This window comes from Leifsonia sp. Soil_N53, from assembly GCF_057655165.1.
Window position 1 is genome coordinate 1 of the sequence record NZ_JBDGMM010000061.1, and the last position, 45,477, is coordinate 45,477.

General features: G+C 71.4%; 44 protein-coding genes, 1 tRNA gene, 1 pseudogene and 1 riboswitch. Of the genes and pseudogenes, 26 read left to right on the forward strand and 20 right to left on the reverse strand.

Annotated elements, in window-relative coordinates:
• The 3 genes from AC3A3H_RS11060 to AC3A3H_RS11070 all read right to left on the reverse strand — a co-directional run.
• Positions 1-618: 1-phosphofructokinase family hexose kinase (locus tag AC3A3H_RS11060; RefSeq protein ID WP_487614615.1), on the reverse strand; the 618-nt coding region annotated here is incomplete at its 3' end.
• Positions 615-1,547 carry an ROK family protein gene (locus AC3A3H_RS11065; RefSeq protein WP_487614658.1) on the reverse strand — a complete coding sequence of 311 codons (933 nt, stop codon included), beginning with the start codon at positions 1,545-1,547 and terminating at the stop codon, positions 615-617. The genes AC3A3H_RS11065 and AC3A3H_RS11060, both read right to left, overlap by 4 nt.
• A 71-nt stretch (positions 1,548-1,618) precedes the next feature.
• Positions 1,619-2,524: an SIS domain-containing protein gene (locus tag AC3A3H_RS11070; protein ID WP_487614616.1), complete on the reverse strand. Its 906-nt coding sequence runs from the start codon at positions 2,522-2,524 to the stop codon at positions 1,619-1,621.
• Positions 2,525-2,853: 329 nt separating this feature from the next.
• Between AC3A3H_RS11070 and AC3A3H_RS11075 the strand changes: the two genes are divergently transcribed.
• The 4 genes from AC3A3H_RS11075 to AC3A3H_RS11090 all read left to right on the forward strand — a co-directional run bounded on the left by AC3A3H_RS11075 (position 2,854) and on the right by AC3A3H_RS11090 (position 7,347).
• Positions 2,854-4,095: an extracellular solute-binding protein gene (locus tag AC3A3H_RS11075; protein WP_487614617.1), complete on the forward strand. Its 1,242-nt coding sequence runs from the start codon at positions 2,854-2,856 to the stop codon at positions 4,093-4,095.
• Positions 4,096-4,102: 7 nt separating this feature from the next.
• Positions 4,103-5,059, forward strand: coding sequence for a carbohydrate ABC transporter permease (locus tag AC3A3H_RS11080; protein ID WP_487614618.1), 957 nt, complete (start codon positions 4,103-4,105; stop codon positions 5,057-5,059).
• On the forward strand, positions 5,056-5,958 hold the full coding sequence (locus AC3A3H_RS11085) for a carbohydrate ABC transporter permease (RefSeq protein ID WP_487614619.1): 903 nt from the start codon (positions 5,056-5,058) through the stop codon (positions 5,956-5,958). The genes AC3A3H_RS11080 and AC3A3H_RS11085 overlap by 4 nt, the downstream gene beginning before the upstream one ends.
• 144 nt (positions 5,959-6,102) lie before the next feature.
• Positions 6,103-7,347: a hypothetical protein gene (locus AC3A3H_RS11090; RefSeq protein WP_487614620.1), complete on the forward strand. Its 1,245-nt coding sequence runs from the start codon at positions 6,103-6,105 to the stop codon at positions 7,345-7,347.
• 12 nt (positions 7,348-7,359) lie between these two features.
• On the opposite strand, the gene AC3A3H_RS11095 is transcribed toward AC3A3H_RS11090, so the two are convergent.
• A complete protein-coding gene (locus AC3A3H_RS11095; protein ID WP_487614621.1) occupies positions 7,360-9,864 on the reverse strand; it encodes a LuxR C-terminal-related transcriptional regulator in 2,505 nt (834 codons plus the stop codon).
• A gap of 150 nt (positions 9,865-10,014) precedes the next feature.
• On the opposite strand from AC3A3H_RS11095, the gene AC3A3H_RS11100 reads away from it, so the two are divergent.
• Positions 10,015-11,832 carry a DUF4012 domain-containing protein gene (locus AC3A3H_RS11100; RefSeq protein ID WP_487614622.1) on the forward strand — a complete coding sequence of 606 codons (1,818 nt, stop codon included), beginning with the start codon at positions 10,015-10,017 and terminating at the stop codon, positions 11,830-11,832.
• 52 nt (positions 11,833-11,884) lie between these two features.
• Positions 11,885-12,535 carry a hypothetical protein gene (locus AC3A3H_RS11105; RefSeq protein WP_487614623.1) on the forward strand — a complete coding sequence of 217 codons (651 nt, stop codon included), beginning with the start codon at positions 11,885-11,887 and terminating at the stop codon, positions 12,533-12,535.
• 97 nt (positions 12,536-12,632) lie between these two features.
• Here the strand turns inward: AC3A3H_RS11105 and AC3A3H_RS11110 are convergent, their stop codons facing one another.
• Positions 12,633-14,144 carry a beta-N-acetylhexosaminidase gene (locus tag AC3A3H_RS11110; RefSeq protein ID WP_487614624.1) on the reverse strand — a complete coding sequence of 504 codons (1,512 nt, stop codon included), beginning with the start codon at positions 14,142-14,144 and terminating at the stop codon, positions 12,633-12,635.
• A 151-nt stretch (positions 14,145-14,295) separates the two neighbouring features.
• A riboswitch (ZMP/ZTP riboswitch) is annotated at positions 14,296-14,395 on the forward strand.
• Positions 14,396-14,431: 36 nt separating this feature from the next.
• Here AC3A3H_RS11110 and glyA point away from each other — a divergent pair.
• The 3 genes from glyA to AC3A3H_RS11125 all read left to right on the forward strand — a co-directional run bounded on the left by glyA (position 14,432) and on the right by AC3A3H_RS11125 (position 17,221).
• On the forward strand, positions 14,432-15,757 hold the full coding sequence (glyA, locus tag AC3A3H_RS11115) for a serine hydroxymethyltransferase (protein WP_487614625.1): 1,326 nt from the start codon (positions 14,432-14,434) through the stop codon (positions 15,755-15,757).
• 88 nt (positions 15,758-15,845) lie between these two features.
• Entirely contained in the window at positions 15,846-16,727 is an 882-nt protein-coding gene (locus AC3A3H_RS11120) for a bifunctional methylenetetrahydrofolate dehydrogenase/methenyltetrahydrofolate cyclohydrolase (RefSeq protein WP_487614626.1), read from the forward strand.
• Positions 16,724-17,221, forward strand: a complete 498-nt coding sequence (locus tag AC3A3H_RS11125; RefSeq protein ID WP_487614627.1) for a YbaK/EbsC family protein — start codon at positions 16,724-16,726, stop codon at positions 17,219-17,221. The genes AC3A3H_RS11120 and AC3A3H_RS11125 overlap by 4 nt, the downstream gene beginning before the upstream one ends.
• 17 nt (positions 17,222-17,238) lie before the next feature.
• Here AC3A3H_RS11125 and AC3A3H_RS11130 read toward each other — a convergent pair whose 3' ends face one another.
• From AC3A3H_RS11130 to galT, 4 genes are read right to left on the reverse strand one after another with little or no spacing between them, the layout of a single operon-like run.
• Entirely contained in the window at positions 17,239-17,751 is a 513-nt protein-coding gene (locus tag AC3A3H_RS11130) for a gamma carbonic anhydrase family protein (RefSeq protein ID WP_487614628.1), read from the reverse strand.
• A gap of 45 nt (positions 17,752-17,796) precedes the next feature.
• Positions 17,797-18,585, reverse strand: a complete 789-nt coding sequence (locus AC3A3H_RS11135) for an MBL fold metallo-hydrolase (protein WP_487614629.1) — start codon at positions 18,583-18,585, stop codon at positions 17,797-17,799.
• Positions 18,586-18,631: 46 nt separating this feature from the next.
• On the reverse strand, positions 18,632-19,792 hold the full coding sequence (galK, locus tag AC3A3H_RS11140) for a galactokinase (RefSeq protein ID WP_487614630.1): 1,161 nt from the start codon (positions 19,790-19,792) through the stop codon (positions 18,632-18,634).
• A complete protein-coding gene (gene galT, locus AC3A3H_RS11145) occupies positions 19,789-21,000 on the reverse strand; it encodes a galactose-1-phosphate uridylyltransferase (protein WP_487614631.1) in 1,212 nt (403 codons plus the stop codon). Before galT ends, galK begins: the two co-directional genes overlap by 4 nt.
• An 82-nt stretch (positions 21,001-21,082) precedes the next feature.
• Here galT and AC3A3H_RS11150 point away from each other — a divergent pair, with 82 nt between their 5' ends.
• Entirely contained in the window at positions 21,083-21,868 is a 786-nt protein-coding gene (locus AC3A3H_RS11150; RefSeq protein WP_487614632.1) for a DeoR/GlpR family DNA-binding transcription regulator, read from the forward strand.
• A 16-nt stretch (positions 21,869-21,884) separates the two neighbouring features.
• Positions 21,885-22,820, forward strand: a complete 936-nt coding sequence (locus AC3A3H_RS11155) for an aldose 1-epimerase family protein (protein WP_487614633.1) — start codon at positions 21,885-21,887, stop codon at positions 22,818-22,820.
• On the opposite strand, the gene AC3A3H_RS11160 is transcribed toward AC3A3H_RS11155, so the two are convergent.
• The gene (locus tag AC3A3H_RS11160; RefSeq protein WP_487614634.1) at positions 22,799-23,503 is read right to left on the reverse strand and encodes an SDR family oxidoreductase; all 705 of its coding nucleotides are present in this window, start codon (positions 23,501-23,503) and stop codon (positions 22,799-22,801) included. The genes AC3A3H_RS11155 and AC3A3H_RS11160 overlap by 22 nt on opposite strands.
• A gap of 87 nt (positions 23,504-23,590) precedes the next feature.
• On the opposite strand from AC3A3H_RS11160, the gene AC3A3H_RS11165 reads away from it, so the two are divergent.
• The gene (locus tag AC3A3H_RS11165; RefSeq protein WP_487614635.1) at positions 23,591-24,172 is read left to right on the forward strand and encodes a TetR/AcrR family transcriptional regulator; all 582 of its coding nucleotides are present in this window, start codon (positions 23,591-23,593) and stop codon (positions 24,170-24,172) included.
• A gap of 63 nt (positions 24,173-24,235) precedes the next feature.
• Here the strand turns inward: AC3A3H_RS11165 and AC3A3H_RS11170 are convergent, their stop codons facing one another.
• Positions 24,236-25,333 (reverse strand): calcium:cation antiporter, encoded by a 1,098-nt coding sequence (locus AC3A3H_RS11170; protein ID WP_487614636.1) that lies wholly within the window; start codon positions 25,331-25,333, stop codon positions 24,236-24,238.
• An 82-nt stretch (positions 25,334-25,415) separates the two neighbouring features.
• Here AC3A3H_RS11170 and AC3A3H_RS11175 point away from each other — a divergent pair, with 82 nt between their 5' ends.
• The 6 genes from AC3A3H_RS11175 (at position 25,416) to AC3A3H_RS11200 (ending at position 30,560) form a co-directional block, all read left to right on the forward strand.
• Entirely contained in the window at positions 25,416-26,039 is a 624-nt protein-coding gene (locus tag AC3A3H_RS11175; RefSeq protein ID WP_487614637.1) for a DUF4232 domain-containing protein, read from the forward strand.
• Between the two features lie 63 nt (positions 26,040-26,102).
• The gene (locus tag AC3A3H_RS11180) at positions 26,103-27,380 is read left to right on the forward strand and encodes a chloride channel protein (RefSeq protein WP_487614638.1); all 1,278 of its coding nucleotides are present in this window, start codon (positions 26,103-26,105) and stop codon (positions 27,378-27,380) included.
• Positions 27,381-27,586: 206 nt separating this feature from the next.
• Complete coding sequence (locus AC3A3H_RS11185) at positions 27,587-28,807, forward strand: S1C family serine protease (protein ID WP_487614639.1); 1,221 nt, start codon at positions 27,587-27,589, stop codon at positions 28,805-28,807.
• Positions 28,808-28,899: 92 nt separating this feature from the next.
• Positions 28,900-29,469 carry a GNAT family N-acetyltransferase gene (locus tag AC3A3H_RS11190; protein ID WP_487614640.1) on the forward strand — a complete coding sequence of 190 codons (570 nt, stop codon included), beginning with the start codon at positions 28,900-28,902 and terminating at the stop codon, positions 29,467-29,469.
• A complete protein-coding gene (locus AC3A3H_RS11195) occupies positions 29,466-29,927 on the forward strand; it encodes a GNAT family N-acetyltransferase (RefSeq protein ID WP_487614641.1) in 462 nt (153 codons plus the stop codon). Before AC3A3H_RS11190 ends, AC3A3H_RS11195 begins: the two co-directional genes overlap by 4 nt.
• Positions 29,928-30,038: 111 nt before the next feature.
• Positions 30,039-30,560, forward strand: a complete 522-nt coding sequence (locus tag AC3A3H_RS11200; protein WP_487614642.1) for a VanZ family protein — start codon at positions 30,039-30,041, stop codon at positions 30,558-30,560.
• 112 nt (positions 30,561-30,672) lie between these two features.
• Here AC3A3H_RS11200 and AC3A3H_RS11205 read toward each other — a convergent pair.
• A tRNA-Lys gene (locus tag AC3A3H_RS11205) sits at positions 30,673-30,745 on the reverse strand.
• 58 nt (positions 30,746-30,803) lie between these two features.
• On the opposite strand from AC3A3H_RS11205, the gene AC3A3H_RS11210 reads away from it, so the two are divergent.
• The 3 genes from AC3A3H_RS11210 (at position 30,804) to AC3A3H_RS11220 (ending at position 33,018) form a co-directional block, all read left to right on the forward strand.
• Entirely contained in the window at positions 30,804-31,433 is a 630-nt protein-coding gene (locus tag AC3A3H_RS11210; protein WP_487614643.1) for a DNA-directed RNA polymerase subunit beta, read from the forward strand.
• A gap of 248 nt (positions 31,434-31,681) precedes the next feature.
• Entirely contained in the window at positions 31,682-32,242 is a 561-nt protein-coding gene (sigK, locus tag AC3A3H_RS11215) for an ECF RNA polymerase sigma factor SigK (protein ID WP_487614644.1), read from the forward strand.
• Entirely contained in the window at positions 32,239-33,018 is a 780-nt protein-coding gene (locus AC3A3H_RS11220) for an anti-sigma factor (protein ID WP_487614645.1), read from the forward strand. The genes sigK and AC3A3H_RS11220 overlap by 4 nt, the downstream gene beginning before the upstream one ends.
• A 76-nt stretch (positions 33,019-33,094) precedes the next feature.
• Here AC3A3H_RS11220 and pstB read toward each other — a convergent pair whose 3' ends face one another.
• From pstB to AC3A3H_RS11255, 7 genes are all read right to left on the reverse strand, one after another.
• Positions 33,095-33,874, reverse strand: a complete 780-nt coding sequence (pstB, locus tag AC3A3H_RS11225; protein WP_487614646.1) for a phosphate ABC transporter ATP-binding protein PstB — start codon at positions 33,872-33,874, stop codon at positions 33,095-33,097.
• 46 nt (positions 33,875-33,920) lie between these two features.
• Complete coding sequence (gene pstA, locus AC3A3H_RS11230; RefSeq protein ID WP_487614647.1) at positions 33,921-35,018, reverse strand: phosphate ABC transporter permease PstA; 1,098 nt, start codon at positions 35,016-35,018, stop codon at positions 33,921-33,923.
• Entirely contained in the window at positions 35,018-35,965 is a 948-nt protein-coding gene (gene pstC, locus AC3A3H_RS11235) for a phosphate ABC transporter permease subunit PstC (protein ID WP_487614648.1), read from the reverse strand. Before pstC ends, pstA begins: the two co-directional genes overlap by 1 nt.
• A 92-nt stretch (positions 35,966-36,057) precedes the next feature.
• Positions 36,058-37,152, reverse strand: coding sequence for a phosphate ABC transporter substrate-binding protein PstS (pstS, locus tag AC3A3H_RS11240; RefSeq protein WP_487614649.1), 1,095 nt, complete (start codon positions 37,150-37,152; stop codon positions 36,058-36,060).
• A 153-nt stretch (positions 37,153-37,305) separates the two neighbouring features.
• On the reverse strand, positions 37,306-38,244 hold the full coding sequence (locus AC3A3H_RS11245) for an NUDIX hydrolase (protein ID WP_487614650.1): 939 nt from the start codon (positions 38,242-38,244) through the stop codon (positions 37,306-37,308).
• Complete coding sequence (locus tag AC3A3H_RS11250; protein WP_487614651.1) at positions 38,241-40,454, reverse strand: RNA degradosome polyphosphate kinase; 2,214 nt, start codon at positions 40,452-40,454, stop codon at positions 38,241-38,243. The genes AC3A3H_RS11245 and AC3A3H_RS11250 overlap by 4 nt, the downstream gene beginning before the upstream one ends.
• 107 nt (positions 40,455-40,561) lie before the next feature.
• A complete protein-coding gene (locus AC3A3H_RS11255; RefSeq protein WP_487614652.1) occupies positions 40,562-41,254 on the reverse strand; it encodes a response regulator transcription factor in 693 nt (230 codons plus the stop codon).
• 115 nt (positions 41,255-41,369) lie between these two features.
• Between AC3A3H_RS11255 and AC3A3H_RS11260 the strand changes: the two genes are divergently transcribed.
• The 3 genes from AC3A3H_RS11260 to ygfZ all read left to right on the forward strand — a co-directional run bounded on the left by AC3A3H_RS11260 (position 41,370) and on the right by ygfZ (position 43,548).
• On the forward strand, positions 41,370-41,711 hold the full coding sequence (locus AC3A3H_RS11260; protein WP_487614653.1) for a hypothetical protein: 342 nt from the start codon (positions 41,370-41,372) through the stop codon (positions 41,709-41,711).
• 126 nt (positions 41,712-41,837) lie between these two features.
• Positions 41,838-42,434: a nitrobindin family protein gene (locus AC3A3H_RS11265; protein WP_487614654.1), complete on the forward strand. Its 597-nt coding sequence runs from the start codon at positions 41,838-41,840 to the stop codon at positions 42,432-42,434.
• Position 42,435: 1 nt separating this feature from the next.
• Entirely contained in the window at positions 42,436-43,548 is a 1,113-nt protein-coding gene (gene ygfZ / locus AC3A3H_RS11270) for a CAF17-like 4Fe-4S cluster assembly/insertion protein YgfZ (RefSeq protein WP_487614655.1), read from the forward strand.
• A gap of 18 nt (positions 43,549-43,566) precedes the next feature.
• On the opposite strand, the gene AC3A3H_RS11275 is transcribed toward ygfZ, so the two are convergent.
• The gene (locus AC3A3H_RS11275) at positions 43,567-44,403 is read right to left on the reverse strand and encodes a class I SAM-dependent methyltransferase (RefSeq protein WP_487614656.1); all 837 of its coding nucleotides are present in this window, start codon (positions 44,401-44,403) and stop codon (positions 43,567-43,569) included.
• Between the two features lie 17 nt (positions 44,404-44,420).
• On the opposite strand from AC3A3H_RS11275, the gene AC3A3H_RS11280 reads away from it, so the two are divergent.
• A complete protein-coding gene (locus AC3A3H_RS11280) occupies positions 44,421-45,170 on the forward strand; it encodes a phosphoglyceromutase (protein ID WP_487614657.1) in 750 nt (249 codons plus the stop codon).
• Between the two features lie 104 nt (positions 45,171-45,274).
• Positions 45,275-45,477, forward strand: a pseudogene (locus AC3A3H_RS11285) (2'-5' RNA ligase family protein); the annotation flags it as partial.

Genomic DNA, 45,477 nt, shown 5'->3' on the forward strand with positions numbered 1-45,477 from the left:
CAGCAGGGCGCGGGCGCCGGCCACGGGGTCGTCCGAGCCGACCGTGTCGGCCAGCTCGCGGCGGTTCGGCTTGAGCACGTCGGCGCCGGCCTCGGCGGCGGCGAGCAGCGGCGTCCCGCTCGCGTCGATGACGCTCGGGACCCCGTGCCGCCGGGCGGCCGCCACCAGGTCGGCGTAGAAGCCCTCGGGGGCGCCGGGCGGGAGGCTGCCGGACCCGACGATCGCGGTGGCGGGCACGGCGAGGCGCACGACGGCCTCCCGCAGCGCAGTCCACTCGGCGGGTGAGAGCTCGCCGCCGGTCTCGTTGAAGATCGTCGCGACGCCGGAGCCCTCGTCCACGATCGCGACACTGCTGCGGGTCGGCGCGGCCACGGGGATCAGCTCGGACGGCAGCCCGCTCGCCTCCAGGTCGTCGGCCAGGCGGAGCCCGGATGCGCCGCCCGCGGTGGTCAGCACGAACGACGCGCCACCGGTCTGCGCGATCACGCGGGCCACGTTGAGACCCTTGCCGCCCGCCCGCACCGCGGGAGGCGCGACCCGATGCGTCTCGCCGGGCTGCAGCGCGGCGACCCGGTAGGTGAGGTCGATCGCCGGATTCGGGGTGACGGTGAGGATCATCGCGCGGCCCTCGCGACGCCGGCGGCGGCCGGAGCGGACAGGATGTCCCGCGCCCGCAGCGCCGCGCCGATCACGCCGGCGTTCTCGCCGATGCGCGCCGGGATCAGCGCGGGCCGCCGGTGGAAGGTGAGGATGCCGTCGAGCCGCTGGGCCAGCGGCACGAACAGCTCGTCCCCGGCCTGGGCCAGGCCGCCGCCGATCACGACGGCCTCCGGGGCGAGCAGTGCGACGGTGTGCGAGAGGTCGAGCGCGAGCGCGTCCAGCGCGGAGTCCCAGATCCGCCGGGCGGCCGGATCGCCGGAGCGGGCGCGCTCGAGCACCTCCTTCGCTCCGGCGACCGGGACGCCGCTGATCGCGGTGTACCGGCGGGCGATCGCCGCGGCGGAGGCCACGGCCTCCAGGCAGCCGCGGCCCCCGCAGGCGCACTCCGGGCCGTCGGCGACGCGGGAGTGGCCCATCTCCCCGGCCATCCCGCCACCGGTGAACAGGGCGCCGTCGATGAAGATCGCCCCCGCGATCCCGGTGCCGATCGCCATCACCACGACGTCGCGGAAGCCGGCGGCGGCGCCCAGCCGGTACTCGGCTTCGCCCGCGGCCCGCACGTCGTGGCTGAACGACACCGGAAGCCCGTAGGCCGCGGTCGCCAGGTCGCGGAAGGGAACGTCGCGCCAGCCGAGATTCTCGGAGAACACGCCGACCCCGGTCTCCTCGTCCACGTGCCCCGGGACGACGAGCCCGGCCGCAGTGGGGACGACCTCGGGATGCGCGCTCCGGAATCCGGCCGCGAGCTCGGCCGTCGCAGCGACGACCGCCTCGCCCGTGCGCTCGCCGTCGAGGGGCGTCGGCCGGCGGGTCAGCGCGACGATCCGGCCGTCGGAGTCCACCAGGGCGGCTTTGAGATCGGTGCCGCCGACATCGAAGGCGAGCACCGGGGCGCCGGCGCCGAGCCCTGCTCCGGCGCCGAGCCCGACGCCCTCGTCGGCTGGGGCGGCCTTCTCGTTCACGGCGCCAGGATGACAGAACGGGTCAGGTTGCGGGGACGGTCGGGGTCGAGACCCGCGCGGCGTGCCCGCTCCAGTGCAACGCGCTGGGCGCGCACCAGGTCGGCGAGGCCGTCGATCGGGGCGTCCTCGAAGCGTGCGCCGGTGGCGGCGACATCCTGGGCGAGCCCCGTGGGGGAGTCGCCCAGCATCCAGGTGACGCGTCCGGGCGCGGCGATCGCGATCGGGCCGTGCCGGTACTCCTTCGCCGGGTACGACTCGGTCCAGGACTGCGACGCCTCGCGCATCTTGAGGGCCGCCTCGTGCGCCAGGCCGACGGTCCAGCCGGAGCCGAGGAAGCTGTACTGGTCGGCCGAGACGAGCGCGTCGTCCAGCTCCTCGTCGACCGCGGCCGCGGCCTGCTCGATCGCGTGGCCGAGGTCGTGTCCGAGGGAGGCCCGCATCAGCGCGAGCGCCGTGGTCGCGAACCGCGTCTGCACGACGGAGGTCTCGTCGGCGAACGCCAGCAGCACCGCGTCGTCCACCAGCCCGAGCAGCGGGGTCTCCGGCGCGCCGACGACCGCGATGGTGCGCGGTCGCCGCGAGCGGCCACGGAGGCCGTCGATCAGCTCGATGACCTCGGTGGTCGTGCCGGAGCGGCTGAGCGCGACGATCGCGTCGTAGTCGCGGTCCACGGCCGCCTCGGAGGCCGCGTAGGCGTCGGTGACGCCGTGGCCGGCCGCTTCGCGCAGCACCGCGTACGACTGTGCCATGAACCAGGAGGTGCCGCAGCCGACGACCGCGACGCGCTCCCCGGAGGCGGGCAAGAGCGCCTGTTCGGCGCGGAGGGAGGCGGCACGGGCCCAGGTCTCCGGCTGCGACCGCAGTTCGGCCTCCATGTGCGCTCCCGGGGGGATGTCCGTCACTGCTCGCTCCTGTCGTTCGGCCTGTTCCAGCACGATTCGGTCAGGACAATGATTGCTTATGAGTGTTAGGTCTGTCTACTGATCACTTTCAATCGTTCAGACCACAATGCGGCCGGATCCTCGGCGTCTGTGTAAATCCCATGTAACGATCTGGCCCGGGTTCCTTGACGTGAACCCGGAATGTGCGCAATCATTCGAGCATCAATTGAGTGCATGTGATCGTTTGCACGCAGAATAGATCACTAAGCATCATCCAGATACGCATCGTCGCGCACCTGCAGCATCTTTCAGCGACGGTCCGGGATCCTTATCGAGAGTGAGGAAAGTCGATGAAGAAGTCTCTGCGGTGGGGAGCCGCTGTCGCCTCTGCGACGGTCGCGACCCTGACGCTCGCATCCTGCGGCTTCAGCGGGGGATCGGGCGGTTCGGCCGGCGGAAGCAGCGAGCTCAACCTGATGGTCGCCAGCTACTCGGACAACACCAAGGCCGAGTGGCAGCAGATCATCAAGGACTTCGAGGCCGCCAACAAGGGCATCACAGTCAACCTCGACGTCGAGTCGTGGACCGACATCAACAACGTCATCAAGACCCGCATCCAGGCCGGCAAGCAGCCGGACATCCTGAACATCGACGCGTTCGCCGGCTTCGCCGCCGACGACCTGCTCTACCCGGCGAAGGACGTCGTCTCGGCCAAGACGCTCGACGACTTCCAGCCGGCGTTCAACAAGAACGCGAGCATCGACGGCACCCAGTGGGGCCTCCCGTTCATCGCCTCCGCACGCGCCCTGTTCTACAACAAGGACGACTTCGCCAAGGCCGGGATCGCCGAGCCGCCGAAGACCTGGGCCGACTTCGAGGCCGACGCCGCCAAGCTGAAGGCCGCCGGCGTCACGCCGTACGGCATGCCGCTCGGCTCCGAGGAGGCCCAGGCCGAGACCGCGATCTGGTTCTACGGCGCGGGCGGCGGCTACGGCGACGCCAAGACGCTGACGATCGACAGCGCCGAGAACGTCACCGGCGCCACCGAGATGCAGAAGATCATCAACCAGGGCTTCACGGAGGCGAACCCCGGTTCGACCAACCGCACGCCGCTGATGAACGTCTTCATCCAGGGCCAGCTCGGCATGCAGATCGGCCTGCCGCCGATCGTCGGCCAGATCAAGGACAAGAACCCGTCGCTCAAGTACGGGATCGCGCCCATCCCGACCAAGGACGGCTCCGCCTTCACGCTGGGCGTCGCCGACCACCTGATGGCGTTCAAGGGCAAGACGGACAAGAAGGACTCGATCAAGAAGTTCCTCGACTACTTCTACACTCCGGCGGTCTACACCAAGTGGGTCGGCGAGGAGGGCTTCCTGCCCACCACGAAGTCCGGCGCGGACCAGATGGGCTCGGACGAGACCATCAAGCCGTTCCTGGACCTGCTGCCGAACGCCAAGTTCTACCCGTCGACGAACCCGAACTGGTCGGCCGCGCAGGGCGCCATCCAGAGCCAGATCGGGCAGCTCGGCCAGGGCGCCAACCCCTCCGACCTGCTCAAGGCCATCCAGTCGAAGGCTTCGGGCCAGTAGCACCGGCATGAGCTCGACGATCGAAACGACCACGACGGGGGCGGCCACCGGCCGTCCCCGCCGCGGGGCGCCGCGCGCCGGGCACGGTCACTCCACCACGCTGTGGAACGCCGTGCCGTGGACGCTGCCGGCGCTCATCCTCATCTTCGGCATCGTGCTGTTCCCCGCGGGCTACATGATCTTCAACTCGACGCGGAAGATCTCGGTCGCCGGCGTCGACCACGGATCGGTGGGCCTGCAGAACTACGTCACGGTGCTCTCGCGTCCGGAGATCCCGGGCATCCTCCTCAACACGTTCGTCTGGGTCGTGTCGGTCGTCGTCGTCACCGTGGTGATCTCGCTGGCGCTGGCGCAGTTCCTCGACAAGAACTTCCCCGGCCGGCGCTGGGTGCGGATGGCGATCATCGTCCCCTGGGCGGCGAGCGTCGTCATGACGACCACGGTCTTCGTCTACGGCCTCGACCCGTTCTACGGCATCATCAACAAGTTCCTGGTCGACATCCACGTGATCGCGCAGCCGTTCGGGTTCACCCGGGAACCGCTGCCCGCCTTCGTGTCGTCCATCGCCATCGCGGTGTTCGTGTCGCTACCGTTCACGACCTACACGATCCTGGCGGGACTCGCGGGCATCCCCGGCGACATGCTGGAGGCGGCGAAGGTCGACGGCGCGGGAGCCGTGCGCTCCTACTTCGGGGTGACGCTGCCCAACCTGCGCCCCGCGATCGCGCTGGCGAGCCTGATCAACATCATCAACGTCTTCAACTCCCTCCCGATCCTCAAGCTGATGACCGGCTCGATCCCCGGCTACAAGGCCGACACGACGACCACGTACGTGTTCAAGCTGCTCCAGAACGAGCAGCGCATCGACCTCTCCAGCGCGCTCAGCGTGATCAACTTCCTGATCGTGCTGGTCGTCGTGGCGCTCTACCTGTGGATCGTGAAGCCGATGAAGGAGGTCTCGTGACCGCCCCCGCGTCCGTCGCGCTCGCCGGAGCGCCCGCGACCGCCGCCGCGCCCCACCGCCGCCCACGCCCGGGCTTCTCGTGGCGCGTCGCCGGAAAGGTGATCGCCGGCGTCGTCATCGCGCTGGTGTTCATCGCGCCGTACCTGATCATGCTGGTGGGGTCGTTCAAGAGCAGGGACAACATCCTCGCCGTCCCGCCGACCTACCTGCCCACGCAGTGGCACCCTGAGAACTACCTCACCATGTGGTCCACCCCGGAGACCCCGCTGCCGCTCAACCTCATCTCGACCATCGTGATCTCGGTGTTCGCGACGCTGCTCGTGCTGGTGGTCTGCGTCCCGGCGGCGTACTACACGGCGCGCTTCCGCTTCCCGGGCCGCGGCGTGTTCCTCTTCCTGGTGATCGTGACGCAGATGCTGCAGCCGACGGTGCTCGCGACCGGTCTGTTCAAGGAGATGGTGGCGCTCGGGATCAACGACACCTGGCTGGCGATGATCCTCGTCAACGCGGCGTTCAACCTGGCGTTCGCGATCTGGATCATGCACACGTTCTTCGCGGGAGTGCCCAAGGAGGTCGACGAGGCGGCGCAGCTCGACGGCGCCGGCAAGTGGACGGTGCTGCTGCGCGTCCAGCTGCCGTTGGTGTGGCCGGGGATCGTCACGGCGATCATCTACACGTTCGTCGCCTCGTGGAACGAGTTCGCGGCCAGCCTCGTGATCCTGTCCACGGACGCCAACCAGCCGCTGTCGGTGGCCCTCACGAAGTTCGTGGGGCAGTACGACGCCGCCTGGCAGTACGTCTTCGCGGTGTCGGTCGTCGCGGTCATCCCGGTGGTCATCCTGTTCGCGCTCATCGAGAAGCGACTGGTCGGCGGGCTGACGGCGGGCAGCGTCAAGTAGCGGGGAGCCTGCCGTTCCCGAGCCGCCCTCCTGAGCCGGGCGCCCGCGCGTGTGGCGCGACGCGGGCGCCCTGACCGCGCCGACTTCCACATCGTCCTCGCGGTGGATTCACCACTGCATCGGCGCGGAGTAGCATCGATCCCGATGACGGCCGGCACCACGAGTTCGCTGCACCCGGCGGATCCCGCTGGGCCCGCGACCGACGCCGCCCGCGTGCGGCTGTTCCGCTGGGACACCCCGTGGTGGGCCGGCGTCCTCGCCGTGTACGCGGCATCCCGCGTGGTCACGACACTGCTCATGCTCGCGCTCTACCTGGTGGCCGGTGCGCTGCACTGGGAGGGCGGCAGCCCGCAGGCGCATCCCACGTTCCTCGGCTTCGCCGGCACCTGGGACGCCTCGTACTACCGTGGCATCGTCGAACATGGCTACCCGGCGACGCTGCCGGTCGACTCGAACGGCGACGTCCAGCAGAACGAGTGGGCGTTCCTGCCGCTGTACCCGCTGATCGTGCGCGGTCTGATGACGGCGACCGGGCTCGGCTTCCCGGCGGCCGGGGTCCTGGTCGCGATGCTCTGCGGAGCCGCGGCCAGTCTCGTGCTGTACCGCCTCGTCGCCTCCCGCGTCGGTTCGGTCAGCGGGCTCTGGGCCGCGGTGTTCTTCTGCTTCGGCCCGCTGTCGTTCGTGCTGCAGATCGCCTACGCCGAGAGCCTGTTCTTCCTGCTGCTGTTCGCGGCACTGCTGGCGACGATGGCGAGGAGATACTGGACGGTCATCCCGTTCGGGGTCGCGGCCGCCTTCACCCGGCCCGGCGAGCTCGCCCTCCCGCTGACGCTGGGGATCGTCTACGTGATCCGCGCGCTGCGGGCGCGACGCGGCGGCGAGGCTTTCGGAGTCCGCGAACGCGTCGCGATGATCGTCGCCGGTGCGGTGACGGCGGTCGCGGGCCTCGCGTGGCCGCTGATCGCCGCGACGGTCACCGGGACGCCCGGAGCCTACGTGGAGACGGAGCTGTCCTGGTGGACGGGCTTCATCGGCCGGGTCGCGTTCGTGCCGCTCACACCGTGGTTCCTGTTCACCTGGCGCTACGCGAGCGTCGCCGGCGCACTCCTCGTCGTGGCCGTGATCGGCGGCTACGCCTGGCTGCTCAGCAGGCCGAGCGTCCGCGCACTGGGCACCGAGGTGGTGGCCTACGCCGCCAGCTACGCCCTCTATCTGTTCGCCGTCTTCCTGCCCCAGCAGAGCCTCTTCCGCCTGCTCATCCCGCTGGCCCCGCTCGCCGGAGCGCCGGCGCTGACCCACAACCGGCGGGCGCGGACGATCGTGCTGGCCGCGGGGATCGCCCTCCAGCCGGTGGCGCTCGTCCTGCTCTGGTTCGTCGGCTATCCCTGAGCCGCCGCCCGGTCACGGCGCGAGCCTCAGGGCGATGGCGACGAGCTCCCCGCGGTTGGCCGCCGACGTCTTGCGCATCACCCTGCTGACGTGGCTTTCGACCGTGCGCACGCTGAGGACGAGCCGCGCCGCGATCTCCGGGTTGCTGAGGCCGCCGGCCACGAGCCGGGTGATCTCGCGCTCGCGCTCGGTCAGGGCGATCGGCGTCGAGAAGAATCCGCCGCCGCTACCATTGCCGCCGCCGCCGCCGCCACTGCCGCCGCCGCTGTCGATGTCGTCGCCGTCGGGGGCCCGCAGTGCCGCGGCCGGACCGGCCCGACCGGTCGTGGCCAGCCGCTCCGCGAGCGCAGGGAGGTCCACACCGTCCGGCGCCGCGCGCGCCTTGACGAAGGCGAGGTGGGCGTCGTGGAGCTCGGACTGCTGCGGCTCGACCAGCGCGTGCGCCTCCCGCAACATTCCCTCGTCGGGGGCGTGCTCGAGCGCGGTCAGGAGGGCGAGGGCCGCGGTGGGGAGCTCGCCGTGGCCTGCCAGGGTCGCGGCAAGCTCGCGGAGCATCGCGGCGGCGTCGTCGGGCCGGCCGCGACCCGCGGCGAGCTGCGCGTCGATCCAGTCCACTCCGGTGCGCAGCGCGGACGGCGTCGCTCCGTCCGAGGTCGGCGGCAGCCCGGCGGCGAGCTCGTCGCGGATGCGCTCGGCGCGGGAGGTGTCGCCGCGGCGCACGGCGATCACGGCGGTCAGGACCTGCAGCGCGACCTGCACGGCGGCGCCCGGGACCGCGGGCGCGCCGAGAGCCGACGCCGTCGTGAGCGCCTCGGCGGCGTCCTCGGGCCGGTCGGCGAGCAGATGGCACAGCGCGAGCGCCACGCTGTGATCGCGCACCGCCCCGGCGTCGAGCCGGTCGCGCGCCGACGCGGCGCCGCGTTCAGCCCAGGCGACGGCCTCCGAGTGCCGCCCTGCGCCCAGGAGGGCGTACGCGTGCGCGGCCGCTTCGCACGCGGGCACGGGCGCGCCGGGAACGGCGGAGAGGTGGTCGAGGAGCCCGATGGCGTCTTCGAAGCGACCGCAGCGGAGGGCGACCGCCCGAGCGGCCTCCAGCAGCCGTGACCGTACGGCGGACGGCAGGCCGGGATCGTCCCGCAGCCGCTCCTCCCGGACGTCCGGCTCCGCGCCGACCTCCACGGCGAGCATGACCGCCGCGGCGTCCGCCAGGCGCGCGAACGGGCCGAGCCCGGCGATCTCCTCGCGCAGTGCGGCGACCGCGGCGGCGAGCCCTTCGCCCGCCGCAAGCGACCGGCGGGCACGCAGCACGGCGAGCTCCGCCGTGTCGAGCGGATCGCCGGCCAGGCCGACCGACGCCGTCAGGACGGCGTCCAGGTCGTCGCCCGAGCCGGGGGTCATCCCGGTGTCCGCCATCAGGGCGCGTGCGAGGGCGAGAGCGGTGCCCGGAGACGGCGTGCTCTCCCACGCCGCTGTCGCGGCCTCGCGGCGGGCGTCGGCCGCCGCGTGCACGAACTGCACGAACGCGGCGTCCGTCGGCGGGGCGTCGACCTGCGCCCGATCGCGGAGGTGATCGGCGAGGACCGGGGGATCGAGCGCGATGAGCCTGCGGCCGCGGCGCCGGACCACGCGGAGGACGCCCGCCGCGGCCAGCCCGTCGAGGGCCGTGGGATCGACGAGCCCGCGCGTCGATCCGACATCCCCGACTCCCGCGACGGCGATCCGCTCGAGCGCGCCGCGCTCGGCCGGATCGAGCCCGGAGAGCTGGGCCTCGAGCGCGCCGCGGAGGGCTCTGCTCCACAGCTCTCCCGTCGCGCACCACGCGCCGGAGCGGAGGACCAGCCGCCGTTCCAGCACGGCGAGCTCGGCGAGGGCGAGCGCGAGGCCGACATTGCCGCCGCAGAGCGCGTACACGCGGCTCATCGCGCCCGCGTCGACCGGGTCGCCCAGCCGCTCGGCGAGGACCGACCGCAGCTCCTCGTAGCCGAGTGGCTCCAGCTCCACCACGTAGGCCGCGGACGACACCGCGTCCATGCGCGATCGGGTGCGCAGCAACGGCGTCCGGGTCGCACGGGACACGGCCTCGATCGCCCCGGTCGACGTGTCGTCGAGAAGATCGGCGTCGTCCACCAGCAGCGTGGCCGGCCCCGGTCCGAGCGTGGTCGACAGGGCGTCGATCACCTGTTGGAGCGGGGAGGCGGTGCGGCGCTCGGCGGTCGGCACCACGCCGAACCCGGCGGCGTGCAGGGCGGCGAGCGGGGTCGACCGCAGCGACCGGACGCCGTGCACGCGCAGGACCGTCCTGCGGGCGTCGACGGCTGACGACGCCAGGGCGTCGACCACGGTGGACCGCCCGCTGCGCCGCGGTCCGACCAGGTCGACATCGGCTTCGCTCGAGAACAGGAGCTCGCGCACGAGGGCGAGCACGCCGTCCCTGCTCGAGAGCGGGACGGGCCCCGTGGCGCGGGAATCGATCATCGGCGTGCTCCAGGTGGACGAGAACTCAACTGCTTGGCTCACGGTAATACGCAAGATGTCAGGCTGGACACGGAAAGCCTGCCGGTCTGCACGGAACGTCGGCCGATCCGCACGTAAGTCCGCGCATCGGCAGTGGCAGGTCGCCGCGCCGCCGACAACATGGGTCCGATGTCGAAAGGGAGTCCTGGGCCTATGAGCGCTCGATCGAGCCGCCGTGCGAAAGCGGCCGAGCCCGCGCGCGCCAAGCGCGTCGTGCTCCTGTCGCTCGGCGCCCTCGCACTCGTCGTGGTGGGCTGCACCGTGTGGGTGGGCGTGCGGCTGGCGATTTCCTACGGGCACGTCTCCACCGCTCGCGCCGAGGCGCGAGCGGCCGTCGCCGCCGTGTCGGCGGACCCGGCGTCGGCGAGCTCCCGAGCCGACCGGCTCGGCGCGCTGGGGCTCCGCCTCGACGACGCGAGGGAGCTGACAGGCGATGTCGTCTGGCGAGCCTCCGAGCACATCCCGTTCGCCGGAGCCAATCTCCGCTCGTACCGGCTCACCGTCGAAGCCCTCCACGAGACGGTCGCCGGCGGCCTGACTCCCGTCGTCGGCGACCTCGCCCGGCTCCAGGACGCCGTATCGCTCTCGGACCGCTCCGTCGACACCGGGACCGTCGCGAACTCGGCCGCGGCACTCCGCGCCGCGGAGCGCGCCCTCGACCGCGGCCGCAGCGCGCTGGACGAGGCGGCGTCGGGTCCCCTCGTCCCACCGCTCGCCGCCGGAGTCCGCGAGGCCGGGAGCCTGGTCGACGAGCTCCACGAGACCGTCTCCTCCCTGGCCGTCGCCGCGCGGGTGCTCCCCGATGCCATCGGCGCGGGCGGCGCGAAGAAATACGCTCTGCTCTTCAACAACAACGCCGAGCTGCGGACGACGGGCGGGATCGCCGGCGCGATCTCGGAACTGAACGCGGATCACGGGCGCATCGACCTGGGGCGCCAGCTGATCCCCGACCAGCTGAACCCGGCGGAAGGCGCCGGCCTCGCGGTCACGCCGCAGGAGCGGGCGCTCTACGGCGCCCGCCTCGGCGGGTACATCCAGAACGTCAACCTCACTCCCGACTTCGTCCGGAGCGGCGAGCTGACGGCGGCTCACTGGCGCGCAGCGCTCGGCGAGGACCTCGACGGCGTGGTGTCGATCGACACGGCGACGATCGGCCGGCTGCTCGCGGCGACCGGCCCGATCACCGTCGCCGGGCGCGAGCTGAACAGCGAGAACGCGTCGAGGGTCCTGCTGCGCGACGTCTACCTCGAGATCGGCACCCGCGAGCAGCAGGACGTCTTCTTCGGTGAACTCACCCGGGCGATGTTCGACCGGCTGTTCGGCGCGGGAACGCGCACCGTGCCCGTGCTGAAGGCGCTCGGGACCGCCGCAGAGGAGGGCAGGATCTCGCTCTGGTTCGCGGACCCCGCGTTGCAGCGCGAGATCGCCGACGGCCCGCTCGGGGGCCCGCTCGCCCGGCTGAGCGACGACGGAGCGCCCGTCGGCGTCTTTCTGGCCGACGGGACGGCCGGCAAGATGGACAGCTACCTCGAGGGCTCGATCACCGCGACCTGCGACACGGCGACGGCGACGGCAGCGCGCGGCGGAGCCTCCGCCCGGACGATCACAGCCACCGCGACGCTCGTATCCACGGCGCCCGCCGACATCGCGTCGTTCCCGTGGGTCGTGACCGGCCCGGGCGTGCCCGGCCTGCCGAGCGGGCACATCCGGACGATGGTCCAGTTCGCGTCGACCGACAGCCTGCGCCCCTCCCGGATGACGATCGACGGCGAACCCGTCACGCCGGTCACCCGCACGGTCGACGGACGCCCCGTCTCGATGGTGATGGTCGACCTCGCGCCGGGCGCCGTCTCGGTCGTCGTCGCCGAGTTCACCGCTCTTCGCACCCGATCGCCGACCGTCGACCGTGTCGTCGCAACCCCCACCGCCACCGAGTTCGAGCACTTCGCCGAACCCGGGACCTGTGGCTGACCGAACCGCACCGGTCGGCCCGTGCCATCCATCCCCCTACAAAGGAGAACCCATGAAGAAGAAACTGTTCGGCGGCCTCGTCGCCCTGGCGCTGGCCCTCGCGCCCGCGGCAGCCGCTCACGCGGACTACGTCAACCCGGGTGATTTGCACGGCGAGCTCGACAAGTACATTGTCGACCCCGGTGAGACGGTCACGTACACCGCCCCGGCGAGCACGTACGTCGCGAACGAGGACCTGACGCACACGCTCACCGGCGTGAACGGACACACGGCCACCACGGCCTCGCTGCGGACGGCTCCGTCGGACCACACGTCCAAGCAGTTCTCTGCGGCGTCTGCGGACGACGGCGCGCACACCTTCGCCTTCGTGATTCCGACCCAGGCGGGCGCGGACTACGTCTTCCAGATCCACCGGGCCGATGGCACGCTCTGGGAGACCTTCGACATCACGGTCGCGAACCCGACCGATGGCGGACCGGATGACGGGAACGGCGGGAACGGCGGCTCCGGCGGTGACAACGGCGCGGCCGGCGCCGGCAATAACGCGACCGGTGGCAACGGCGGCACGGGCGGCCTCGCGATGACGGGTTCGGACATCGCGGTCGCCGGCATCGCGGGCTCGGCCGCGCTCCTGGTGGGTGCGGGCGTCGTCCTGATGCTGGTCCGTCGTCGTCGCCGCAGCGAGGAGACCGCTGCCGCGTGACGATCGCGGTCCGGCGAGCGTGACGCTCGCTGAACCACGGAGCCGGTGACCCCGCGGGGTCACCGGCTCCTTTCGTCGTCGGCCGCCGTCGACCCGCTCAGCGCGTCGCGCCCTGCGGCCACGGCACCCCGGCCACGCGGCGGTAGGCGGTTCCGAGCGCGTCCCAGTGCTCGGCGAGCCGCGCGACCCTGGTCGCGAACGCGTCGAAGTCGCGCGCCGACACCACGGGTTCCGTGTCCTCGGGCGCCGCCGACCAGCCGATCTCCGCGACGGCCGCGAGCCGCGGGAACGTCATCCGCTCGGCCTCCTCGATCGTCGCGACGGTCTCGGTCCACAGCGGCGCCTCCACGCCGAGGATGTGCGCGTCGCCCAGCCCGGGGACGATCCGTGCCGGGTCCCACTCGTACGCGGTGCGGAGGGTCGTCGGGCCGTCGGCCCAGTCCTGGCCGATCGCATCGCCCGCCTCGTACACGATGTCCAGGTACGCGACGTCGGCCGGCGACATGATGACCGCGCCACCGGCGCGGACGAACGCGAGCGTCTCCTCGGCCGCGTCGTCGCGGGGAGTGCGGAACGACCAGTACTGGCCGACCGTCCCCTCCGGGAGCCCGGCCGCCCGACCCATCTCGTGCCAGCCCACCGGGACCTTGCCGGCGTCCGCGACGATCGCCGCGGCCCGCCGCACGAAGGCCTGGAAGTCGGCCTCCGGCGTGCTGAGGCTCTCGTCGCCCCCGATGTGCAGGTACGGGCCGGGGGTCAGGGCCGCGACCTCCCGCACGACGTCACGCACGAACCGGTCGGTGACGGCGTCCCCGGTCTGGAGGGTGCTGAAGCCGACCGCGGATCCGGTGTAGAGCGCGGGAGCGACGCCGTCCGGATTGAGCTCGGGGTATGAGGCGAGTGCCGCATTCGTGTGGCCCGGCATGTCGATCTCGGGCACGATCGTGACGTGCCGCTCGGCCGCGTAGGCGACGAGCTCTCGGTAGTCGTCGGCGGTGTAGTGGCCGCCCCTGCTGCCGTCGCTGCCCGTCGACCCGCCGATCCGGGTCAGCTCCGGCCAGGAGGCGATCTCGATGCGCCAGCCCTGGTCGTCGGTCAGGTGCAGATGCAGGTGGTTGATCTTGAGCAGGACGATCGCGTCGATGAACCGCTTGACATCCGGCACGGGGAAGAAGTGGCGCGCGACATCCAGCATCGCGCCGCGGTAGGCGAAGCGCGGGTGGTCGGTGATCCGGGCGGCGTCGACCGTCAGGGGATCGTCGCCGCACTCCGCGGGGACGAGCTGGCGCAGGGTCTGCACGCCCCAGAATGCGCCGGCGGCCGTCGCCGCGCCGATCCGCACTCCCTCGGCAGCGACCTCCAGCGTGTAGCCCTCGGCGGGATGCCCGGCCGGCCCTTCGTCGTCCGCGATCACGATGGCGACGTCGCCGAACGCGGGAGGCTCGTGGACGACGGCGAGCTCGCGGTGGCAGTCCGTGGCGAGCTCGGCGCGCAGCAGGCGGCCGACGGCGTCCGCACCGGGCCCTGCGACGATGATCCTGGCTCCCGGAAGGAGCGTGAAGGGCGTGTCGCCCGTGTTCTCGAGCTGGGCAGGGCGCGGCACGACCACGGATGCTCCTCACCACGTCAGGGGATTCTCGGGCTCGGCCGGCGCTGCCCACCCGCGGGACGACCATCAGCGAGTATCGCAGGCCTCCTAACTAATGAGCAAGGTCTCCAGCGGATGAGCACGGGCCGCATCCGCGCCGCTTTGCTATGCTTGCTCACGTCGCGACTGGCGCTCAGATGGTCACCATCGGGGAGCGACGACGGTTACCTCGAACGAACGGATGGATTCGGCCGCGCGCCTGGGTCGATGCACAGAGATTGTCCATCCCTGCTTTCAAGGAGCCGATTGTGACCGACACCCTTCCGTCCACCTTCACCGCCCCATTGGCGGAAGTCGATCCCGAGATCGCGGAGGTGCTGCAGCTCGAGCTCGGCCGTCAGCGCGACTATCTCGAGATGATCGCCTCGGAGAACTTCGTCCCGCGCGCCGTGCTCGAGGCCGTCGGCTCCGTGCTGACGAACAAGTACGCCGAGGGCTACCCGGGCCGCCGCTACTACGGCGGCTGCGAGTACGTCGACATCGCCGAGCAGCTGGCCATCGACCGGGCGAAGAGCCTGTTCGGCGCCGAGTACGCCAACGTCCAGCCGCACTCCGGCGCGTCCGCGAACGCGGCTGTGCTCTCGGCCATCGCCACCCCGGGCGACACCATCCTCGGGCTCGAGCTCTCCCACGGCGGCCACCTGACCCACGGCATGAAGCTCAACTTCTCCGGCAAGCTCTACAACGCGGTCGCCTACGGCGTCGACCCGGAGTCCTTCACCGTCGACATGAACGTCGTGCGCGACAAGGCCCTCGAGCACAAGCCGCAGGTCATCATCGCCGGCTGGTCGGCCTACCCCCGCCAGCTCGACTTCGCCGCCTTCCGCGAGATCGCGGACGAGGTGGGCGCCAAGCTCTGGGTGGACATGGCGCACTTCGCCGGCCTCGTCGCAGCCGGTCTGCACCCGTCGCCCGTGCCGCACGCCGACGTCGTCAGCTCGACCGTGCACAAGACCATCGGCGGCCCGCGTTCCGGCTTCATCGTCAGCCGTGACATGGAGCTCGCCAAGAAGCTCAACTCGAACGTCTTCCCCGGCCAGCAGGGCGGCCCGCTCATGCACGTGATCGCCGCCAAGGCGACCGCGTTCAAGCTCGCCGCGACCGCGGAGTTCAAGGACCGCCAGGAGCGCACCATCCGCGGCGCCAAGCTGCTCGCGGAGCGCCTGACGGCCGACGACTCGCGCGCGGCGGGCGTCGACGTGCTCACCGGCGGCACCGACGTGCACCTGGTGCTCGCCGACCTCCGCACCTCGGAGCTCGACGGCCAGCAGGCGGAGGACGTGCTGCACGAGGTCGGCATCACCGTGAACCGCAACGCCGTGCCGTTCGACCCGCGCCCGCCGATGGTGACCTCCGGCCTCCGCATCGGTACGCCGGCGCTCGCGACTCGCGGCTTCGGCGACACCGAGTTCACCGAGGTGGCCGACATCATCGCCCTGGCGCTGCGCCCCGGCGCCGACACGAAGGCGCTCCGCGCCCGAGTGGACGCCCTCACCGCCGCCTTCCCCCTCTACCCCGGCCTCACCCCCTCCGGCCAGGACGCCTTCCCCGTAGAACTCCCGTCCTCGATATAGCTCACCCACTCCATCCGTTCCGGAGTTGTGCACGGGGCGAGGCGGCGTGTCGCGTGCACAACTCAGGAACTGATGGATGGAGGCTGGTGTGACGGCGAAGTTTTTGGATGGCAAGGCTACGGCTGGGGAGATCAAGGCGGAGCTCAAGGAGCGCGTGAGCGCTCTGCGAGAGCGCGGGGTCGTGCCGGGGCTCGGGACGATCCTGGTCGGGGACGACCCGGGGTCGCAGTGGTACGTCGCGGGGAAGCACCGCGACTGCGCGGAGGTCGGCATCGCCTCCATCCGCCGTGACCTGCCCGCGGAGATCTCGCAGGCCGAGCTCGAGGCCGTGGTCGAGGAGCTCAACGACGACCCGGACTGCACCGGGTTCATCGTCCAGCTCCCGCTCCCGCCGCACATCGACACCGACGCGATCCTGGAGCTGGTCGACCCCGCCAAGGACGCCGACGGCCTCCACCCGACGAACCTGGGCCGCCTGGTCATCAACGTCAACCGGCCGATCACGACCCCGCTGCCCTGCACCCCGCGCGGCGTGATCGAGCTGATGCTGCGGCACGGGATCGAGCTGAACGGCAAGCATGTCGTGGTCGTCGGCCGCGGCGTCACGGTGGGCCGCGCGATCGGCTCGCTGCTCACCCGCCGCGAGTACAACGCGACGGTGACGCTCACGCACACGGGCACCGTCGACCTGGACGGCATCCTGCGCAGCGCCGACGTGATCGTCGCCGCCGCGGGTGTCGCCGGCCTGGTGACCGCCGACAACGTCAAGCCGGGCGCGATCGTCCTCGACGTGGGCGTCAGCCGCGTGGAGGACCCGGTGACCGGCAAGAGCAAGGTCGCCGGCGATGTCGCGGACGACGTGGCAGAGGTCGCCGCGTGGGTGTCCCCGAACCCGGGCGGTGTCGGCCCGATGACGCGCGCGCTGCTGCTGCAGAATGTCGTCGAGTCGGCGGAGCGGGCGCTGGCGTGACCGACGCCGAGCGCACGCACCCCGCCGTCGAGCGGGTGGAGGCCGCGCTGCTGGAGGCCGGGATCGAGCCGCGGGTGCGCTGGTTCGAGTCCGCGACACCGACCGCGGTGTCGGCCGCTGCCGAGCTGGGCGTCGAGGTCGGCGCCATCGCCAACTCCCTGGTCTTCACGATCGACGGCGAGCCGCTGCTCGTGATGACGTCGGGCGCGCACCGCGTCGACACCGCGTTCCTGGGTGAGCGGCTCGGCGGGCGCATCCGCCGCGCGGACGCCGAAACGGTGAAGGCGGCGACCGGCCAGACCATCGGCGGCGTCGCGCCCCTCGGGCATCCCGAGCGCCTCCGCACCGTCGTGGATGTCGCTCTCGCCGGCTATCCCGAGGTCTGGGCCGCCGCCGGCCACGCGCACACAGTCTTCCCGACGACGTTCGACGAGCTCGTGCGCATCACGGACGGCGAACCCGGTCCGGTCGAGCCCGCCCCCCACGAGTCCTGACCCCTCGGCGGTCTTCGTCAGGGGCGCGGGTGCTCGGTGACGCGCTGGAGGTAGGCCGCGGCGTTGCCGAGGATGCCGGCGCGCTCCTCGTCGGTGAGTTCGCGGCGGACCTTGCCGGGCACGCCGGCGACCAGCGAGCCGGGCGGGATGACGGCGCCCTCCAGCACGACCGTCCCGGCAGCGAGCAGCGAGCCCGCCCCCACGACGGCGCCGTTGAGGACCGTCGCGTGCATCCCGACCAGCACGCCGTCCTCGATCGTGCAGCCGTGCAGCACGGCGTTGTGGCCGACCGAGACGTCCGCGCCGATGGTGAGTGGGAAGCCATCGTCGACGTGGCACGACACGTTGTCCTGGAGGTTGCTGCGCTCCCCGAGGACGATGTCCTCCACCTCGGCCCGCAGCACGGCGTTGTACCAGACGCTCGAGCCGGCGAGCAGCCGCACCCGTCCCGCGAGGACGGCGCCGGCGGCGACGAACGCGTCGTCGGCGACGCTGGGGGTGGAACCGTCTGCAAGCGTGATTATCGTCATGCCCACCACCTTAGAGGGGCCGCTCGCACCCGTCGGCTCCCCAGCTCAGTCGGCGGCGACCACGAACCGCTTGCGCACGACCCGCTCGCCGGGCTCGCCGCGGAACTCGTCCAGCGCCGAGAGCACCCGGTCGAGGACGCGCGGAGGCAGCGGGAGGGGGAGCTCGTCGGGCTGGTCGACCGTCCCGGGCGGGTAGATGACACCGGGCGTGTCCGACATCTCGACGTGCGCGCCGCGCAGCTCCCTGACCGGCGCGGTCGGGGCGTCCCGGAAGCGGATCAGGCGCTGGATCGTCGCGCGGTACTGCGGGAGATCGCGCACGTACAGGTGCCCGGGCAGCACAGTGTCGCCGCTGAACAGGATGCCGGTCTCCCGGTCGAAGAACGCCACCGCCGACGGTTCGTGGCCGGGGCCGCCGATGACGTCGACGGTGCGCCGGCCGAGCTCGAAGGCGACCGTCTCGTCCGGCCACGACCGGAAGCCGAAGAACGCGATCACCTGGGCGGGCGTCGTCCCGACCAGCGTGGTGCCCGGCCGGTCGGCCAGCAGCGGGTCGCCGGCGAGGTGATCGCGGTGCGCGTGGCTGTGTGCGACGACGAGCGGATAGGGCCGCGTGAAGACGACGCGGTTGCGGCGCAGCCACTCGTCGGTCAGCCGGTCGATCGTCGCGCGGAGCGGGAAGACCGTCTCGTCGTTCGTCGCGCCCGTGTCGATGAGGAGGGCGCGCTCCCGCCCGAAGAGCAGGAACAGGAACGGCGCCTCCCAGTGCGACGTCTTCGGCTGCCGGATCTGGACGGTGTCAGGACTCAGCCAGGTGATCTCCGGTTCGCTCATCGTCCTATTCTGGCGGGGACCGGTGACGAACGGATGAACGCGGCGATCAGCTCTCCCGCTGAGCCCCCTGGGAGGCGTTGACCGTGAACAGCTCCGGCGAGCCGAAACCGTGTTCGGCGAAGGCGCCGTCGAGCGCGACCTGCACCCGGCTGAGCGCCTCGAGCGGCACGAGCGCGATCGCCGAGCCGCCGAAGCCGCCGCCGGTCATCCGCGCGCCGATCGCGCCGTTGGCCTGCGCGGTCTCGACCGCGAGGTCGAGTTCCGGCACCGAGATCTCGAAGTCGTCGCGCATGGAGACGTGGGAGGCATCGAGCAGGTCGCCGATGGCCGCCGGTCCGCTCTCGCGGAGGACGCGGACGGTGTCCAGCACGCGCTGGTCCTCGGTCACGACGTGCCGCACCCGGCGGAAGGTCACGTCGTCCAGGAGCTCGCGGGCGCGCGGGAGGTCGGCCACGCTCACGTCGCGCAGCGACTCGACGCCGAGGGCCTTCGCCCCGGCCTCGCACGAAGCCCGGCGCTCGGCGTAGCCGCCGGTCGCGTGCGCGTGGGTGACGCCGGTGTCCACGATGAGGACGGCGAGGCCGGCCTCGTCGAGCCCGAGCGGCACGATCTGCGACTCGAGCGAGCGGCAGTCGAGGAAGACGGCGGCGTCCTGCTCGCCGAGCAGGGAGGCGGACTGGTCCATGATGCCGGTCGGCGCGCCGACGACGATGTTCTCGCTGCGCTGGCCGACGCGGGCGAGCGTCTGGCGGTCGAGCCCCAGCCTCCACACGTCGTTCAGCGCCAGGGCGGTCGCGCCCTCGATCGCCGCGGACGACGACAGGCCGGCGCCGACCGGGACGTTGGAGTCGAGCAGGAGGTCGAAGCCGGGCACGGCCGCCAGGTCGGCGCCGAACTCGCCGAGCGCCCAGGCGACGCCGAGCGGGTAGGCCGACCAGCCGTCCAGCGTCTCGGGGGAGAGCCGGTCGAGGTCGATCTCCACCAGCTCGTCGGCGAAGGTGCTCCCGACGCGGACCGTCCGGTCGTCGCGCAGCGCGAGCGCGGCGACCGTGCGCCGGTTGATCGCGAACGGCAGCACGAAGCCGAGGTTGTAGTCGGTGTGCTCGCCGATGAGGTTGACGCGTCCCGGGCTCGACCAGACGCCGTCGGGTTCGCGGCCGAAGATCGTGACGAAGTCGTCGCGGACGCCGGTGCGCAGGTCGGTCATGCGGGGATCTTTCCTTCGGTGGCGGGGATGGAGGTGGAGTCCGGGGCGGGCACGGTCACGAGCCCGCCGATGCCGGCGGGCAGCTCACCCACCGGGTTCTCCCGGTCGGCGCGGGCGACGGCCTCCCGGAGCGCGGCCGCGGCCTGCTCGGGCGGGATGTCGCCGATCCACGCGCCCATCGCGGACTCGGAGCCGGCCAGGAACTTCAGCTTATCCGCGCCACGGCGGGGGGAGGTCAGCTGCAGCATCAGCCGGATGTCGTCGCGGTGCGCGTCGACGGGGGCCTGGTGCCAGGCCGCGATGTAGGGCGTGGGCGAGTCGTAGAGCGCGTCCACCCCGCGCAGCACGCGCAGGTAGAGCGTGGCGAGCTCGTCGCGCTCGGCGTCCGAGGTCGCGGCCAGGTCGGGGATGTGCCGGTGCGGCAGCACGTGGATCTCGATCGGCCAGCGCGCGGCGAACGGCACGAACGCCGTCCAGTGCTCGCCGGCGAGGATGACGCGCTCCGATGCGCGCTCGCGCTCCAGGATGTCCGCGAACAGCGTCGGCCCGTAGTCCTCCAGCGAGCGGATCAGGGCCTGGGTGCGCGGCGTGATGTACGGGTAGGCGTAGATCTGCCCGTGCGGGTGGTGCAGGGTGACGCCGATGGCCTCCCCGCGGTTCTCGAACGGGAACACCTGGCGCACGTTCGGGAGGGCGGAGAGCGCCGCGGTGCGGTCCGCCCACGCCTCGATGACGGTGCGCGCCCTGGTCGGGGTGAGGCTGCCGAACGAGCCGGACGTCGCGGGGCTGAAGCACACCACCTCGCAGCGCCCGACGGAGGTGCGGGTGCGCTCCAGGCCGACGGCGGCGAGGTCGTCGGGGCCGGCCGGCTGATTCGCGTCCTCCAGCAGGGGACCGAACGACGGCGACTTGTTCTCGAAGACCGCGACGTCGTACACGCTCGGGATCTCGGAGGGGTTGCCCGGCGTGGCCGGAGCGAGCGGGTCGAGCTCGGCGGGCGGGAGCATCACGCGGTTCTGCCGGGCGGCGGCGATCGAGACCCAGTCGCCGGTCAGCGGATCCTGGCGCATCGTGGCCGTGGCCGGTCGCGGAGCGGGCTCGCGCAGGTCGGGCGCGCGCTCGGGGTCGAGTGCGGAGTCCGGGTCGTCGTAGTAGATGAGGTCGCGACCGTCGGACAGGCGGTGCGGGCGCTTCGTGATGGCGGCCATGCTTACCTTTCGTTTCCGAAAGCAAATCTACCCAGTAGCTTGCGTATTGACAAGTAAACGCAAGCGCTGGAGCATTGCCGGTATGAGCGAACCGCTGCCCGCCGCCCTCCGCCGCGAGAGGATGCTCGACCTGATCGGGCGCACCGGGTTCGTCCGCGTCGCCGAGCTGAGCGAGGCGTTCCAGGTCTCCGACGTCACCGTGCGCACGGACCTCGACGCGCTCGACGCCCAGCAGAGCATCCGCCGCGTCCACGGCGGGGCCGTGCTGCGCGGTGCGGGCATGCGGGAGGCGAGCTTCGAGGAGGCGCTGGCGTCGTCGGCCGAGGAGAAGCGGCGGATCGGCGCGGCCGCGGCGGCGCTCGTGGAGTCCGGCAGCAGCGTGCTGCTCGACGTCGGCACCACGACGGCCGCGATCGCGCGGTCCCTCGCCGATCGCGAAGACCTGGAGGACGTGACGGTCATCACCAACGGGCTCACGATCGCGCTGGAGCTGGAGCGCGCCATCCCGCGGTTCCAGGTGGTGGTGACGGGCGGCACGCTGCGCCCGCTGCAGCACTCCCTGGTCGAGCCGCTGGCCGCCGTCCTGCTCTCGCGGGTGCACGCCGACCTGGCGTTCATCGGCTGCACCGGCGTGGACCCGGCGGGCGGGATCACCAACGTCAACCTCCCGGAGGCCGACCTCAAACGGGTCATGGTGGCCTCCTCCGGCCGCGCCCTGGTCGTCGCGGACGGCTCCAAGCTCGGCCGAACCCACGTCGGCCGCATCGCCGCGCTCGACGACGTGGCGGGCCTCATCACCGGCGAGTCCGCCGACCCGGCCGCGGTCGAATCGCTGCGGGATGCGGGCTTGCCTGTGACCATCGCCTGAGGCTTACGCTGTCTCCATGCGCGCACCGACCGGAGAACAGTACGAGCTCGAGTTCGGCGATCTGACCGCCACGATCACGCAGGTGGCGGCCGGCATCCGCACCCTCCGCTACGGGGGAGTGGACATCGTCGAACCCTTCCCGGCGGACTCCACGCCGCCCTCGGCCGACGGCATCGTGCTCATGCCGTGGCCGAACCGGGTGAAAGACGGTGTCTGGGAGCTGGACGGGGCGCCGCAGCGTCTCGCCATCACCGAGCCCTCGCTCGGAAACGCGTCGCACGGCCTGCTCCGGTATCGCCCGTACACGCTGGTCGAGCGGTCCGACTCGGCGGTGACCCAGGCGGCGACGATCTATCCGGAGGCCGGCTATCCGTTCCTCCTCGACACCGCGGTCACGCACGAGCTGGACACCGAGGGGCTGACCGTCACCCACAGTGTGACCAACAGCGGCGAGCGGAGTGCGCCCGTCGCGATCGGCGCGCACCCGTACCTCCGGATCGGGGACGTGTCGGCGACCCAGCTGACCCTGACCGTCCACGCCGGCACGCGGTTCGAGACCGACGACCGCCTGAACGTCACCGGAGAGACCCCGGTCGCGGGCACGGCGTACGACCTCTCCGGCGGCGGAGTCGTGGCCGACCTCGACCTCAACGACGGCTTCGGCGACCTCCGCGCGCCCGCAGAGCACGTGCTCGCCGCGGCGGACGGCCGCACGGTCACGCTCTGGGGCGACGCGTCGTTCGCCTACGTCCAGGTGTTCACCCACCGCGCCTTCGCGACGAAGGAGCCGGGGGAGGTCGCGCTCGCCGTGGAGCCGATGACGGCCCCGGCGAACGCGCTCAACACCGGTCAGGGCCTGCGCTGGGTGGAGCCCGGCGAGACGTGGACCGCGCAGTGGGGCATCCGGCCGCGCGGCTTCGCCTCCGACTCCTACCTGGCGAGCTGGGGGTAGAGGACGCGCACGTCCTGGTGGAGGACCGCCTTGACCTGCTGCGCGGTCTCGCCGACGATCGCCTCCGCGTCACCCGCGGCGACGGCGTCGAGCGCCTCGGCGACGACCTGCGTCGGCGGCACCTTGTAGCCGTCGGCGTGCGCGGCCATGTCGGTGTCGACCCAGCCGACGTGCACGCCGACCACCTGGATGCCCTGCGGCTCGAGCTCGACGCGGGCGGAGTTGCTCGCCGACCAGAGGGCTGCCTTGGTCGCGCTGTACGAGCCGATGGCGTACCAGCTGAGCGCGGAGTGCATGTTGACGATCGCGCCGCCGCCGTTCGCAGCGATGCCCGGTGCGAAGGCCCGGGTCGTGAGCACGGGGCCCCAGAAGTTGGTGTCGAACTCGCGGTGGGTCTCGGCGAGATCGCCGCTGACGAGCGACTGGTTCACGCTGATCCCGGCGTTGTTGACGAGCACGGTGACGTCGGGCGCGGCCTCCGCGGCCCGGCGGATGCTCTCGGCGTCGGTGACGTCCAGCTCGAGCGGGACAACGCGCGGGTCGGTCACGGTGACCGACTCGGGGCGGCGTGCCGCGGCGTAGACCTTCGTGGCGCCGCGGGCGAGGAGCTCGGCGACGAAGGCGGCGCCCAGGCCGCGGTTGGCGCCGGTGACGAGTGCGACGCGTCCGGTGAGATCTGTCATGATGACCCTCCAAAAGTAAACTGATCTGTTTCCGACAATGTACACAGATCGGTTTACTTGGTGCAAACCGAGCTCTAAGGTTGAGACATGACCACCACGACCGCGACGCGCCCCAAGCCCCGGGAGCGCGTGCTGGAGGCCGCAGCCCGGCTCTTCATCCGCGAAGGGGTGCACGCGGTCGGCGTCGACCGGCTGGCCCAGGAGGCCCAGGTCTCCAAGCGGTCCATCTACCAGCACTTCGAGAGCAAGGACGCCATCGTCGCCGACATGCTGCAGGAGTACGGCCCGCGCGTGGTCGCGGACTTCTTCGACCAGGGCGATGACGGACGGACTCCGCGGGAGCGGGCACTGCACGTCTACGACGTCCTCCATCGTGCCGCGGCGGCCGGCGACTACTTCGGCTGCCCGTTCGTGAACGTCGCCACCGAGCTGCGGGACAGGGAGCATCCGGCCGCGCAGGTCGCCCAGCGCTTCAAGGGCGAGCTGACCGAGTACTTCCAGCGCCAGGCGGAGGCCGCGGGGGCGGCGTCGCCCGAGGTCCTCGCGGTGCAGCTCACGCTCCTGTTCGACGGCGCGTCGGCGAGCGCCGCGCTGTGCGGCGGGACGCCGCTGGCGGCGCGGCTCGCCGCGGAGACGCTCTGGGACGCGGCGGTCAGCGCCGCCCGGTGAGCGTGCGCCGGCCGCCCGCCCGGTGGTCGGCGATCAGCCGCCGGCGACAGCGCTCGGCGCCGGTCAGGGCACGATCGACAGGAAGATGAACGCAGCGAAGACGATCAGGTGGATGCCGCCCTTGATGCGCGCCGCCTGCCCCGGCATGATCGTCAGGATGCTGATGACCACGGTCAGGATGAGCAGCACGATCTGACTCGACCCCAGCCCCAGGTGCAGCGGCCCCGGCAGCCAGATCGACGCGATCGCGATCGCCGGGATGGTGAGCCCGATGCTCGCGATCGCCGAGCCGAGCGCCAGGTTGAGGCTGGTCTGCATCCGGTTGCGGCGCGCGGCCTTCGACGCCGCGATGCCCTCCGGGAGCAGGACGAGAAGCGCGATGATGACGCCGACGAACGACTGCGGGAGGCCGATCCCGGTCACCGCGCGCTCGATCGGGGTGGACTCCAGCTTGGCGAGCCCGACCACCGCGACGAGGGCGACCAGCAGGAGGCCGACGCTGATCAGCGCCGTGCGGGTCGACGGCGCGTCGGCGTGGCTGTCCTCGGTGAGCGGCGTGCCCTTGGGGGAGACGGGGAGGAAGAAGTCCCGGTGCGCGAAGGTCTGCGTGAACACGAACATCGCGTAGAGCGCGACCGACGCGATCGCGGCGAACGCGAGCTGGCCGGGGGAGAACTCCGGGCCCGGCGTCGCCTCCGTGAATGTCGGCAGCACCATCGTGAGCGTCGCCATCGCCGTAACGGTACCCAGCGCAGCGCCGCTGCCCTGCGCGTTGAACGTGGTGGTCTCCCGGCGGCTGGCGCTGAGCAGCAGGCGGAGCCCCACGATGCCGTTCATCGTGATCATGACGGCGGAGAACACGGTGTCCCTGGCCAGGGTGGCGGAGTCCTTGCCCGTCGTCATCAGGGTCACGATGAGCGCCACCTCGATGATCGTGACCGCGACGGCGAGCACGAGCGACCCGAACGGCTCGCCCACGCGATGCGCCACGACCTCCGCGTGCTGGACGGCGGCGAGCACCGTCCCGGCCAGCACGACCCCGATCAGCGCGACGGCGACCGGCTGCAGCTCGACCGACCAGAACGCCACCAGGACGAGCACGCCGATGACGGGGACGACGACCGCCCAGAATCGTGCCAGCCAGGTCCCGAGCGCTCTCATGCCCCCAATACTGCCAGTGCATCTCCTCACGGGGCGGCGCGTCCTCGCGGGCGCGGGGGCTCCGGCGTGCTGACAATAGTGCATGTCCCCCTCCACTCGCTCCGCCGCCCTCGCCCGGCCCGCCCTCGCCCTCGCGCTCGCCGCGGCGTTCGCCTGGGGCCTCGCCGGCTGCGCCACCGGCACGAGCCCGACGTCGTCGCCCACTTCGTCGGACGCCACGCCGGGCGGAGGCTCCGACACCCCGCGCCCGACGGCCACGAGCACGTCGCAGCCGGTCCAGGGCCAGTGCGACACCTCCGATCTCGCCGGCACCATCGGCCAGGGCGGAGGCGGCGCGGCGGGCAGCGTTGAGGTCACCCTCATCCTCACCAACAACGGCTCGGCGCAGTGCTCGCTGCAGGGCTGGCCCGGCGTCTCGTTCGTCGGGAACGGGAACGGCACGCAGCTCGGCAACCCGGCGAAGTTCGATCGCAGCACGCCGCACGACACGGTGGTCCTCCAGCCGGGGGGCACGGCCCAGGCGCCGCTGAAGATCACCCAGGCGCTCAACTACCCCGACGCGGACTGCAAGCCGCAGAAGGCCGACGGCTTCCGGGTGTACCCGCCCGGGTCGACCGAGTCGCTGTTCGTCAACGACGGCAACTTCACGGCGTGCACCACCACGACAGTCGACCTCCTCACCGTCGGCGCGCTCGCAGCGCCGTGAACCCGGCGCGCTGAGCCCGGCGCGCTGATCCTGCCGCAGGGCCGCTGGCGTTAGCCTGGAGCCGTGCCGTCCACTCGACGCGTCCCCGCGCGCGCCACTCCCGCGTGGCTGTTCCGGCTCGTGGTCGTCACGGCCCTCGTCGGCATCGGCGCCGGGGTGGGCGGCGGGCTCGTCTACCTCGGTCTCCACGCCATCCAGCACCTGGCCTTCGGGTACTCGGAGGGGACCTTCCTGGAGGGACTGCTCGACGCCCCGCCGGCGAACCGCGTCATCGCACTCGTCCTCGCCGGAGTCCTCGGCGGTGTCGGCTGGTACTTCCTGCGACGCTGGGGCAGCAGGAGCCCCCGGCACGCCGTCGTCTCGGTGGAGGCGGCGGTCGGCGGCCGCAGGATGCCGGGTGTCGTCACGCTCGTCAACGCAGCCCTGCAGGTGATCATCGTCGGCCTCGGCGCCTCCATCGGCCGCGAGGTCGCCCCGCGCGAGGTCGCGGCCTGGTGGGCGTCGTGGCTGTCCCAGCGTGCGGGCGTGAGCGCCCGCGAGCGGCGCATCCTGGTCGCCTGCGGCGCTGGCGCGGGTCTCGCCGCCGTCTACAACGTGCCGTTCGGCGGCGCGGTGTTCGCCGTAGAGATCCTCCTCGCCGAGCTCAGCTTCGCGACGGTGCTTCCCGCCCTCGCGACCTCGGCCATCGCGGCGCTCGTGGCGCGCCTGGTGGTGCCGGCCAACCCGCTGTACGCGGTGGACCAGCTCCCGCTGAAGCCCCAGGTCGTGGTGTGGGCGATCCTGGCCGGCCCGATCATCGGCTTCGCCGCGGTCGGCTTCGTGCGCCTCACGCGCCTGGCCCAGAACCATCGGCCGAAGTCGTGGGGCATCCTCATCGTCATGCCGCTCGTCTTCGCGGCGGTCGGTGTCGCGTCCCTGTGGCTGCCCGGGATCCTCGGCAACGGCCGTTCTCTGGGGCAGCTGGCGGTGTCGGCCTCGTTGCCGGTCGCCGTCGCCCTCCTCACGACCGTGGTCAAGACCGCCGCGACCGTCGGCACCATCGGCGCGGGCGCGGCCGGCGGCACCCTCACGCCGTCGTTCGCGATCGGAGCCGGAGTCGGCCTGACGCTCGGCGGCGTGTGGCAGCTGGTCTGGCCCGGCGAGCCGATCGGCGCGTTCGCCCTGCTCGGCGCCGCCGCCTTCCTCGCGGTGACGATGCGTGCGCCGCTGACCGCGCTCATCCTGGTGGTGGAGTTCACCGATCAGGGCCCCGACATGCTGGCGCCGATCATGCTGTGCATCGCGGGCGCCGTCGCGATCGGATACGTGCTGGAGCGGGGGCGCGTCACTGGCGTGGCGTGAGCCGACCCAAAGGGGATTCATAGGATTCCCTGGTCTTCTCACGGCGCAGTCACAAGCGGCCCATCACGGCCTCCCACTCGCCTGCGGTGGGCTGTCGACATCAGCCTGAAGCCGAGAGGACCACAGCCATGGACGCCGTTGACGGAGTTCCCGCAGAAGCAGCAGTTCCGAGCGCGCCGCGGAGCCGGCGCCGGCCGGTGATCATCGTGACGACCGCCGTCGCCGCGACGGTTGCGGTCGGCTCCGCCTTCGGGCTCGGGGCCCTGACCTACACCGCCGGGTCGGCCTCCGCCGCCACGTCGACGGTGTCCAGCAGCGTCCACAACTCGCTGAGCCGGAACGGGTTCGGGTCGGGAGGGTATGGATATGGATACGGGTACGGGTCCCCCGGTTCGGGGTCGGGCTCGGACTCGGGCTCCGGCGCCGGCTCCTCCTCCGGCTCCGGCTCGTCCGCTCTGGCGAGCGCCACCGCCACCCAGGAGGTCGGCGTCGTCGACATCACCTCCCAGCTGACGTACGCCCAGGCGGAGAGCGCCGGCACCGGCCTCGTCCTCACGTCGAGCGGCGAGATCCTCACGAACAACCACGTCGTGGAGGGCGCCACCAGCATCAGCGTCACCGTCGTGGCGACCGGCGCCCAGTACACGGCGACCGTGGTCGGCACCGACGCGACCGACGACATCGCCGTCCTCCAGCTCGGCAACGCCTCGGGCCTCAGCACCGCGAACCTCGACACGTCCGGCGACGTTGCCGTGGGCGACGCGGTCACCGGCGTGGGCAACGCCGGAGGCACGGGCGGCACGCCGTCGGCCTCGCCCGGGACGGTGACGGCCCTCGACCAGACGATCACCACCCAGGCGGAGCAGACGGCAGCCGCGGAGACCCTCGATGGCCTGATCGAGACGGACGCCGACATCCAGGCCGGCGACTCGGGCGGCCCGCTGTTCAACGCGCAGGACCAGGTGATCGGCATCGACACCGCGGCGGAGCAGGGCGCGACGACGCCGGCCGGCTACGCCATCCCGATCGAGAACGCGCTCACGATCGCGGGCGAGATCGCGTCGGGCCAGGCGTCCGACACGGTGACGATCGGCTACCCGGCCTTCCTCGGCGTGGAGGTCGCGTCGACCGACAGCGCGGCCTCCGGCGACGGTTCGTTCGGCTCCGCCGGCGCGGCCGACTCGGCCGGCTCCGTCGCCGGCGCCCCCATCGCGGGCGTCGTCGATGGCGGCCCGGCGGCCTCCGCAGGTCTCGCCGCCGGCGACACGATCACCGGGGTGAACGGCACGACGATCGCCTCCCCGCAGGCCCTCACCGCAACGCTGGCCGCCCTCCACCCGGGCGACAGCGCGACCATCGCCTGGACGGACGCATCGGGAACGTCCCACACGGCGCAGGTCACGCTGGCCCAGGGGCCGGTGGCATAGGCGAAGCGGTGCGGGAACGGGCTCCGGGCTTCGCGCCCGGGGCCCGTTCTGCGTGCCCCGCACGCTCCGGGCGGATCGCCCATAATCGTGGTGTGGAGCGATCACACCGGCCGGAGGTCGTGCTCGAGACGCGGCGTCTGCTACTGCGGACCTGGCGCGTGTCCGACGCGGCCGTGCAGCGGGAGCTCTGGACCGAGCGCGACCCGCGGGTCCCACCGCACCGCAGGATCGACGCCGCCGGACGACCCACGCTGCAGGACATCGAGGACAGGATCCGCCGCGACCCGCGGGAACCCCGGCCAGGCCTCCTCGCCGCCGAGCTGAAGGAGTCGGGCGCGGTCGTCGGCTACTGCGGCTTGATCCCCAACACGTTCGGTCAGCCGGACGAGCCGGAGCTCGCCTACGAGTTCCTCCGCCGTTCGTGGGGCGACGGCCTCGCCACCGAGGCCGGTTCGGCCGTCGTGGACGCCGCGCGGACGACCGGCTATCGCCGGCTGTGGGCGACCGTGCGCGACTGGAACACGGCATCCCGTCGGGTCCTCGCGAAGCTCGGTTTCGAGCAGACCGGGCGGGTCGAGCCGGACGCCGTGCACGGAGCATCGGTGTTCACGGTCCTGGTCCTGTCTCCCGTGTCACCCGCCGCCGCTACCGTGAGGCCATGACGCTGCGATTGGAAGAGCTGTCCACCGAGAACCTCCGCGGCCTGCGCGACCTCCGGTTGGCGCCCGGGCAGGAGCGGTACGTCGCTCCCGTTCTCGAGTCGATCGCCGAGGCCTACGTGACCCCGACGGCGTGGCCGCGCGCGATCCTCGACGACGCCACGGTGGTCGGGTTCGTCATGGCGAACTGGGATCCGCAGAACGAGCTCGAGGCCTTCCGGGCGGGGATCTGGCGGCTGAACGTGGACGCACAGGCGCAGGGGCGCGGCGTCGGCAGGTTCGCTGTCGCCGAGGTGTCCGCCGAGGCCCGCCGCCGGGGCGTCGACCGCATCACGGTGCTGTGGGAGAGCGGCGACGACGGCCCGGAGGGGTTCTATCTCCGCTGCGGCTTCGTCCCGACGGGAGAGCAGCTCTTCGGCGAGACCGTCGGCGTTCTCGAGCTCAGCGATCCGGAGGGGTGACGCGGGGTATCCGGCACACACGGATCGCATAGCTCTGCCCGATACGCTCCGCGAGTGCCTGTGCGCTCGAAGACCGACGGTGTCCGAACCGATGCCCCGACATGGCGGACGATGCCCGTGCTCGTGAAGGTCGCGACGGTCGTGACCTGGCTGGTGTTCGCCCTCTACCTGCTGTTCCTGCTGAAACTGCTGCTGTTCTCCCGGCCGCCGGGTTCGGATCGCTCCGTCAACCTGATCCCGTTCGCGACCATCGCGAATTATCTCTCGGGCAGGGCTGGAGTGCCGGCAGGGATCGCCTTCGGCAACCTGGCGGGCAACGTCGCAGCGTTCGTCCCGCTCGGCGTCTTCCTGCCGGTGCTGCGACGCAGGCCCGGTATCTGGAGCAATCTCCTCATCGTCGTGTGCGCGAGCGCGGGAGCGGAGCTCATCCAAGGCATCTTCGGCCTCGGCGCCTCGGACATCGACGACGTCATCCTCAACACCCTCGGTGGCCTCATCGGCATCCTGTTCTTCACCGCCCTGCGCGGCGTTCTGAAGCGGTGCAGTCGCGTGAGCATCGTGATAGCGGCGCTGTCGCTCGTGGCAGCTCCTGTGCTGTGGCTGCTGCTGTTCGGGCTCAGGCTGCGGATGTGAGCTCAGGATCCTCACGCTCACAAGCTCAACCATGTGGGATCAGCATTGGGGAATCCCGAAACCGCGGCTGCCGTTCGGCCGCCGACAGCCTGGCATCCCAGCGGTCACTGGGTGGGCCCCGTGGGGCTCGAACCCACGACCCGCGGATTAAAAGTCCGATGCTCTACCGACTGAGCTAGAGGCCCGTGCCGTCTAATCTAGCGTGGATTCCGTACCTCCCCGTGCCCGGGGCAGAATGGGGGGATGCCGGATCGTTTTCACAAGCCCACGTTGTTTCCCGGGGGGATGTTCGAGGCGTTTCTGGGTGGGGATGATCCCGCGCAGATCAGCAAGGTCGCCCACGAGACCGCCCAGGCGCTGCTCTCGCGCGTCCGGGAGGACCCGGATCCGGAGATCGTGGACCGTCTGGTCGCCTACACCGACGAGCACGGCATCGACGCGATCGCCGAGTTGTGGGCGCGGTCCAATCCCAAGAGCCTGCCGGGGGCGCTGTGGCGGATCTACCTGCTGCGGCTGCTGATCCGCCAGGACGCCGAGGGCACCGCGGTGCTGTATCAGCGGGGAACCGAGGTCATCGTGTCCATCGACCCGGTCGTCGCCGGTGCGCCGACGCCCGCCGGGCCGGGGGAGGTCACCGAGCTCGCCGACCGCATCCTGCGTGGGGTGTTCGAGGGCGACTTCGCTGTCGCGCTCGACCGGGCGGCCGCGTTCTGCCGGGTGACGGCGGCGGGATGCCTCTCCGTCGCGGACGACCGGGACCCGCTCGACCCCGACCGGGCGAGCGAGCTCACGACGCGCGCCCTGCGCTTCACCAGCACGGCTGAGGAGCTGACGGCCTGCGCGCGGCTGTGGCGGTCCGACTCGCTCGATTGACCCCGCTATTCCCGTTCGCCGTTCTCTCCCTGCGAACGCCACGCCGTGAACGCGGCCCGCGCCTCCTGTATGCTTGACGAAGCCGGGCCGCAGTAACCCCGGGCTCCAATACTTGCCGCTCCGAGCGGCCTCGCGCCGAGAGGCGTTCTGCGGCCCGGCTCTTTTCATGTCTGCGGCAGGTCTCCCGACTCCGTCGCGCGGAGGGTCTACTGTCTCAGAGGACACGGCCGGAGACGAGCGGAGGACAGGTGGACGACGCCCCCGCGGCGGAGCTCGACAGCCTCCTCCTGCGTGTCGCGCAGGGCGACCAGCGCGCGTTCTCCGACTTCTACGACCGCACCGCCGCTCGCGCGCTCGGCCTGATCCGCCGCCTCCTGGTCGACGCCGCGCAGTCCGAGGAGGTCGCCCAGGAGGTCTTCCTGGAGGCGTGGCAATCCGCTGCGCGTTTCGATCCGAATAAAGGCCGAGCACTCACCTGGCTCCTGACGATGGCGCACCGGCGGGCGGTCGACCGCATCCGCGCGTCGCAGGCCTCCCACGACCGGGACATCGCCGTGGGCATCCGCGACCTGCCGACCGCGTTCGACGTGGTCGCGGAGACGGTGGAGGTCCGGGTGGAGCACGAGCGAGTGGAGGTGGCGATGGCGAGGCTGAGCGAGGCGCAGCGTCAGGCCGTCACCCTCGCCTACTACGGCGGGCTCAGCCAGAGCGAGCTCGCGGCAGAGCTCGGCATCCCGCTCGGCACAGCCAAAACCCGGCTGCGGGATGCGATGATACGGCTGCGCGACGAGCTGGGGGTGACACGATGACCGACGAGAACCGCGACCAGCCGGACCCGCAGACCCTCGGCGCGCGCCTCGGCGCGGAGAACGCCGCGGAGGCGCGCGAATTCGAGGACGTCGCCGCGCAGCTCGGCCTCGCCGCCGAGCCGGTGGAGCCGTCACCCGCGCTGAAGGCGGCCCTGTTCGCCCGGCTCGCAGAGACGCCGCAGCTCGCGCCGGAGGCCGACGTCGCGGCAGCCCAGGAGCCCGCCGAGATGCCCGCAGTGGCCGGCACCTCCGCCGCCCCCAAGCCCGCCGAGACGCCCGCCGAGACGCCCGCTGAACGCCGCGCCCAGCGGCGCTGGTTCCAGCGCCCCGGCGCCATCCTCGCGGCGGCCGCGGCCGCTGTGATCCTCTTCGTGGGAGGAGCTTTCGTCGGCCTCACGCTCGGCGGCGGCGACTCGTACCAGCAGCAGCAGTCCACCGCTCTCGCCGCCCTCAACGCCGCTCCGGACACCCAGCGCAGCACGGCCCCCATCGCGGGCGGCGGCACGGCCACGCTCGTCTGGTCGGCCCAGCTCGGCCAGTCGGCTCTCGTGGCGACCGACCTCCCGCAGCTCGCAGACGGCAAGACCTACGAGCTCTGGTACATCCGCGGGGGCGAGGCCACCGCGGCGGGCACCATGGACTCCGCCGGCCACGTCGCGACCTGGCGGGTCCTCAGCGGCACCATGAACGCAGGCGACACCGTCGGCATGACGGTCGAGCCCAGCGGGGGATCGAAGCAGCCGACCACGAAGCCGATCGTCGCCATCAGCTCCTGAGGCCGGCACCGGACGCAGCGAGGCCCACGGGACATCCCGTGGGCCTCGCTGGCGTTACCGGCGTACCGCCTGCCGATCAACCGAAGCGGCCGGAGACGTAGTCCTCGGTGGCCTGCACGGTCGGGTTCGAGAAGATCATGTTCGTGTCGTTGTACTCGATGAGCTTGCCCGGCTTGCCGGTGCCCGCGATGTTGAAGAACGCGGTGCGGTCGGAGACGCGCGAGGCCTGCTGCATGTTGTGCGTGACGATGACGATCGTGTAGTCGTTCTTGAGCTCCTCGATGAGGTCCTCGATCGCGAGGGTCGAGATCGGGTCGAGCGCCGAGCAGGGCTCGTCCATCAGGAGCACGTCGGGGGAGACCGCGATGGCGCGCGCGATGCACAGACGCTGCTGCTGGCCGCCCGACAGGCCGGATCCGGGGAGGGCCAGGCGGTCCTTGACCTCGTTCCACAGGTTCGCGCCCTGCAGCGACTTCTCCACGAGGTCGTCGGACTCGCTCTTCGACATGCGCCGGTTGTTGAGCTTGACGCCGGCGAGCACGTTGTCGCGGATGCTCATGGTCGGGAACGGGTTGGGGCGCTGGAACACCATGCCTACCTGACGACGCACGAGCACCGGGTCGACGCCCGAGCCGTACAGGTTGTTGCCGTCGATCAGCACCTCGCCGTCGACGTAGGCGCCGGGGATGACCTCGTGCATGCGGTTCAGCGTGCGGAGGAAGGTCGACTTGCCGCAGCCGGACGGGCCGATGAACGCCGTCACGGTCCGCGGCTCGATGGTGAGGGAGACGCCCTCCACGGCGAGGAACTTGCCGTAGTAGACGTTCAGGTCGTTGACTTCGATGCGCTTGGACACGTTTTTCCTTGTCTGCGTTTCTTCGGGTTGAAGCGGGAGGTCGCCGTCAGCGGCCGTACTTGGGGGCGAAGGCCTTGGCGACGATGCGTCCGATGAGGTTGAGTAGCATCACGATGATGATCAGCGCGAGCGCACCGGTCCAGGCCCGGTCGATGGAGGCCTGGGCGTGCAGGCCCGCCGCCTGCGTGTACTGGGTGTAGACGAACACCGGCAGCGTCATCATCCGGTCGTTGAAGAGGTCGTAGTTCATGCTGGTGGTGAAGCCGGCCACGATCAGCAGCGGCGCGGTCTCGCCGATCACGCGGGCGACGGCCAGCATCACACCGGTGACGAGGCCCGCCAGCGAGGTCGGAAGCACGACCTTCAGCACGGTCAGCCACTTGGGCACGCCAAGGGCGAGGGAGGCCTCCCGCAGCTCGTTCGGCACGATCCGCAGGATCTCCTCGCTCGAGCGAACGACGACCGGGATCATCAGCACCGAGAGCGCCACCGCGCCCATGAAGCCGTTGCGGATCGCCGGGCCGAAGAACAGCGCGAACAGGGCGTAGGCGAACAGGCCGGCGACGATCGAGGGGATGCCGGTCATCACGTCGACGAAGAAGGTGATGCCGCGGGCGAGCATGCCGCGACCGTACTCGACCAGGTAGACCGAGGTCAGCAGGCCGATCGGCACCGAGATGATCGCCGCCATCAGCGTGATCTCCAGCGTGCCGACGATCGCGTGCAGCGCACCGCCGCCCTCGCCGATGACGTTGCGCATCGACTCCGAGAAGAAGGCCACGTCGAACCGTGCGAGGCCCTGGGCGACGACCGTCCAGCCGAGGGAGATCAGCGGCAGCAGCGCGATGATGAACGCCGTCGCGACGAGCGAGGTGACCAGGCGGTCCTTGGCCTTGCGGTTGCCCTCCACCAGCAGCGACGTGGTGTAGATCGCCACGTCGAACAGGACGGTGCCGAAGAACACGGCGCCGACGATGTTGAAGCCCTTGGTGGCGCCGCTGGCCGCGAGCATCGCGAAGACCGCGATGAGGACGACCCACGAGCCGACCAGCATCACCCAGGGCGTCCACCGCGGCAGCTTGCCTGCGGTGTAGGAGTTGGTCAGCGGGCGGGGTGCCGCGGTCGCGGTCGTGGTGGCGGCCATCAGTTCGCTCCAGAGAAGGCCGCACGGCGGCTGACGATGTAACGGGCGAGCATGTTGATCAGCAGGGTCACCACGAACAGCACGAGGCCGGAGGCGATGAGCGCGTTGACGCCGACGCCGGTGGCCTCCGGGAACTGCAGCGCGATGTTCGCTGCGATCGTGTTCGGGCTCTGCGCCTGCAGGAGGGCGATCTTGACGAGCAGCGCGGGCGACAGCACCATCGCGATCGCCAGCGTCTCACCGAGCGCGCGGCCGAGGCCGAGCATCATCGCGGAGACGATACCGCTGCGGGCGAAGGGGAGGACCGCCATGCGGACCATCTCCCACTTGGTGGCGCCGAGGGCGAGTGCCGCCTCCTCGTGGAGGCGCGGGGTCTGCAGGAAGATCTCGCGGCAGATCGCGGTCATGATCGGGATGACCATCACGGCGAGCACGATGGCGGCCGTCAGGATGGTGCGGCCGGTGCCGGAGATCGGGGGCGCGAAGAGCGGGAACCAGCCGACGTATTCGCCGAGCCAGGCGTAGAACGGCTGCACGAAGGACGACAGCGTCGCGATGCCCCAGAGGCCGAAGACGACCGACGGGACCGCCGCGAGGAGGTCGATGATGTAGCCGAGGGTCTGCGCGACGCGGCGGGGCGCGTAGTGCGAGATGAAGAGGGCGATCCCGATCGACAGCGGCGTCGCGATGAGGAGCGCGATGATCGCCGCCCAGATGGTGCCGAAGACGAGCGGCCAGACCCAGGACCAGAAGTTGGTGGCGTTGTTGGGCAGCTCGCCCGCGCCCGCGCCCAGGGCGGGGATGCTCTGGATGACGAGGAAGAGCGCGACGGCGGCGAGCGTGGCGAGGATCAGAGACCCGGCCACGATGGTCGCTGTGGAGAAGACGCGGTCGCCGAGGCGGACTTTCGCCTTCGGCCTGATGGCTCCTGCGGTTCCGGCGGTCATTCGTTGCTTTCTCTCATCGGGTTCCCCGGAGGGTGAGGGTGATGCGCCGCTCGGCCTGGACCGGGTGCGGTCCAGGCCGAGCGGCCGGAGTGTTACTTGATGCTGGCGACGGCCTTGCTGACCTTGGCGGCCAGGTCGCTCGCGAGCGGGGCCGAGCCGGCCTGGTCGGCCGCGGCCTTCTGGGCGTCGCTGCTGATGATGTAGTCGACGTAGCCCTTCACGAGGTCCGCCTTGGCGGCGTCCGTGTACTGCTGGCAGGCGACGATGTAGGAGACCAGGACCAGCGGCCAGGCGCCCTTGCTGGTGTCCTTGCGGTTGATCTGGATGGCCAGGTCGTTGGTGTCGCGGCCCGAGGCGATCGGGGAGGCGGCGACGACCGCGGCAGCGCCGTCCGCGCTGATCTTCTCGTAGTTGTCGCCGACCTTCAGCTGGGCGATGGACAGACCGGCCGAGCCCGACTCGTCGATGTAGGTGATCGAGTTCTTCGCGTTCTTGGTGGCGTCCGCGACGCCCGAGGTGCCCTTGGCTGCGTCACCGACCTGGAACGGGAAGGTCTGCGAGGCGGGAGCGGTCCACACGGTGGGAGCGTTCGCCGCGAGGTACTCGGTGAAGTTCTGCGTGGTGCCCGAGTCGTCGGAGCGGTGCACGACCGTGATCGGCGCGGACGGGAGCGTGGCGCCCGAGTTCTGCGACTTGATCTTGGCGTCGTCCCACGTGGTGATCTTGCCCGAGAAGATGCCGGCGATGGTGTCGGCGTCGAGCTTGAGGTCCTTCACGCCGTCGACGTTGTACGCGATGGCGATCGGGGAGATGTAGACGGGGAGGTCGATGCCCTTGGTGCCCGTGGCGCAGCCGGCGAAGGTGCTGCCGAGCTCAGCGGTGCTGAGGGCGGCGTCGGAGCCGGCGAAGTCGGCCGCGCCCGAGATGAAGCTCTTGCGGCCGGCGCCAGAGCCCTGCGGGTCGTAGTTGACGGTGACCTTCGGGTTGGCCGTCTGGAAGCCGGCGGCCCACACGGTCTGCGCGGCGCCCTGAGCGGACGAGCCGATGCCGTTCAGCGTGCCGGACAGGTTCGACGGCTTGGCCGTCGTGGTCGTCGGGGTGCTGCCCTCGTTCGACGCACACGCGGTGAGGGAGATGGCGGCGGCGGCGAGCAGAGCTACGGGAACGCCAAGACGCTTCAGTTTCACAGTTGTCCCTTCCGGGGATCAGTAACAACAGGACGGGGTCGGTGCGACCCGCGCTAGACGCTATTCCCGGTGTCTGTCCAGAGTCCCCCGCAGTGGTAAACGGAAGGTAAACAAGGGCTGGATAGCTGGTGCGTGCGCCCAGCCGGTCTGTGGTCAATCCACGGCAGGTGCATACGTCTCGATGGAGACGATGCCCGACGACGGGTTGGTCGTCGACAGGTGGACGACCGAGAAGCCGCCGGTGTCGAGGTCCGCCGCGTCGGTGAGGTAGCCGCCCGGCATCGTGCCGGTGGCGAGGGCGATCTCGCGCAGGATCTCGGGCAGCACCGGGCCGTGGCTGCAGAGCACCGCGGTCTTCCGGGAACGCACGCGCTTGCCGATCACGCCGCGCACGTCGCCGTCGCCGTCCTCGTAGGCGTCCTGGCTGATCGCGGCCTCGCGGCGCGGCTTGACCCCGGTCGCGGCGGCGAGCGGTGCGACGGTGGCGACGCAGCGCACCGCGTCGCTGGTGATGATGCGCCGCGGCCGCCAGGCCAGCAGGGTCTGCACATCGCCGGCGGCCTGCTTGACGCCGCGGTCGGTGAGCGGGCGGGAGGCGTCGGGGCCGGCCCAGGTGCCGCGCGGCTCGGCCTTGCCGTGGCGCAGCGCGATGAGCGCGAACGTAGAGGTGATGCCTTGCTTCAGCAGCCCTTCGAACGCATCGACGATCTCCACGTCGCGCTCGTAGGTGAGGTAGCTGCGGGCCTTCTTGAGGGTGACCCACTCGATCGCCGCGATCTCGCTGTTCGGCACGAACGTCGAGCGCTCGATCGCGGAATCGACCACCTCGGCCGCCCAGTAGTGGACGATCTTCTCGCGGCCGGAGCTGAGTGGGTACGCCGAAATGCCGAGCGGGACGCCGAGCGTGACGGCGAGGCCGGTCTCCTCGAGGATCTCGCGCACGGCCGTCTGGGGGAGGGTCTCGCCCGGGTCGACCTTGCCCTTGGGAATCGTCACGTCGCCGTACTTGGTGCGGTGCACCACGAGCATGACGATCTTGTCGTCCACGACCCGCCAGCAGAGGGCGCCCGCGGCGTAGATGGCGAGACTCACCGCCTCGAACCCGTGCGGGACGACCGCGGGCGGTGCGCGGCCTGCTGCTGCAGCTTGGTCTGGAGGTCGGTGAGCGGAGCGCCGTTCTCGTCCAGGTGATGCCTGGTCCATACGCCGTCTTCCGCGAGCGTCCACGCCGCCGTGCGTTCGTCGAACGCGAGGTCGAACAGGCGGTCGAGCTCGGCCAGGTGCTCCGGGTCGGCCAGGCGCACCAGCGCCTCCACCCGGCGGTCGAGGTTGCGGTGCATCATGTCCGCGCTGCCGATGTAGACGTGCGGGTCGCCGTCGTTGACGAACGAGAACACCCGCGAGTGCTCCAGGTAGCGGCCCAGCACCGACCGGACGCGGATGTTCTCGGAGAGTCCTTCGCGTCCCGGGACGAGGCCGCAGATGCCGCGCACCCACAGCTCGACGGGGACGCCGGCCTGGCTGGCCCGGTAGAGCGCGTCGATGATCGCCTCGTCGACGATGGAGTTCAGCTTGATGCGGATGCCGGAGGGCCGGCCCGCCGCCGCGTTCGCGGCCTCGGTGTCGATGCGCTTGAGCAGGCCCTTGCGCAGGTGCAGCGGGGCGACGAGGAGCCGCTTGAACTTCTTCTCGATCGCGTAGCCCGAGAGTTCGTTGAACAGCCGGGTGAGGTCTTTGCCCACCTGGTCGTCGGCTGTCAGCAGGCCGAGGTCCTCGTAGATCCGCGAGGTCTTCGGGTTGTAGTTGCCCGTGCCGATGTGGCTGTAGTGCTTGAGGACGCCCTTCTCCTCGCGGATGACCAGGGCGAGCTTGCAGTGCGTCTTGAGCCCGACCAGGCCGTACACCACGTGCACTCCGGCCTTCTCGAGCTTGCGCGCCCAGGAGATGTTGTTCTGCTCGTCGAACCGCGCCTTGATCTCGACCAGCGCCAGCACCTGCTTGCCGGCCTCCGCGGCGTCGATCAACGCCTCGACGATCGGGCTGTCGCCGGAGGTGCGGTACAGCGTCTGCTTGATGGCGAGCACGTGCGGGTCGGCGGCGGCCTGCTCGAGGAAGGCCTGCACACTCGTCGCGAACGACTCGTACGGGTGGTGGAGCAGGATGTCCTGGCGCGCGATGGCGGCGAAGATGTTCGGCTTCGCGTTCGGCTCGCTCGGCATGAGCTGCGGCGCGGTGGTGGGCACGTGGTTCGGGTAGTGCAGGTCCGGCCTGTCGATGCGCGACAGGTCGAACAGACCGCCGAGGTCGAGCGGCGCGGGCAGGCGGTAGACCTCCTGCTCGGTGACGTCGAGCTCGCGGACCAGCAGGCCGAGGGTGACGTCGTCCATGTCGTCGGTCACCTCGAGCCGGATGGGCGGGCCGAACCGGCGGCGCAGCAGCTCGCGCTCCAGCGCCTGGATGAGGTTCTCGGTCTCGTCCTCGTCGATCTCGACATCCTCGTTGCGGGTGACGCGGAAGACGTGGTGGTCGAGGATCTCCATGCCGGGGAAGAGGTCGCCGAGGTGGTTGGCGATCAGGTCCTCCAGCATCAGGAAGCGCACCTGGCCGAGCCCCTCGCGGGCGTCGATGCGCACGAAGCGCGGCAGCATCTGCGGCACCTTGAGGCGTGCGAACTGCTCCTTGCCGGTGCGCGAGTTGCGCACCCGCACGGAGAGGTTCAGCGACAGCCCGGAGATGTAGGGGAACGGGTGCGCCGGGTCGACCGCGAGCGGCATCAGCACGGGGAAGATCTGCAGCGAGAACACCTCGCGCATCTGCACCTTGTCGGCCTCATCGAGCTCGTCCCACGACGACACCGTGATGCCGGCGGTCGCCAGCGCGGGGAGGACGAGCTCGCGGTAGGCCTTGGCGTGGCGCACCTGAAGTTCGTGGGCCTTCTCGGAGATGTCCGCCAGCACGTCCTGGGGCGCGCGGCCGACGTTCGTTGGCACGGCCAGGCCGGTCGCGATGCGGCGCTTCAGCCCGGCGACCCGGACCATGAAGAACTCGTCGAGGTTGCTCGCGAAGATCGCGAGGAAGTTGGCGCGCTCCAGGACCGGCAGCTGAGGGTCCTCGGCGAGCTCGAGAACGCGCTGGTTGAACGCCAGCCAGCTGAGCTCCCGGTCGAGGTAGCGGTCGTCGGGGAGAGTCGGATCCGGCTCGTAGATGAACGGGGCGAAATCGTCGTCGAAATCGCTGCCCAGGCTGCCGCTCAGCCCGTCGTCGAGTAGGCCGTTCTCCAGTGCAGTGCGCTCGCCGTCCATGCCCCCATCATGGCACCGCGGGCCCCGCCGGCGGCACGAGTCTCGGTTAACTGTGGAGAAACGACAGCGTCACGAGACGTGTGGAGGAGTGCGTCGCAGCGAGGAGGTCAGGGCCGCACCGACGACGGCAGCCGGTCGTTCTCGTCCTCGTACACGTTGAACCGGTAGCCGACGTTGCGGACCGTCCCGATCAGCGACTCGAGGTCGCCGAGCTTGGCGCGCAGCCTTCGCACGTGGACGTCCACCGTGCGCGTGCCGCCGAAGTAGTCGTAACCCCAGACCTCGCTCAGCAGCTGCTCGCGCGTGAACACCCGCGACGGGTGCGTGGCGAAGAACCGCAGCAGCTCGAACTCCTTGAAGGTCAGGTCGAGGGCCTTGCCGTGCGCCTTGGCCGAATAGCTCGCCTCGTCGATCGTGATGCCGGAGGCCTGGATCTTCGTCTGCGCGTGCTCCTGGGTCTGCCGCCCGATCGCGAGCCGGATCCGGGCGTCCACCTCCGCCGGCCCAGCGGTGTCGAGCACCACGTCGTTGGCGCCCCAGTCGGCGCTCACCGCGGTGAGGCCGCCTTCGGTGAGCACCAGCACGAGCGGGACGGTGATGCCGGTCGTGGTGAGGATCTTGCACAGCGACTTGGCGCTCGCCAGGTCGCGCCGGGCGTCGACGAGGATGAGATCGCAGGCGGGCGCGTTGACCAGCGAGGCGGGCTCGGCCGGGATCTGCCTGACGCGGTGGCTGAGGAGGCCGAGAGCCGGAAGCACCTCCGCGTCGGGGGCGGACGAGAGGATCAACAGCTGCGCCACCCAGTACCCTCCTCGCCCGTCTTCGTGCCGCAATGCTACCGGAAACGCTTGCGGCCACAGACCGCAGGCGGCAGCGAGGGAGGCGGCGGCGGCGCGGGCGAGGCAGAATAGGGGGATGAGCGAGTCGCCGACCGATCCGGGTCCTCTCGGTCCCGCCGCCGCAGCGGGCCCGCCTCCCGAGCCGATGCCGCGCTCGATGGTCGCCCTGAGCGTCGGCGGAGTGTGGGCGCTCGCCCTCGTCCTGGGCGTGCTCATCGCGTTCCTCTCCCTGCCCGCCCACTACGCGTCGTGGCTGTCGCTCGCGCTCGGCGTCTGCGTGATCGCGTCCTTCGGAGCCCAGCTGGCCACCCAGCGCAAGGACGGCTTCGTCAACCGGCTGGCCACCACGCTGAGCGGGAGCTTCGTCATCCTCGGCGTCATCGGGGCGATCCTCGGACTCACCACGCTCGGGCACTGATTAGACTGGCCGTATGCTCGTCGCTCTCGAACTCTTCTTCATCGGCCTGCTCGGACTGGCCACGCTCGCCATCCTCGGCGTCTCCGGCGTCGTGGTGTACAACCTCTTCCGCGGCCAGCGCTAGGCATGATCGAGCTCCCCACTGACCTTCCGGCCGAACTCGTGCCGCTCTCCTGGCTGATCGGGGTCTGGGAGGGGACCGGCGTCGTGGACTACGAAGTCGGCGAGGAGCACCACCAGGTCGAGTTCGGCCAGCGCGTGAGCTTCAGCCACGACGGGGAGGCCTACCTCAACTACTCCGCGACCTCCTGGGTGCTCGATGACGACCGCACCCCGCTCGCCGCCGAGACCGGCTACTGGCGGCTCAGCCGCACGCTGATCGAAGGCGACCCCGGCCCGGCGATGCTGCCCGGTCAGGGCGCCCGGCCGTTCGGCACCGCCCAGGCGGTGGAGACCCTGCGCGCCTCCAGCGGCGGCTTCGACATCGACGTGGCGATCATCCACCCCGACGGCGTGAGCGAGCTCTACCTCGGCCAGGTGAACGGCCCGCGCATCGACCTGGCGACGGACGCCGTCGTGCGCACGGCCGGCGCCAAGGAGTACAGCGCGGCGACCCGGCTCTACGGGCTGGTGGAGGGGCACCTGCTCTGGGCGTGGGACATCGCCGCATTGGGCCAGGAGTTGCGCACGCACGCCTCCGCCCGTCTCGCCAAGGTGGACTGACGTGGACTCCTCTCCCTTCCTCTCGCTGCCCGGTGCGGTCGACATCGCCGACGCCGGCGTCCCCGCGCACTACGGCAGCCCGCTCGCGGAACAGCGCGCCCTGCTCGACGGCGGCGCGATGGTCGACCTGTCCGACCGCGCCGTGCTCTCGATCACCGGGCCCGACCGGCTGAACTGGCTCAATTCGCTGACCAGCCAGTCGCTGCTCGGGATGCAGCCGGGAGAGTCGTCCGAGACCCTCCTGCTCGACGTCACCGGCCGCGTGGAGCACGCCGTGCGGCTGATCGAGGACGGCTCGACGCTGTGGCTGCTGGTCGACCGGCCGGAGGCCGCGGGCCTGCTCGCCTGGCTCGACTCGATGCGCTTCATGCTGCGCGTCGAGCTGGCCGACCGCACCGATGCGCTCGCGACGATCGGGACGCTCGGGGAGCCTCCTCTGCCGATCGCGGCGCCGAACGGCGTCCCCCTGATCTGGCACGACCCCTGGCACGCGGTGACGCCGGGCGGCCACCAGTACGCGCGCGGCGAGCACCCCGGCGCGAGCTGGAGCTGGAGCGAGCGGGTCGTGCCGCGCGACGCCCTCCCGTCGATCGTCGCCCGAGTCGAGTCGGGGGAGCTGACGGTCGCCGGCACCCTCGCCGCCGACGCGCTGCGCATCGCCGCGTGGCGCCCGCGCTTCGCCACCGAAGTGGACGAGCGGACCATCCCGCACGAGCTCGACTGGCTGCGCACCGCCGTGCACCTCAGCAAGGGATGCTACCGGGGCCAGGAGACCGTCGCCAAGGTGCACAACCTCGGGCACCCGCCGCGCCGCCTCGTCATGCTGCACCTCGACGGGTCCGAGGGCGTCCATCCGGCGCGCGGCGCCGAGGTCACGCTGGACGGGCGCGTGGTCGGAACGGTCACCTCCTCCGCGCTGCACTACGAGCTCGGCCCGATCGCGCTCGCGATCGTGAAGCGGGGCATCGACGCGTCGGCCACCCTCACGGTGGATGCCGACGGCACACCCGTCGCGGCCGCACAGGAGGTCGTGGTGCCGCCGGAGGCGGGCGCCGAGGCCCACGTGCCGCACCTGCCCCGCCTGGGCGCGGTCACCCGCACTCCCCGCGGCTGACGGAGGACCTCCGCCCCGCTACGCCGGCGCGACGGCCTCCCAGGCCACGGTGAGCTCCCCGAGCCGCCAGCGCGCCCGGCCGCCCAGCACCGGCCAGCCGGCCTCCCGCATCCCCTGTGCGACCGCGATCCAGCGCTGCTTCGGCCCGTACGCGGCGAGCGGCGAGTGGACGCGCCACAGCCGGTCGAGCTCCGCGAGGTAGACGTGCACCCGCTCGCCGGGCACGTTGCGGTGGATGAGCGCCTTGGGCAACCGCTCGGCGACGACGCTCGGCGCGTCGAGCCCGCGCAGCCGCAGTGAGACGGTGAAGGTCTGCGGTCCGGTCCTGTCGAGCGTGACCCAGCTCGCGATCCGGCCGATCTCGTCGCAGGTGCCCTCCACGAGCGCGCCGCCGAGCTGCAGGCGGCTCAGCATCCGCTCCCATGCGGGCGCGACCTCGGACTCGTCGTACTGGCGCAGCACGTTGAAGGCCCGGATCACCGCGGCATGCCGGCCGGCCGGCAGCGGCACCTCGAAGCCGCCCACGGCGAAGCCCACCCGCGCGCCGGGGTCGAAGCCGGTGCTGCCCGCGCGGACGGCCTCCAACTGGGCGAGGGCGGTCCGGACCCGGCCCGGGTCGATCTCCAGCCCGAGCACCTCGACGTCGGGCCGCGCCTTCGCCAGCCGGTGCTGGAGCTCGAAGGCCGTCACGCCACTCGCGCCGTAGCCCAGGTCGACCACCAGCGGATCACCCGTGCGGCGGAGTTCCGGCAGCGCCGCGATCCAGCGGTCCACCCGGCGGAGCCGGTTCGTGTTCGTGGTGCCCCGCGTCACCGAGCCGACCACCGAGCCGGCGCGAGAGGACGTGGAAGGCATATGACAAGATTAATCGCATGCCCACCCCCTACACTTTGATCCTCCTCCGCCACGGCAACAGCGTGTGGAACCAGCAGAACCTGTTCACCGGCTGGGTCGACGTCCGGCTCAGTGAGCAGGGCGTCGCCGAGGCCACCCGCGCCGGCGAGCTCCTGGCCGAGTCCGGCCTCGAGCCCGACATCCTCTACACCTCGGTGCTGACCCGCGCGATCCAGACTGCGAACATCGCGCTGGATGTCGCGGACCGGCTCTGGATCCGGGTCGAGCGCACCTGGCGGCTCAACGAGCGCCACTACGGCGCACTGCAGGGCCTCGACAAGGCGGAGACGCTGGAGAAGTACGGGCCGGAGCAGTTCCAGCTCTGGCGCCGCTCGTTCGACGTGCCGCCGCCGCCGCTCGACGACGACAGCGAGTGGTCGCAGGCGAACGACCCCCGCTACGCAGACCTCGGCGACGACCTGCCGCGCACCGAGTGCCTGAAGGACGTCATCGCCCGGATGCTGCCGTACTGGGAGTCCGACATCACCGTCAGCCTCGCCGAGGGCAAGACCGTCCTCGTCACGGCGCACGGCAACTCGCTGCGCGCGCTGGTCAAGCACCTCGACGGCATCTCCGACGAGGAGATCGCCGAGCTGAACATCCCGACCGGCATCCCGCTGGTCTACAAGCTGGACGAGACGTTCGCCCCGATCGAGCCCGCCATGTACCTCGACCCGGAGGCCGCAGCGGCCGGCGCGGCGGCGGTCGCCGCCCAGGGCAAGAAGTAGCGGTCACGACCGACCATTCGTTCGTCGTCGTCGCGTTCCTCCCGGAACGCGGCGGCGACGTCGTCGTTCCGGAGGACTTCGGTGCGGGGGAGTGGCCGCTGCACGTGACGGTCGTGCCGCCGTTCCGGAGCGAGCTGGACTCGGAGGCCGTGGCCGCGGCACTGCCGCGCGGGCCGCGCATCCCGGTCGTGGCGGGGGCGCGCGCGTCGTTCGGGCACCGGCGCACGGTGCCGGTCACGCTGGTCCGCCCGTCGCCGGCGCTGCTCGCGCTGCACAACGCGTGCGTCGACGCGCTGGAGGCCGCCGG

Excerpts from the sequence above, each read along its gene's own strand:
- AC3A3H_RS11100 (WP_487614622.1), top strand. The coding sequence starts at position 10,015 with ATGAGCGCTCGATCGAGCCGCCGTGCGAAAGCGGCCGAGCCCGCGCGC.
- AC3A3H_RS11280 (WP_487614657.1), top strand. The coding sequence starts at position 44,421 with ATGCCCACCCCCTACACTTTGATCCTCCTCCGCCACGGCAACAGCGTG.
- AC3A3H_RS11210 (WP_487614643.1), top strand. The coding sequence starts at position 30,804 with ATGCCGGATCGTTTTCACAAGCCCACGTTGTTTCCCGGGGGGATGTTC.
- AC3A3H_RS11265 (WP_487614654.1), top strand. The coding sequence starts at position 41,838 with ATGATCGAGCTCCCCACTGACCTTCCGGCCGAACTCGTGCCGCTCTCC.
- AC3A3H_RS11160 (WP_487614634.1), bottom strand. The coding sequence starts at position 23,503 with ATGACAGATCTCACCGGACGCGTCGCACTCGTCACCGGCGCCAACCGC.
- AC3A3H_RS11250 (WP_487614651.1), bottom strand. The coding sequence starts at position 40,454 with ATGGACGGCGAGCGCACTGCACTGGAGAACGGCCTACTCGACGACGGG.
- AC3A3H_RS11220 (WP_487614645.1), top strand. The coding sequence starts at position 32,239 with ATGACCGACGAGAACCGCGACCAGCCGGACCCGCAGACCCTCGGCGCG.
- galT (WP_487614631.1), bottom strand. The coding sequence starts at position 21,000 with ATGGCCGCCATCACGAAGCGCCCGCACCGCCTGTCCGACGGTCGCGAC.
- galK (WP_487614630.1), bottom strand. The coding sequence starts at position 19,792 with ATGACCGACCTGCGCACCGGCGTCCGCGACGACTTCGTCACGATCTTC.
- AC3A3H_RS11080 (WP_487614618.1), top strand. The coding sequence starts at position 4,103 with ATGAGCTCGACGATCGAAACGACCACGACGGGGGCGGCCACCGGCCGT.
- AC3A3H_RS11150 (WP_487614632.1), top strand. The coding sequence starts at position 21,083 with ATGAGCGAACCGCTGCCCGCCGCCCTCCGCCGCGAGAGGATGCTCGAC.
- AC3A3H_RS11275 (WP_487614656.1), bottom strand. The coding sequence starts at position 44,403 with ATGCCTTCCACGTCCTCTCGCGCCGGCTCGGTGGTCGGCTCGGTGACG.
- AC3A3H_RS11135 (WP_487614629.1), bottom strand. The coding sequence starts at position 18,585 with ATGAGCGAACCGGAGATCACCTGGCTGAGTCCTGACACCGTCCAGATC.
- AC3A3H_RS11260 (WP_487614653.1), top strand. The coding sequence starts at position 41,370 with ATGAGCGAGTCGCCGACCGATCCGGGTCCTCTCGGTCCCGCCGCCGCA.
- pstC (WP_487614648.1), bottom strand. The coding sequence starts at position 35,965 with ATGACCGCCGGAACCGCAGGAGCCATCAGGCCGAAGGCGAAAGTCCGC.
- AC3A3H_RS11075 (WP_487614617.1), top strand. The coding sequence starts at position 2,854 with ATGAAGAAGTCTCTGCGGTGGGGAGCCGCTGTCGCCTCTGCGACGGTC.
- AC3A3H_RS11155 (WP_487614633.1), top strand. The coding sequence starts at position 21,885 with ATGCGCGCACCGACCGGAGAACAGTACGAGCTCGAGTTCGGCGATCTG.
- AC3A3H_RS11090 (WP_487614620.1), top strand. The coding sequence starts at position 6,103 with ATGACGGCCGGCACCACGAGTTCGCTGCACCCGGCGGATCCCGCTGGG.
- AC3A3H_RS11165 (WP_487614635.1), top strand. The coding sequence starts at position 23,591 with ATGACCACCACGACCGCGACGCGCCCCAAGCCCCGGGAGCGCGTGCTG.
- AC3A3H_RS11175 (WP_487614637.1), top strand. The coding sequence starts at position 25,416 with ATGTCCCCCTCCACTCGCTCCGCCGCCCTCGCCCGGCCCGCCCTCGCC.
- AC3A3H_RS11200 (WP_487614642.1), top strand. The coding sequence starts at position 30,039 with ATGCCCGTGCTCGTGAAGGTCGCGACGGTCGTGACCTGGCTGGTGTTC.
- AC3A3H_RS11170 (WP_487614636.1), bottom strand. The coding sequence starts at position 25,333 with ATGAGAGCGCTCGGGACCTGGCTGGCACGATTCTGGGCGGTCGTCGTC.
- AC3A3H_RS11130 (WP_487614628.1), bottom strand. The coding sequence starts at position 17,751 with ATGACGATAATCACGCTTGCAGACGGTTCCACCCCCAGCGTCGCCGAC.
- AC3A3H_RS11105 (WP_487614623.1), top strand. The coding sequence starts at position 11,885 with ATGAAGAAGAAACTGTTCGGCGGCCTCGTCGCCCTGGCGCTGGCCCTC.
- AC3A3H_RS11195 (WP_487614641.1), top strand. The coding sequence starts at position 29,466 with ATGACGCTGCGATTGGAAGAGCTGTCCACCGAGAACCTCCGCGGCCTG.
- pstA (WP_487614647.1), bottom strand. The coding sequence starts at position 35,018 with ATGGCCGCCACCACGACCGCGACCGCGGCACCCCGCCCGCTGACCAAC.